Here is a 53,858-nt window from a genome sequence, read left to right on the forward strand (position 1 = left end):
GGGTAAGACGGGCATGTTTATGCAAGTTCATCCGGGGCTCCTGGAAGGCTGTGTTGGTCGCGCTTCCAGAATTCCGGGAACGCCCCGGATGAACAACCTACTGAGAGATCACAGCTAGCCGTGCCCGCGATTCAGGCACCGCCGATTACCGGCAGGAACCGGCCAGCGTATTGATCCATCAGGACCTTTGCCGTCCACACCATCGCTTTCGCGCGCATGGCGCGCTCCCACATTTGTCTGTGGGAAGCCCCAGGTGTCGCTGCGCTCGACCCGGGCTACTCCACTGAGCATGGGTGATGGGCGGCTGGGCCTTGTGGGAGCGGGCCATGCCCGCGATGTAGGCACCGCCGATACCGGCAGGAACCAGCCTCCGTGTTGGTCTATAAAGACCTGCGCCGCCCATACCATCGCTTTCGCGCGCATGGCGCGCTCCCACATTTGCTTATGTGGCAGCGCTGATACCTCTCTTCACCCGAAGAATGCACGCCATCAGCGCACGACAGGTGCACTCATGCACCCGAGCAGAACATTCGCAAGGCAACGCCACACGGACAGAAACTTGACCATGGCCGCCAGCGCCCAGCAACTACGGGCCCTGCAGAAGAATCATGAAAACTGGCACGCCACCTGCAATGGCACTGACAACCCAGTTTCGGGGACCTTGGTACAGGCAGGCCGGGGATTCCCCTCTTTCTTTGGGAGCCTCGGTACAGGCAGGCCGGGACCTCCCTTCTTTCTTCGGGGACTCTGATACAGGCAGATCAGATAATCCCCCTTTTCTTCGGGAGCCCTGGTACAGGCAGGCCGGGAACTCCCTCTTTTACTCCTGACGCGGCGCCAGACGAACCGTCAGGCGCCAGCGGCCCTGCACCTCCACGGCATTCATTTCAGCGCGCAGCGGGCGAGCCGCCACCACGCGCACCTCCAGCTCACGCCCATCACGCACCACGCGCCAGTTGGCGGCGCGCCCGGCGATCTGCAACTGGCCCTGGCGCTCCCGGCCCAGCCCCTCGAAGCGCAGCGCGAAGGTGCCGTGAGCGTCGCTGACCTGCACGTGTGGCTCGACGTTGAACCACAGCAGCAAGCGGTCGTCCTGAACCTCGATGTCCCTGAGGTGCATGGCATCCGGGTGGAACAGCCGGCCGATCATCAGGCCGACCAGAAAACCGAAGATCGCCAGCGAGCCGATCACGCGCAGCCACGGACGCGGCCTTGGCGGCTTATCCGGCGTAGAATGGCGCCCGTCTTCTGGCCTGGAGCCGCGCATGTTTCATGTAATCCTTTTTCAACCGGAAATTCCGCCCAACACCGGCAACGTTATCAGGCTTTGCGCCAACAGCGGTTGCCACCTGCACCTGGTCGAGCCGCTTGGCTTCGAACTGGACGACAAGCGCCTGCGCCGCGCCGGGCTGGATTATCACGAGTACGCGCCGCTCAAGCGCCACGCCAGCCTCGAGGCCTGCCTGGAAAGCCTCGGCCAGCCACGGGTGTTCGCCTTCACCACCAAGGGCTCGCAGCCTTTCCATGAAGTGGCCTACCAGCCGGGCGATGCCTTCCTGTTCGGCCCGGAGAGCCGCGGCCTGCCGGCCGAGATTCGCGATGCCCTGCCCGAGTCGCAGCGCGTGCGCCTGCCGATGCGCGAAGGCTGCCGCAGCCTGAACCTGTCCAATACCGTGGCCGTCGCAGTGTATGAAGCCTGGCGCCAGAACGGCTTCGCCGTTAGTTGAAAGGCGGTACTGCGATTCTGTAGCCCGGCGTTGAGCGCAGCGATACCCGGGGCAGGCCATCCCTGGGTATCGCTGCACTCAACTGCAGGCTACGAGGCCGGGACAGGCCCAAAAAAAACGCCCCGAAGGGCGTTTTTTCATGCGGAGACCGCAGGCTCAGTTGGCCTGCTGGCGCTGCAGCTCCTGGGCGTACAGGGCGTCGAAGTTCACCGGGGCCAGCATCAGCGCCGGGAACGAGCCGCGCACCACCAGGCTGTCCAGGGTTTCACGGGCATACGGGAACAGGATGTTCGGGCAGAACGCACCCAGGGTGTGGCTCATGGAAGCGGCGTCCAGGCCTTTGATCAGGAAGATGCCAGCCTGCTGCACTTCGGCGATGAAGGCAGTTTCTTCGCCGTTCTTCACGGTCACCGACAGGGTCAGCACCACCTCGTGGAAGTCGCCTTCCAGGGCTTTCTGACGGGTGTTGAGGTCCATCGAGACGCTCGGCGTCCACTCCTGGCGGAAGATCTCGGGGCTCTTCGGCGCTTCGAAGGACAGGTCACGCACATAGATGCGCTGCAGGGAGAACTGGGGAGTCTGCTCGTCTTGGACGGCACCGGTAGCTTGTTCGGTCATGGGGCAAAGCCTTCTGCTGTATGGACGTAAAGGAAGGTTCTAAATCGATCAGGCATCGAGCAGCGCATCGAGCTTGCCGGCCCGTTCCAGGGCAAACAGGTCGTCGCAGCCACCCACATGGGTTTCACCGATCCATATTTGCGGCACCGAGGTGCGGCCGGCCTTGCGCGTCATCTCGGCGCGCACGTCCGGCTTGCCGTCGACTCGGATCTCGTCGAACGGCACGCTTTTGCTGGTCAACAGCTGCTTGGCGCGGATGCAGTAGGGGCACCAGTCGCTGGAGTAGATGACGACCTTGGCCATGTCACTTCACCACGGGCAGGCTGTCGCCACGCCAGGTGGCGATACCGCCGCCCAGGCGCGCGGCGGTGAAGCCGGCCTTCTGCAATTCACGGGCGGCGGTGCCGGCCTGCTGGCCCAGGGCATCGACCACGATGATGGTCTTGGCCTTATGCTTTTCCAGCTCGGCCAGGCGCGAGGCCAGCTTGTCGTTGGGGATGTTCAGGGCACCGACGATATGGCCGGTGTCGAAATCCTTCTTGCTGCGAATATCGACCACCACGCCTTCGTCGCGGTTGATCAGCGCCGTCACTTCACGGCTGCTCAGGCTTTTGCCGCCCTTGCTCAGTTCGGTGAAGATCAACAGCGAAAGAATGATGACGAACAGGCCGCTGAGGATGAAGTGGTTGGTGGCAAATTCAATGAGGTTGGCAAGCATCACGCGGTTCCGGGACGGTAAAATGCCGGCCAGTATACACAGCCCGGTGAGTCCACCAAAGGCCGCACGGCGGTGACGGGATCTTTCCGAGGCCGTAGAATGTCAGAGCGATTTCAGTGGGTCGCCTCCCCGGGCGACCGCCTCCGGACCGCCGCGAGCGAGCATGTGCTCGCCGCCGGCATTAATTGCTTCCCCTCAGCAGAGCGAGCCCCGTATGAGCGCAGCGCCCAAACCCCTGGTTCTGGTCATTCTCGACGGCTTCGGCCACAGCGAAACTCCCGAGCACAATGCCATTTTCGCCGCCAGCACGCCAGTCTATGACCGTCTGCGTGCCACCCAGCCCCACGGGCTGATTTCCGGCAGCGGCATGGACGTCGGCTTGCCGGATGGCCAGATGGGCAACTCCGAGGTTGGCCACATGAATCTCGGTGCCGGCCGCGTGGTGTATCAGGACTTCACCCGAGTGACCAAGGCGATCCGCGACGGCGAGTTCTTCGAGAACCCGGCCATCACCGGCGCCGTGGACAAGGCTGCGGGCGCCGGCAAGGCCGTGCACATCCTCGGCCTGCTGTCCGACGGCGGCGTGCACAGCCACCAGGATCACCTGGTGGCGATGGTCGAGCTGGCCGCGCGCCGTGGCGCCGAGAAGATTTACCTGCACGCCTTTCTCGACGGTCGCGACACCGCGCCGAAAAGCGCCCAGAGTTCCATCGAGCTGCTCGACGCCACCTTCGCCAAACTCGGCAAGGGCCGCATCGCTTCGCTGATCGGCCGCTACTTCGCCATGGATCGCGACAACCGTTGGGATCGCGTGGCCCAGGCCTACAACCTGATCGCCGATGGCAACAGCCAGTTCCAGGCGGATACCGCCGTGGCCGGCCTGCAAGCCGCCTATGCCCGCGAGGAAAGCGACGAGTTCGTGAAAGCCACCAGCATCGGCGAGCCGGTCCGGGTCGAGGACGGCGACGCCGTGGTGTTCATGAACTTCCGTGCCGACCGCGCCCGCGAGCTGACCCGCGCTTTCGTCGAGCAGGGCTTCGACGCCTTCGAGCGGGCCCGGGTGCCGCAGACCGCCGGCTTCATCATGCTCACCCAGTACGCGGCGAGCATCGACACGCCCAGCGCCTTCAAGCCCGAGCCGCTGGTCAACGTGTTCGGCGAGTACCTGGCCAACAACGGCAAGACCCAGCTGCGCATCGCCGAGACCGAGAAGTACGCCCACGTCACCTTCTTCTTCTCCGGCGGCCGCGAAGAGCCGTTCACGGGCGAAGAGCGTATCCTGATCCCGTCGCCGAACGTCGCCACCTATGATCTGCAGCCGCAGATGAACGCCCCCGAGGTGACCGACAAGATCGTCGACGCCATCGAGAATCAGCGCTTCGATGTGATCGTGGTCAACTACGCCAACGGCGACATGGTCGGCCACACTGGTGTGTTCGAGGCGGCGGTCGCCGCGGTGGAGTGCCTGGACACCTGCATGGGGCGCATCGTCGAGGCCCTCGACAAGGTCGGTGGCGAAGCACTGATCACCGCCGACCACGGCAATGTCGAGCAGATGCAGGACGAATGCACTGGCCAGGCGCACACCGCGCACACCTGCGAACCGGTACCGTTCATCTACGTCGGCAAGCGCAAAGTGAGCATCCGCGAAGGCGGCGTGCTGGCGGATGTGGCACCCACCCTGCTGACGCTGATGGGCCTGCCGATTCCCCAGGAAATGACCGGCACCAGCATCGTCACCCTCGGCTGACCTTAGGTGACGGCTCGGGGCGGCGCAGCAGCGCTGCCCCACCGGTCGACCGCCTGCCACCTCGGGTCGGCATCTGCACCAGAGACGTTTTTTTTACCCGGAACCAAGGGCATACTAAGCCGGTTCCCCGCCAGGTACCGCCTGCACCATGCTCCGTGTCCTCACCTTTATCCTCATGACCAGCCTGCTGGCACCGGTTTTCGCCGATCAGAAAGCCGACACGCAGAAGCAGCTGGATGCGGCACGTGCCGACGTCAGCGAATTGAAGAAACTGCTGGAGCAACTGCAGCAGGAAAAATCCGGTGTACAGAAGCAGCTCAAGACCACCGAAACCGAAATGGGCGAGCTGGAGAATCAGGTCAAGGGCCTGCGCGAAGAGCTGCAGGACAGCGAGCAAGAGCTCAAACGCCTCGATCAGGAGAAAAAAAAACTCCAGGGCGCGCGCCTTGAACAGCAACGGCTGATCGGCATCCAGGCCCGTGCGGCCTATCAGGGCGGGCGCCAGGAGTACCTCAAGCTTTTGCTCAACCAGCAGAACCCGGAAAAATTCTCCCGCACCCTGACCTACTACGATTACCTCGCCGAAGCGCGCATGGGTCAGCTGACGGCCTTTAACGAGACGCTGCGCCAGCTGGCCAACGTCGAGCAGGACATCAGCCATCACCAGCAGCAATTGCAGGTGCAGAAAGGCGAGCTGGACAGCCGCAGCGCCCAGCTGGCCGAGGTGCGCAAGGAGCGCCAGCAGGCACTGGCCAAGCTGAACAAGGATTACGCCGCCCGCGACCAGCGCCTCAAGGCCCGCGAGCAGGAGCAGGCCGAACTCGGCCGGGTGCTCAAGACCATCGAGCAAACCCTCGCCCGCCAGGCCCGTGAAGCAGAGGCGCAGCGCCAGCGCGAACTCGCCGCTGCGCGCGAGAAGCCCAGCGCTCCGGCAGCGACCGGCAAGCGCGCCGAAAGCGGCCCGCTGGTCAGCTCCGGCGCCGCCTACGGCGGGCCATTCGCCAATGCCAAGGGCAAGCTGCCATGGCCAGTCAATGGCCGTGTTGTTGCAAGATATGGAACCCCGCGGGGCGAAGATGCTCGGACTAAGTGGGACGGCGTGCTGATTGGCGCCACCGCCGGCAGTCAGGTACGCGCCGTGCATGGCGGTCGAGTGGTTTTCGCAGACTGGTTGCGCGGTTCCGGGCTTCTGGTCATTCTCGACCATGGCAATGGTTACCTGACCCTTTACGGGCACAACCAGAGCCTGCTCAAGGACGCCGGAGACATCGTCAAGGCCGGGGAGCCCATCGCCACCGTCGGTACCAGCGGCGGCCAGGACACCCCAGCGCTGTATTTCGCGATTCGCCAGCAGGGCCGCGCCAGCGATCCGGCCCAATGGTGTCGGGCGCAAGGATAAGCGCCATCTCATTGTCGTAGGAGTTAGTTCGAATGCCGCATCTGTCCCGCCTCACCTCCCTGGCCCTGGCGATTGCCCTGCTCGGTGGCGCACCTGTGCTGCATGCCGACCAGGCTCCGATCACCGCGCCGCCGGCCGTCGACCAGAATGCAGCGCCGCTGCCCCTGGACGAGCTGCGTACCTTCGCCGAGGTGATGGACCGCATCAAGGCCGCCTACGTCGAGCCGGTCACCGACAAGGAACTGCTGGAAAACGCCATCAAAGGCATGCTCAGCAACCTCGACCCGCATTCGGCCTACCTCGACCCGAAAGCCTTCGCCGAGCTGCAGGAAAGCACCAGCGGCGAGTTCGGCGGCCTGGGCATCGAAGTCGGTACCGAGGACGGGTTCATCAAAGTGGTCTCGCCCATCGACGACACCCCGGCCTCCAAGGCGGGCATCCACCCCGGCGACCTGATCGTCAAGATCGACGGCAAGCCCACCAAGGGCCAGTCGATGATGGAAGCCGTCGAGAGGATGCGCGGCAAGGCCGGCAGCAAGATCGTCCTGACTCTGGTGCGCGAAGGCGGCAAGCCGTTCGACGTCGAGCTGACCCGCGCGGTGATCAAGGTCACCAGCGTACGCAGCCAGATGATCGATCCGGGCTACGGCTACATCCGCGTCACCCAGTTCCAGATCAACACCGGCGAGGAAGTCGGCAAGGCCCTGAACAAGCTGCGCAAGGAAAACGGCAAGAAGCTCAGCGGCCTGGTGCTCGACCTGCGCAACAACCCCGGCGGCGTGCTGCAGTCGGCCGTGGAAGTGGCCGACCACTTCCTCAAGAAGGGCCTGATCGTCTACACCAAGGGGCGCATCCCCAACTCGGAACTGCGCTTCTCCGCCGACCCGCTGGACGCCAGCGAAGGCGTGCCGCTGGTGGTGCTGATCAACGGTGGCAGCGCTTCGGCCTCGGAGATCGTCGCCGGCGCCCTGCAGGACCACAAGCGCGGCATCGTCATGGGCACCGACAGCTTCGGCAAGGGCTCGGTGCAGACCGTGCTGCCGTTGAACAACGATCGCGCCCTGAAGATCACCACGGCGCTGTACTTCACGCCCAATGGCCGCTCGATCCAGGCCCAGGGCATCGTGCCGGATGTGGAAGTGGCACGCGCCAGGCTGACCCGCGAGAGCGACGACCCGACCCTCAAGGAAGCCGACCTGCAAGGCCACCTCGGCAATGGCAACGGCGGCGCCGATCGCCCGAGCCGGGGCGTGCCTGGCAAGGCAGCCCGCCCGCAGGACGACGACTACCAGCTGAGCCAGGCACTGAATCTGCTCAAGGGCCTGAACGTTACCCGCGCCGACTGAACATCGGCCGCCATCAAAAGCCCCGGCGCAGGCAACTGCACCGGGGCTTTTTATTGGCGCAGCGACGGTATGGACAGCGCAGGTCTTGATGGATCAATACGCTGGCCGGTTCCTGCCGGTATCGGTGGCGACTGAATCGCGGGCACGGCCCGCTCCCACAAAGCCCAGCCGCCCATCACTCATGCTCAGCGCAGTAGCCCGGGTCGAGCGCAGCGACACCCGGGGCTGTCCATGGAAAAGTGTGGGAGCGCGCCATGCGCGCGAAAGCGATGGCATGAGCGGCGCCGGTCTTGATGGATCAATACGCTGGCCGGTTCCTGCCGGTATCGGTGGCGACTGAATCGCGGGCACGGCCCGCTCCCACAAAGCCCAGCCGCACATCACTCATGCTCAGCGCAGTAGCCCGGGTCGAGCGCAGCGACACCCGGGGCTGCTCACGGACAAATGTGGGAGCGCGCCATGCGCGCGAAAGCGATGGTATGGGCGGCGCAGGTCTTGATGGACCAACACGGTGGCTGGTTCCTGCCGGTATCGGCGGTGCCTGAATCGCGGGCACGGCCCGCTCCCACAAGGCCCAGCCGCACATCACTCATGCTCAGTGGAGTAGCCCGGGTCGAGCGCAGCGACACCCGGGGCTTCCCACAGACAAATGTGGGAGTGCGCCACGCGCGCGAAAGCGATGGTATGGGCGGCGCAGGTCTTTATAGACCAACACGGTAGCTGGTTACTGCTGTTGTCGGCGGTGATCGTATCGCGGGCACGACCCGCTCCCACAAAGCCCAGCCGCCCATTACTCATGCTCAGCGGGGTAGCCCGGGTCGAGCGCAGCGACACCCGGGGCTTCCCACAGACAAATGAGGGAGCGCGCCATGCGCGCGAAAGCGATGGTATGAGCGGCGCAGGTCTTGATGGATCAATACGGTGGCCGGTTCCTGCCGGTATCGGTGATGCCTGAATCGCGGGCACGACCCGCTCCCACAAAGCCCAGCCGCGCATCACTCATGCTCAGTGGAGTAGCCCGGGTCGAGCGCAGCGACACCCGGGGCTGACCACGGAAAAATGTGGAAGCGCGCCATGCGCGCGAAGGCGATGGCATGGGCGGCGTAGGTCTTGATAGAACAACACGCTGGCCGGTTCCTGCCGGTATCGGAGGTCGGCGATCCTACGCGGTCGGTGAACTGCGCGGGATCGCGGCGAACAGGCAACCGTCACAAGTAATTATTGGTCATCTCGTCGATGAAGCCGTCATTGCGCATTTCGTCGAGCGCCTTCTGCAGGCGCTGCACCACCTCGTCCGGGGTGTCCTTGTTCAAGGCCAGGTACAGTTCCGCCTCGTTGAACCGCAGCACGGTATTGAGCCCCGAGACGCCCTCCTGCTTGGCCAGATAGCGGCCGACCGGGTCGGTGGTGGCCCACAGGTCGATCTTGCCGCCGGTAAGCTTCTTGACGTTCTCCTGGTCACGCAGCGCGTTGACCGGCGCCAGGCCCTGGCTCTCCAGATGCTGGCTCACCGCATCGTTCTTGTAGGCACCGATGGTGTACTGGCCCGCATCCTTGAGACTCTTCACGGTCATTTCGTTGCCTGGCGCCGAGAGCAGCACCCAGCCGGTCTTGGCCAGCGGGCCGACCCATTTGAACAGCGGCTGGCGCTCGGGCGTGAAGGTGGTGGAGAACAGCCCGTAGTTGGGCTTGTCGAGGGTCAGCTTGTAGAGGCGATCCCAGGGGAAGCGCAGGGTCAGGCTGTACTTGATGCCGGCACGCTTGAACATCTCACGGACGATCTCGGCATTGATGCCATCGATGCCGTCGTCACGGGCGAAGTTCTTGTCGTCCACCGCCATGTTGAACGGCGGGAAGTTCTCGGTCAGCAATACCATCTTGTAGTCGGCTGGCAGCTCGGCCCTGGCCGTACAGGCGATCAAGGTAAGCCCAAGTAGTGCAATGCTCTTCAAACTGCTCAACATCTGTCGTCCCCGCCACGTGGTTATGATTATGGTTGGCGGCCTCCTGCCGAACTTCGCACCACCACCGTCCTGGCAATGGCTGCCGTGCGCACAAGGCACACGGCAGCAGAACGCCGAATCATCGCCACGCCAGCGCTCCCTCAGCGCCTCGACGTGCCCCTCATACGACTTTCAGGGCTAAAGATAGCTGTTGAGAATGCTGTCGACGATCCCCTCAGCGCGCATCTTGTCCAGTTCCGACTGCAGCTTCTGTACCACCTCGTCCGGGGTGTCCTTGTTCAGCGCCAGATAGAGCTGCGCGCTATTGAAACGCAGCACGGTCTTCAGGCCGCTGACACCTTCCTGGCGCGCCAGGTAACGCCCTGCCGGGTCACCGGTGGCCCACAGATCGATCTGCCCGGCCATCAGCTTCTTGGCATTCTCCTGGTCACGCAGCGAGGCCACGGGCTGCAGGCCTTCCTTTTCGAGGTGCTCGGCGATGGCGTCGCCTTTGTAGGCGCCAATCCGATATTGCTTGGCCTGCTGCAGGTTCTTGACCACCAGCTTGCTGTCACCGCGTGCCAGCAGCACCCAGTCGTCCGGACCGATGGGGCCGACCCACTTGAACAGCGCCTCGCGCTCGGGCAGCCGCGCGGTCACGAACACGCCGTAGCCGGGCTTCTCGAGGGCGAGCTTGTAGATGCGATCCCAGGGGAAGCGCAGGGTGAGGCTGTACTTGATGTCAGCGCGCTTGAACATTTCGCGCACCACGTCGACGGCGATCCCGTCGATGCTGTCTTCCTGGGCGAAGTTCTTGCCATTGATCGCCATGTTGTACGGCGGGAAGTTTTCCGTCAGCAACACCACGTTGTAGTTCGGGTCGATTTCGGCGCGCGCCACCGATGCCATCAAGAGCAGGGCACTTGCCGCTGCCAACCACAGACGTTTGCACATGTACTGGACTACCTGTCATTCGAAGCGTTGACGGGCGGCCGGAAAGGTAGCGCCCGGCGTGACCGGGCGTCTGGGCAGAAACAGCGAGCTAGACGCTCTGGCTTGACCCGATCCTTGTCACACGGGTGCTAGCTTAGCGCCATTAGCGGGCATCCAAAAGGCCAATTGCACCAGCTTGGGCGCAACGCTCACGATGCGGCGGCTCAACGCACCACGATACCGCGGCTGGCCATGTAGGCCTTTGCCTCGGGCACGGTGTACTCGCCGAAGTGGAAGATGCTCGCCGCCAGCACCGCGGCGGCCTTGCCTTCGATGATGCCGTCGGCCAAGTGCTGCAGGTTGCCGACGCCGCCGGAGGCGATCACCGGGATGCCCACCGCTTCGCTGATGGCACGGGTCACGCCAAGGTCGTAGCCGCTCTTCACGCCGTCCTGATCCATGCTGGTGAGCAGGATCTCGCCAGCGCCCAGGCCTTCCATCTTCATCGCCCACTGCACGGCATCGAGGCCGGTCGGCTTGCGGCCACCGTGGGTGAAGATTTCCCAGCGTGGCGCCTCGCCCGGGCCGGACACCTTCTTGGCGTCGATGGCCACGACGATGCACTGCGAGCCGAAGCGCGAGGCCGCCTCGCCGACGAACTCGGGGGTGAACACCGCAGCGGTATTGATCGACACCTTGTCGGCACCGGCATTGAGCAGGTTGCGGATGTCCGCCACGCTGCGCACGCCACCGCCCACGGTCAGCGGGATGAACACCTGGCTGGCCATGCGCTCGACGGTGTGCAGCGTGGTATCGCGGCCATCGACGCTGGCGGTGATGTCCAGGAAGGTGATCTCGTCGGCGCCCTGCTCGTCGTAGCGACGGGCGATTTCCACCGGGTCGCCGGCATCGCGGATGTTCTCGAACTTGACACCCTTGACCACGCGGCCGTTGTCCACGTCCAGGCAAGGAATGATGCGTTTGGCCAATGCCATGCTTTTTCTCCGAAAAAGAGCTGCAAGCTGCAAGCCTCAGGCTTCAAGCAGAAGCCTGAGCGGGCAGCGCTTTATCTTGCTGCTTGTGGCTTGCCGCTTGTCGCTGCATCGCACAATGCCTGCGCTTCAGCCACGTCCAGAGTGCCTTCGTAGATCGCGCGGCCGGTGATGGCGCCGACGATGCCTGGCGAGCGGGCCAGCAACAGCTTCTCGATATCGCCCAGGTTGTGGATGCCGCCGGAGGCGATCACCGGGATGCTGCTGGCAGCGGCCAGGGCAGCGGTGGCCTCGACGTTGCAGCCCTGCATCATGCCGTCCTTGGCGATATCGGTGTAGACGATCGCCGAGACGCCGTCGGCCTCGAAGCGCCTGGCCAGATCGGTGGCCTGCACGGTGCTGACTTCAGCCCAGCCGTCGGTGGCGACGAAGCCATCCTTGGCGTCCAGGCCGACGATGACCTTGCCCGGGAAGGCCTTGCAGGCGTCGGTGACGAACTGCGGATCCTTGACGGCCTTGGTGCCGATGATCACGTAGCTGACGCCGGCCTTGACGTAGTGCTCGATGGTTTCCAGCGACCGGATGCCGCCGCCGATCTGGATCGGCAGGTTCGGGTAGCGCTTGGCGATGGCGGTAACCACTTCACCATTGACCGGCTGGCCCTCGAAGGCGCCGTTGAGGTCGACCAGGTGCAGACGACGGCAGCCGCCCTCGACCCACTTGGCGGCCATGCTCACCGGGTCATCGGAGAACACCGTGGAATCTTCCATGCGGCCCTGGCGCAGGCGTACGCAGGCGCCGTCCTTGAGGTCGATAGCGGGGATAATCAGCATCTGCAGCACCTTGTCTAGTTCAGCCGGCCGGGGCCGGAATCAATCTTTCTCGAGCGCCCACAGGTCGACTTCGAGGCTCTCAAAGCGCTCGCGCAGCAAACTGTGCGCATCGGTGATCGCTCGGTTGTAGTAATGCGGGGCGATGTCGCGCCCGAACAGTTCGAGCAGCTCCAACACCTCGAAGGAGCCCAGCTCCAGCTCGAAACGGTCGCCCAGAAAGCGCTGCAGCTTGTGCACCGCATCGCTTTCCTGCTCGGGCGTGAGCGTCAGGATCGGGCTCTTGAGCCGTGCCATCTACCAGCGACCATCCCAGGCGGCGAAGTTCTGCAGCAGCTGCAGGCCGTGGGTGTGGCTCTTCTCCGGATGGAACTGCACGGCGAAGCGCGAACCATCGGCCAGGGCCGCGGCGAAATCCTTGCCGTAGTGACCACGGCCAACCACCTGTTGCGCCTTGGCCGCCTCGATGTAGTAGCTGTGTACGAAGTAGAAGCGCGCCTGCTCGGGGATGTTGTGCCACAGCGGATGCTTGACCGCCTGGCTCACCTCGTTCCAGCCCATGTGCGGGACTTTCAGCGGCTCACCGTTCTCGACCATGCTCTTGCCGAAGAAGCGCACCTGGCCGGGGAACAGACCGATGCAGTCGACGCCGTCGTTCTCTTCGCTGCGCTCGAGCAGCGCCTGCATGCCCACGCAGATACCGAGAAACGGACGATCCTGGCTGACTTCGCGAACCAGCTCGTCGAAGCCCAGGCGGCGGATCTCGGCCATGCAATCGCGGATCGCGCCGACGCCGGGAAACACCACACGGTCGGCCTCGCGAATCACCTGAGCATCGCTGGTTACCAGCACACGGCCGGCGCCTACATGCTCCAGCGCCTTGGACACCGAGTGCAGGTTGCCCATGCCGTAATCGATGACGGCTACCGTCTGCATCAGAGCACGCCCTTGGTCGATGGCATCTGCCCGGCCATGCGCGGGTCGAGCTCGACCGCCATGCGCAGAGCGCGACCGAAGGCCTTGAACACGGTCTCGATCTGGTGGTGGGTGTTCACGCCACGCAGGTTATCGATGTGCAGGCTGACCTGGGCATGGTTGACGAAGCCCTGGAAGAACTCCTGGAAAAGGTCGACATCGAAGCCGCCAACCACCGCACGAGTGAACGGCACGTGCATCTGCAGGCCGGGGCGACCGGAAAAGTCGATCACCACGCGCGACAGCGCTTCGTCCAGCGGCACGTAGGAGTGGCCGTAACGGGTCATGCCTTTCTTGTCGCCGACGGCCTTGGCAAAGGCCTGGCCGAGGGTGATGCCGACGTCTTCGACGGTGTGGTGATCGTCGATGTGCAGGTCGCCCTTGCAGAAGATGTCCAGGTCGATCAGGCCATGGCGGGCGATCTGGTCGAGCATGTGCTCGAAGAACGGCACGCCGGTATCGAAGGTGGCCTTGCCGGTGCCATCCAGATTGATCGAGACCTTGATCTGGGTCTCCAGGGTGTTGCGCTCGACGGATGCCGTACGTTCGGCCATCACCTGCTCCACAAAATCGTTGGGCGAAAGGGCGAACATTATAGGCTGATAAGCAGCAAAGCTATAAAGCCGTCCGGCAAAAATGCCGCGAAGGCGCAAGCCGCATCACGACGTGGCAAGACGCTCGCTCCTGCGCCGCCAAATCGCGGGCATAAAAAATCCCGCTGACGCACCGGGCGCCAGCGGGATTCTCAAGGCATCAGACCGTTACTGGAACAGTACGGCAGTCTTCTGCAGGGTAATCCAGACACCCCAGGCCAGCGGGATACCCACGGCCAACCAGGCAGCGATCACCAGCGGCTTGCTCGACGGATCGGCAGCCCACTCCAGTTCGGTAGCGGACGGCTTGGATTTTTCGCCATGGGCGCGCTCGGCGGCCAGCTCTGCCTCGGTCATGAAGTACTTGGGATCCACAGGGCGGACCAGCAGGTTGCAGATGAAGCCCAGCACCAGCAGGCCAGCGAGGATGTACAGGGTGATGTCGTAAGCGGCAGCGCGCTCGACGCCGATGCTCAGCTGATACTCACGCAGGTAGTTGACCAGCACCGGACCCAGCACGCCCGCGAAGGCCCAGGCGGTCAGCAGACGACCGTGGATCGCACCGACCATCTGGGTGCCGAACAGGTCGGCCAGGTAAGCCGGAACGGTCGCGAAACCACCACCGTACATGGACAGGATCAGGCAGAAGGCGAACACGAACAGGGCGATGCTGCCCAGGTGACCGGTCCACGGCACCAGCGCATACAGGGTGAAGCCCAGCGCGAAGAACACGAAGTAGGTCGCCTTGCGGCCGATCAGGTCGGAGAACGAAGCCCAGAAGAAGCGGCCACCGATGTTGAACAGGCTCAGCAGGCCGGTGAAGCCGGCCGCGATCGCGGCGATCTGGCCCAGCTGTGCAGCGCTCAGCTCACTGAATGGCACGTTCAGGCCGATCAGCTTGCCGCCGAAAACTTCCTGCAGCATGGGCGAGGCCATGCCGATTATGCCGATACCGGCCGAGACGTTCAGGCACAGTACGGCCCAGACCAGCCAGAATTGCGGGGTTTTCCACGCGGTGTTCACATGGACGTGGCCCTTGGTGATCATCGCATTGTTGGCCTTGGCAGCCGGAGCGACCCAGCCAGCAGGCTTCCAGCCGGTTGGCGGAACGCGGTAGGCCAGTGCGCCACCGACCATGAAGATGAAGTAGATCACCGCCATGACCACGAAGCTCTGCCATACACCGACGCCAGTTTCGTTGGCGAAGTGGCCCATCAGCGCCGCGGCCAGGGGAGCACCGACCATCGCGCCGCCACCGAAGCCCATGATGGCCATACCGGTGGCCATGCCGCGCTTGTCCGGGAACCACTTGATCAGCGTCGACACCGGGGAGATGTAGCCCAGGCCCAGACCGATACCGCCGATCACGCCGGAACCGACCCACATCAGCCAGATCTGGTGGGTGTAGATACCTAGCGCGGAGATCAGCAGACCGCCACACCAGCACACGGCCGACACCAGGCCAGCCTTACGCGGGCCAGCATGTTCCAGCCAGCCACCCCATACGGCAGCCGCACAACCCAGGAACACGAAGAACAGGGTGTAGATCCAGCCCAGCATGGAGATCTGCCAGTCGCAGTTGCTGGCGAAGATCTGTTCGAAGAAACCAATGTCCGGCGCACACGCGACTGGCGCGGTGATACCAATGGCCTTGGACAGCGGCAGCCAGAATACGGAGAACCCGTAGGCCATGCCGATGCACAGGTGGATGGCGAGGGCAGCTGGCGGAACCAGCCAGCGGTTGAAACCGGGCTTAGCGATGATGCGTTCCTTAGACAGGAAAGCAGGCGTCGCTGAAGCACCGTTTTGCACGGTGGCGTCAGTCATGTTTTCTTCTCTGATTAGGTTGGCAAACAGGTATTTACTGGCGACGCATCAACGAGAAGCGCCTCCAAACAACAAGTGAGTACGGGGAGAATCCATTTGCTCTAGCTGACCGCTAGCTCCCCCGCGGCATTGTGTCACATCGCCATAGTGATTGCGCAACCTTCCAGGTCGCTCTTTTATGGATCTGTCGCCCATTTCTCACCTTTGCCTACCGCTTTTGGCGACGACCGGTCATCGGTCCACCGTACCAACGCACGCTGGCCACTCCGCCGCGAGCACGCACCTAGCGACTGGCCATGACGATTGCATTGCGCAAAGCCGGGTTGCGCCACCAGGAGACAGAAACATCATTGGCCCCCAGGCATTGGGGCTGGCGTGCACCGCCAAGGCGCGAAGATTTTGTGCTGCAAACGGCCGCCGATCGTGGTCTACCTGAACGGGTGAATCCATTCGGCGGCAAAGCACCAGGGCTGACAGCCAGCCTGGCCATCGTCGAACACGTTGCCCGAAGCCTTTAGCCGCGGGTGCGCCGTGGGCGTTATACTCGCGGATTCCAATTTCTCGTCACTGCATAGGACTCGTCCATGAAAGCGCTCGGCAAAATCCTGGGTCTGTTCTTCCTCGGACTACTGCTGATCATCGTGGCGTTGGGCTTTGCCCTGACTCACCTGTTCGACCCCAACGATTACAAGGATGAAATCCGCCAACTGGCGCGGGACAAGGCCAACCTCGAGCTGACGCTCAACGGCGATATCGGCTGGAGCCTGTTCCCCTGGCTGGGCCTGGAGCTGACCGACGCCACCCTGGCCAGCGCCAGCACACCGGACAAACCGTTCGCCAATCTGCGCCTGCTCGGCCTGTCGGTGCGTGTATTGCCGCTGCTGCGCAAGGAAGTGCAGATGAGCGACATCCGGGTCGACGGCCTTAACCTTGACCTGCAGCGCGACGAAAAGGGCCACGGCAACTGGGAAGACGTCGGCCGCCCGGCCGCCAAACCGGGCGAAACACCAGCCGAGCAGACTGCCGGCAATGATGCACCGCAGTCGCCAGGCGAGCCCGCCCAGGAAAGCCCAGGCCAGCCGATCAAACTGGACATCGACAGCCTGATCGTCAACGGCGCCCGGGTGGATTACCGCGATGCCCAGAAGGGCCAGCAGTTCAGCGCCGAGAGCATCCAGCTCACCACCGGCGCGATCCGCGAAGGCGCTGGCGTGCCGATCAAGCTTAGCGCCTTCTTCGGCAGCAACAAGCCGGTGATGCGCGCGCGCACCGAACTGCAGGGCGAGCTGCGCTTCGACCGCGTTCTGAAGCGCTACCAGCTCGAAGATGCACGCCTGTCCGGCGAGGCGTCCGGCGAGCCGTTCAATGGCCAGACGCTGACCTATGCGGCCCAGGGCCAGCTGCTGGTCGACCTGGCGGCGCAGGTCGCCGAATGGAACGGCCTGAAATTGTCGGCCAACCAACTGCGCGCCCTCGGCGAAGTGAAGGTGCGTGACCTGCAGAGCGAGCCAAAGCTGTCCGGCGGCCTGTCCGTGGCGCCGGTCAACCTGCGCGAGTTCCTCGCCAGCCTCGGCCAGAAGCTGCCGCCGATGAGCGACGAGAAAACCCTATCGCAATTCGAGCTGGTCACCCAACTGGGGGGTACAGCCAACAGCCTGTCGCTGAACGAGCTGACCCTCAAGCTCGACGACAGCACCTTCACCGGCAAGCTCGCCGTGGCCGACTTCGCCAAGCAGGCACTGCGCGTGCAGCTCAAAGGCGACAAGCTCGACCTCGACCGCTACCTGCCGCCCGCCGGCAAGGACAAGAAAGACGCCGACTCGGCACGCAAGGCCGAGGTACGTGAAACCGTCGCCAACGCCGGCCAGGCCGGCACCACGCCAGTGCCCAACGCACCAACTCAGCAAGCCTGGAGTTCCAGCGAGGTGCTGCCGATCGCGACCCTGCGCAAACTCGATGTGCAGGCCAACCTGACCCTTGACCAGCTGACCCTGCAGAAGCAGGCGCTCAGCAACGTCAGCCTCAAGGCTCGCGGCCAGGGCGGCGCACTGAACCTGGAAGAGCTGCGCGGCAAGCTCGGCAACGGCAGCTTCGCCATCAAGGCCGACGCCGACGTGCGCCCCGCCGTGCCGGTGCTCAGCCTGCACACTCAACTGAGCGGCATTCCGGTGGAGCCGTTCCTCAAGGACGAACAGCGCCCTTCCCCTCTTAAAGGCCTGCTCGACCTGAACAGCGACCTGACCACCAGCGGCAACAGCCAGAAAGCCTGGATCGACGCCCTCAATGGCACCGCCAGCTTCATGCTCAAGGATGGTGTGCTGGTCGACGCCAATCTGGAGCAGCAACTGTGCCGCGGTATCTCCACCCTCAACCGCAAACAGTTGAGCGGCGAGCCGCGCAGCAAGGACACGCCCTTCGAACGCCTGCAAGGCAGCCTGAGCATCCGCAACGGCGTGGCCAACAACCCCGACCTGCAGGCCCGCATCCCTGGCCTGAGCGTGGCCGGTAATGGTGACGTCGACCTGCGCGTATTGGGCCTGGACTACCGCGTCGGCATCACCATCGAAGGCGACCAGCGCGAGATGCCGGACCCAGCTTGCGAGATCAACCGCCGCTACGTCGGCATCGCCTGGCCGCTGCACTGCCGCGGCCCGCTGGAGCTGGGCGCCAAGGCCTGCCGCCTGGATCAGGACGGCATGGGCAAGGTGGCCGCCAGGCTGGCCGGCGATCGCATCAACGAAAAACTCGAAGAAAAGCTCGGCGACAAGGTCAGCCCGGAACTCAAAGACGCACTCAAGGGCCTGTTCAAGCGATGACCCCCGAGCAATTCTCCAGCGCCGTACTGCGCTGGTACGACGCGCACGGCCGCAAGGATCTGCCCTGGCAGCAGAACATCACGCCCTACCGCGTGTGGGTCTCGGAGATCATGCTGCAGCAGACCCAGGTCAGCACCGTGCTCGGCTACTTCGACCGTTTCATGGCCGCCCTGCCGACCGTGCGCGACCTGGCCGAAGCGCCGGAAGACGAAGTGCTGCACCTATGGACCGGCCTGGGTTACTACACCCGCGCCCGCAACCTGCAGAAGACCGCGCAGATCATCATGGCCGAGCACGGCGGCGAATTCCCGCGCAGCGTCGAAGCCCTCACCGAACTACCCGGCATCGGCCGCTCGACGGCAGGCGCCATCGCCAGCCTGAGCATGGGCCTGCGCGCGCCGATTCTCGACGGCAACGTCAAGCGCGTGCTGGCCCGCTTCGTCGCCCAGGAAGGCTATCCGGGCGAGCCCAAGGTAGCCAAGCAGCTATGGGCCGTGGCCGAGCGCTTCCTGCCCGAGGAGCGCGTCAATCATTACACCCAGGCGATGATGGACCTGGGCGCCACGCTCTGCACACGCAGCAAGCCCACCTGCCTGCTCTGCCCTGTGCAGAGCGGCTGCGAGGCGCACCTGCTCGGCCTGGAGATCCGCTACCCGGTGGCCAAGCCGCGCAAGGAACTGCCGCAGAAACGCGCCCTGATGCCCATGCTGGTCAGCCGCGACGGCGCCGTGCTGCTCTACCGGCGGCCTTCCACCGGGCTCTGGGGCGGTTTGTGGAGCCTGCCGGAACTCGATGACCTCGACGCCCTGGACGCACTTGCTGCACAGCACCAGCTACGTCTTGGCGAGCGCCGTCAGCTCGAGCAAATCACCCATACCTTCAGCCACTTCCAACTGTCCATCGACCCCTGGCTGATCGAGGTCGACGGCGTGCCCGGCTACGTGGCCGAGGCCGACTGGCTCTGGTATAACCTCGCCACCCCGCCGCGCCTGGGCCTCGCCGCCCCGGTCAAGAAGCTGCTCAAACGCGCGGCCGACGCACTGCATACAGGAGAAATGGCATGACCCGCACCGTGATGTGCCGCAAGCACAAACAGCAACTCCCCGGCCTCGACCGCGCGCCCTACCCTGGCGCCAAGGGCGAAGACATCTTCCAGAACGTCTCCAGGCAAGCCTGGGACGAATGGCAGAAGCACCAGACCCTGCTGATCAACGAGCGTCGCCTGAACATGATGAACGCCGAAGACCGCAAATTCCTGCAGGCCGAGATGGACAAGTTCCTCTCCGGCGAGGATTACGCCCAGGCCGAAGGCTACGTGCCGCCTAGCGAATAAGCGGCCTGAGACGTAAGCGCCCGGAATATTTAAATATTTTCCAAAAAAGGTTTGACACCCCAAGGCTAAAACCGTTTAATACGCGCCGTTGCCCAGGTAGCTCAGTCGGTAGAGCAGGGGATTGAAAATCCCCGTGTCGGCGGTTCGATTCCGTCCCTGGGCACCACCTTTCGTTTTCAGGTGGTGCCAAAACCACCTGAAAGCCAACAAAAAGCCCGCCTCGAGCGGGCTTTTTGTTGTCCATGATTCCTGATGGTTCTCTTGTAAGCCCAAACGAATGGGGGTATATCTGGGGGAACGCTCAGTTCGGTCATAGGCGATACCCCCAAAATGTGCCCTACCCTAGGCGCTACGGCGCTCGCAGCGATCCCCCAAAGCAGTACCGCGCAGGATCGCCAGCCCCTCCCTCTCCCCGCCCAGCACCTAGAGGCGGCACCGTCACTGCGACTGAACGACCTGGAGGGCGCCAGGTATGCCGCTCACTGACAGCGCGATCAAGACCGCCAAGCCCAAGGAAAAGCCCTACAAGCTGAGCGATGCTCACGGCCTGTACCTGCTCATCAATCCGAATGGGTCGAAACTGTGGCGCCTGAAGTACAGAGTGGCGGGCAAGGAGAAGGGCCTAGCCTTTGGCGTCTATCCGATCGTGAGCCTTCAGCAAGCCCGCCAGTTACGTGACGGCGCTCGCCAGCAATTGGCTGAGGGCATCGACCCGGGCGAACACAAGAAGGCCGTGAAGGTTGCCCAGAAAGCAGAAGGCCTGACATTCGAGACGCTGGCCCTCGAGTGGTACGCCTACAACGCTCCACGCTGGGCAGAGAGCACCGCCTATAAGGCAAAGCTGTATCTCGACAATGACCTGATCCCCAATATCGGTTCCCGACCTGTCTCACGCATCACACGGCCCGACCTGGTGGAGCTGGTTCGCAAGGTGGAGGCACGCGGCACGCTGAACGCCGCCGGCAAGATCCGCCAGTGGCTGCACCAGATCTTTCGCTATGGCTTGGCCAAGGGCGCAGTCGAGCATAACCCCGCCACTGATCTGGACGTGGTGGCCGCGCCGCCCAAGACCCGCCGCCATCACCCGCACGTGCCGCTGGCGGAACTACCAGAACTGCTCGAGAAACTGGAGGCCGGCCGCCTGAGCAACCTCACCCGCTGGGCGATCCGCCTGCTGGTCCTCACCGCGGTGCGGCCCGGCGAACTGCGCGCAGCGCCCTGGGCAGAGTTCGACCTGGAGAAAGCCACCTGGACTATCCCCAAGGAGCGGATGAAGGCGCGCCGGCCCCACGTGGTTCCCCTGCCCCGCCAGGCCGTGGCCATGCTGCGCCAGCTCAAGGAGATAACCGGAGACTACACCCTGCTGTTCCCGGGTCAGCAGAACATCGAGCGACCGATGAGCGAGAACACCATCAACAAAGCGCTGCGCCTGATTGGCTACGAAGGCCGGCAGACCGGCCACGGCTTCCGCCATTTGCTCAGCACCGAGCTGAATGGCCGCGGCTATAACCGCGACTGGATCGAGCGCCAGCTAGCCCACGGTGATCAGGACGAGATCCGCGACACCTACAACCATGCCAACTACCTCGATCAGCGACGGGAAATGATGCAGGCCTGGGCTGACTCGGTGGATGCGCTATGCGCCGGCGCCAACGTGGTGAGCATCAAGCGCCAGGCATAACAGTTACTCGGCCAGCCTAGCCCGACGGGGCGAAAAGCGGACTTCCCACCCGCCTGGCAGGCCGACTTATTTGGATGGTGGGGTGCCTGGGAGGGCGCGCAATGGACGAAATCGATTATGTCCTTAGCAGGCCATTACAAGAGCGGTTGAACGAATGCCGAAGGGCTGCAAATGACATAACGCCTACCGAGAGCATAGACGGCGTCCTGGACATGGCATCAATGGTTCTGCTGCTGTGCCAGGATCGCCAGTCCTATGAGACCGCAGCTGAAATGGCCGGCGCTGCACGTATAGAGCTCTTATCCATATCGCATTCAGATGCCGCATCAGCTGCAATGCGCGCGGTCAGTTTCGCTTTCGCTGCAGGGCTGGCGGCAGCAAACGGCGTGGCGGTTAATAAGATCCAAGGCGACGCCAAAAGGCTCACGGGATTAGCAGCAGTGAACAAGGCAAAGGGGACAGTACGTGATCGTGCTCAGAAAATTGCCCTTGAGCACTGGCGCACCGATATAGATAAAACGATCCGATTAGGCGGTATGGCCGACTACGTATACAGGGAGTTAGCCAAAGAGGGCTATGTAGATTCGCTCCCAGAGAGCGCTGATCGCATCAAAGAATGGATAAAAGACATCGCTCCGGACTATGCCCGCAAAGGTGGCCGCCCTAGAAAAACCCTCTAAGCGATACGGATAACCCCTTATCCGTCGCGAATAACTCCTTATCCATTGCGCGAGTAGATTTTTCCCGCCAAGGCAGATGTATTCAATGCCAATCGTGTTCAACAAAGCCCGAGAGGCACACGATATGGTCGCCCCAGCGCAAGTAATGCCGGAACAAACCCGCCGTTTTATCAAGCTGCGCGAGGTCAAAGCGCAGACAACCCTTTCGACCTCTGAGATTTACCGCCGAATCGCCGCAGGCAAATTCCCGCGCCAAGTGATGCTCGGCCCGAAATCTGCTGTTTGGATCGAAGCCGAAGTCTTGGCCTGGTGTGAGGCGCGCATTGCCGCCTGCCGAGGGGAGGCTGCCTAAATGACAGACAAGAAAAAGGCCGACCAACAGGCCAGCCCTAAAAATACGCACGTCAATGATACCAGCAGTAACGCGCAACGTATCCGGCTACTCGATCACATGCTTACACATGGCTCGGTGAATACATTCCAGGCTATGCGCCAGCTGAACATCCTGCGCCCAGGCGCTCGAATCGCTGAGCTGCGCGCTGCCGGGCACATGATCAAGACCCACCTCGGCACGCTCGAGGACGATCAGGGGCGCCGACATCCCAAGGTGGCGACGTACTACATCACAGCGCAGCCGTCGGCCGGCAGCGAGGAGGCAGCATGATCACGCTTGCGCTCCATAATCCTCCGCGCTATGGTTCGACCGTCGCTGCAAATTCAGCGGCCGGGCGTAGGAACCCGGAAATTAGTAGGCGCAACAGCGCCCAGATCACAACTGCAGGCGTTTTTTTTCGTCCGCAGTTTCGTGTTATGGCGGCTGTGTGCGGGCAGGCTTCGGCCTGGCCGGGTGCCTACTATCCCGGTATTCCTACCCCGTGCACAGCTGCCACCCAATCCCGTAGGAAGGATCGTGGTAGCTCCAACTCGAAAGTAGGAGTTCCACCCATGCACACCCTCAATGCGTCCAAAATCCGCGCAATTGCTCACCGCCGTATGGCACTGAGCGCCCTTCGCGCCAAATCTTCCCTTTCCGTCCGCCTGGCCCGCTACAACAGCCATATGGCCATTGCTCGCAGCCTGGAAGGCCAAGGGGGTGTGCAATGAACACTCGCACATCAGCCGTCGCAATCGAGGCCGCCATCAATGCTGCCAATAACGCGGAAGGCTCGCTACGCCGCACGCGACAGTTTGTACGCAGCCGGTCAGGCGCTATCAGTGCCGCAGGTATTGGGCTTTCCACTATCGGTGACTTGCTCGGCGCTGATGCCTCCGAGCACTTCATCGATTCAGACATGCAGCACGGCTTGGCCAATGCAGTGCTGGCCCTCGGCAAGCTGATTTATGGTTTGGGCAACGATCTTTGGGAGGTCTGCGAAGAAGATCAGGAGGCCTTGCCATGTGGCAGCCAAGATCAGGAGGGGCAGCCATGAGCAGCCCAGCCACCAACAGCGCCCACTACTGCTCGAATGCAGGTGATTACGCTCACCAGCCACTACTGAGCATCAATGCCGGCGTCCCAGCTGCGGTTGCGCTTGAGTCGGCCTCATGCTCGCTGAGCGTGATACAGGGCCTTCTGTCTGCTGCTACTTCAGGCAACGGCGTAGATCAGAACACGGCTTTCGCCATCGCCATCATCGTCGACCAGGCAAAGGCCGTAATTGACGCCACCTGGTCAGGCCTTGAAGACCTCGAAACGCTGGCCCGCCAAGCAGTACCCGACCAGCTAGCCAAGGAGTAACCCATGAACGCAAAAAACGGCGCATTTGCGCCGACGGGATCGGCTTGCCTGCAGAAAGCTGAAATCGCTTTCAGAGACGCCCTGCAGAATGTGTTTGGTGCGCTGGACTGGCTGCCGCTTGCGGATGGAAAGATCCATCGCTTCCACGTGCCAAGCGACCGCGCCGGCAGCAGCAACGGCTGGTACGTGTTGTTCCTCGATGGCATCAGCTCTGGCAGCTTCGGTAGCTGGAAGACTGGCGACACACACACTTGGTGCAGCCGCCAGCCGAGCAGCGCGCTAGAGGCGGATCAGTTGCGCCAGCGTATCCAACAGCCGCGCCTGCAGCGTGAGGCAGAGCAGCAACAACGCCGGCAAGAGGCGGCCAATTATGTCCAACGACGGTGGAGAGATGCTCGCCGCGCAGACCCGGCTCACGCCTACTTGATCGCCAAACAGGTGCGGCCGCACGGGCTGCGCCAGCACCGTGACCGCCTGCTTGTGCCGCTGTACTGCGCCGGGCAACTGGTGAACTTGCAAAGCATCAGCAGCACTGGTGAAAAGCTGTTCACCAAAGGTGGTCAGGTGAAGGGCTGCTATTCACCGCTGGGTGTCATCACGGCCGACAATCCGCTGTATGTCTGCGAAGGCTGGGCCACTGGCGCAACCTTGCACCAGCACAGCGGCGCTGCCGTGGCCTGCGCCATGAATGCCGGCAACCTCAAGCCTGTGGCCCTGGCTCTACGGGCAAAGTATCCCTCGGCTCAACTGATCATTGCCGGTGATGATGATCGCCAAACGGAGGGCAACCCGGGGCGCAAGTCCGCGATCGAAGCGGCGCAGGCCGCTGGCGCCCTCTTCACCTTTCCTGAATGGCCGACCGATGCGCCATTGGCACTGAGCGACTTCAACGACCTGCAGCAATGGCAAAGCCGGGAGGCACAGCCATGAGCGAGAAGAGCGTTATTACCCTGGTACCACCACCCATGTCTCCGGCCTGGCGGGCCAACTTGGTATCGGCGGCCACCATCAAGCCGAAGGCAGCGCAGTGGCTTTGGCCACAATGGCTGCCGCGCGGGATGCTCACCATCCTTGCGGGCGCCGGCGGTGACGGGAAGACCACCCTAACCCTGGGCCTGATCGCCACCATGACCAGCGGAGGTCGCTGGCCGGATGGCAGCTTCTGCATCGAGAAGCAGAACGCGGTGATCTTCTCCAGCGAAGACTCGGCCGAGCACACGATCATCCCCAGGCTGATTGCCTCCGGCGCTGACCTCAATCGCGTGTTCGTCATGCAAGGGCGTATCAACGACCTGGGCGAACTGGAGCCGTTCGATCCGTCCCGCGACTGCGACCTGCTGGCACGTGAACTGGATCGCATCGGCGGCGCCGGCCTGATCATGATCGACCCGATAGTCGCCGCGGTGAGTGGCGACATGCACCGCGCCAACGACGTACGCCGCTCGCTGCAGCCGCTGGTGAACCTGGCCGAGCAGCACGGCGCCGCCGTAGTGGGAATTTCTCACTTTGCCAAAGGCAGCCAGGCGAGTAGCCCGGCAGATCGCGTGTTGGGCAGCCAGGCATTCACAGCGCTGGCGCGCATGGTTCTGGTGAGTGCCAAGCGCGAGGGTGAAGAAGACCGGGTGTTGGCGCGGGCCAAGTCGAACATCAGCGCCGACGATGGCGGCTGCACCTACACGATTCGCCCTGTGACTATCGATGGTGGTATCGACACGGTGGTCGCGACCTGGGGCGACGTGATCGATGGCAGCGCTCGCGAGATCTTGGCGGATGCAGAGCAATTGACCTCTGACGAAGATCACAAGACCGAGTTTGAAGAGGCCTGCGACTTTCTCCGCGACACGCTCAGAAATGGCCCGGTACCAACCCAGCAGATCAAGGCTGATGCATCTGGTGCCGGCCTGTCTTGGGCGACCGTAAGGCGCGCTCAGAAAGCGGTCGGAGCTGTCGCTAAAAAAGGCGGAGTGAAAGAAGGATGGTCATGGCAGTTATCCGCTGAAGGTGCTCAGCGCTCCCCCAAGGTGCTCATCGAAAGCCCAAGGTGCTCACTCTCTGAGCGTGAGCACCTTGGGGAAAAAATGAGCATCTTGGGAAATTCTCCCGCCCCTACCTTCGACGAATCGGACGCGGAGGAAGTGTGATGGCTGCCATCGACTACCTCACCGAAAAGGGCTTTTCGGCCAAGGTCTCCGGCAAGCGACTGGTGGTGTCCCCCGCCAGCCGACTGACCGATGACGTCCGCAAATACATCAAGGCTCACCGCCTTGAGCTGATCGCCGAGCTCGCCGCGAACGATGGCCAGGAGCGCCGCAGTTATTGGCGAGTGCAGCACCCGACTCACAAACCGTTCGTGATGATCTCCGGCCCGATCACCAGAGAAGAAGCGCTGGCGACCATACGCGCGCTCTGGCCTGACGCCGCGCTTGCGGACGCCCCAAGCGCGCTGCAAGCGAATACCACAACCACCCCACAACCTCCCGGCGGGCCGCACCAGTGACCCGCCTGGCAGAACCACACCTGGTAATCAGTCGAGTACCAACACCAAAGGAGTAACACCGCATGACCCCAACCACGACCAATTCCAAAGAGCTGATGCTCGGTGAAGTCTCGGTAATCGTCCGTGAACTGACAGTGCTGCAAGTGCGCACCTGGCTGGCCGAGACAATCAGCCCGAATGGCCAGCCAGATATTGTCGATCAGGTGCTGTTCAGTGACTGCTCACTGGAAGACGTGCAGCGAATGACGAGCCTCACACGCGAACAGATCGACCAACTGCGCCCTTCGGAGCTGCGCCAAGTGATCGCGCTATGCAAGGAGATGAACCCCGATTTTTTCGGGTTCATGGGTCGCCTGGTGAAGCCGGCGGCCGCCACAGCTTGAAAGAGCTGGATCAGTGCATTGCGGCAATGGTGAGGCTGGGGCATGCCCATGCGCCTTACTACCCGTGGAAGTTCTTTCTGGCCGCCATGAAGGCCACTGGAGGTAAGTGATGTCAGAGGTAGAGCTGCGAATTACCGCCGACTTGGACGAGGCAACTCGGAACGTCAGCGGCTTCCGAAAGCAGTACCAGGAGCTGGTGAAGTCAATCGAGAAGCCACTCCGGCAAATCGACGGACTGCAGAAAACGCAGGAAAGCGCCAAGAGCGCGGCGGCAGAGTTTTTCGCAGCCCGCGGCAAGGTCGATTCCTTGCGTGATGCCTTGGCCAAGGTACGCGGCCCGTCGGATGCACTGGGCAAGTCGTTGGGTGCGGCGCAGAAACAGATCGATAGCGCCAGCTCTGCCATTGAGCGCCAGAAGCGAAAGCTCGATGAGCAGCGCCTGGCTGTGCAGCAAGCCCGTACAGCGTATGACGCCTTGAGGGCATCCATGGCACAGGGCGGCGCAACCAAGGCCGAGGTGGCTGGAGCAAAGAGCGGCTTGACCGGCGCCCTTGCAGAGCTTGAGCGCCAGCGAATCGCGCTTCGTGAACAGCGCAGCCAGCTTGCCGATAGCCGGCGTAGCGTCAAGGAACTGGGCGAGGCCTACCGGCAGGCCTCTGAGCCGGTAAGGCTGATTGAGCGTGACCTGCGTAACGCAGAGCATGCCCTCGGCTCAACCTCTCGAGCGTTTGAGTTCCAGAAATCGAGGGTTAGAGAGCAGCGCGCCGAGCTGAAAGCTGCGGGCGTTGATACCCGCAACCTGGCCGCCGAGCAGCAGCGCCTGCAAACAGCGCTGGCGCAGGGAAAGCAAGCTGGCGCACGTGGCCAGGCACTGCAGGCAGCAACCAAGGACCTTGGCGTAGAACGCTATCGCGCGGTCAGCGCCGAGCTGACACGGCTGCGCGGGCAATATGACCTGCTGCGCTCGAGCGGCGCGCTTACAGGCCGTGAGCTGGTGATCGCACAGCAGACTCTTGCCACCCGCATTCGTGAAACCCGCCGAGAGCTGGCGGGCATGGCCGGCGATCAGAGCCGCATTGGCCGATCAGGTGGCCTGATGAATGTAGCTGCGGTAGCTGGCGCCGGGTACAGCGCCGTCAACGCGTTGCGGGCGTACACCGATATCACCGACAGCGCCAAGAAGATGGACGCGCAGTTGCGGCTGGTGACCAGTTCTCAGGAAGAGTTCAACCGCGCCCAGGCCGATACATTCGGCATCGCCCAGGCCAACCAAGCGCCAGTCGAAGAGATCGTCTCCACCTACGCACGCTTGGTGCCGGCCTTGGATGAGATCGGCCGCAAAGGTGACGCCGCCAAGGTTGTGGACGCGCTCACCAAGGCGCTCCGCATCAACGGTTCCACCACCGCGGAGTCGGCTTCGACGCTGCTGCAGTTTTCGCAGGCTATGGCCTCTGGCGTGCTGCGGGGTGAGGAATTCAACTCTATCGCTGAGGCTGCCCCGCCTCTGCTGCGAGCCTTGGCATCAGGCCTCAATGTGCCAACCGGCGCGCTGCGCGGAATGGCGGCCGAGGGGCTGCTCACCGCCGAGGTAATCACAGACTTGGTTGTAAAGGCGTTGCCCGACCTAACCGAGGCTGCCAGCAAGCTGCCGGATACCGTCGACGGCGCGCTGACCCGCCTGCGCAATGACCTGCTCAAGTCCTTTGGCCAGGGCGACACCTCTGGGCTGATCGAGGCGATCACACAGCTCAGAACGCTGCTGACAGACCCTCAAACAGTGCAGGGGCTGACGGATCTCGCAGCCGGCATGGCAACACTGGCAGGCTGGGCGGTAACCCTGGCAGCGGAGTTCTCCGCCTTCGCCAAGGAACTGGCCTATGCCGCTGCACAAGCCAGCGGCAACCTCGACGAGCTGACCAAGCTGGAGGAAACACTCAAGCGTGTGAAGCAGGCCAGGAACGGCGGCAGCTTGATTGGCCGGCCGACGGCAACCTTCTTCATGGACAACACGCAGCTCGACGCCTGGATCAAGGAGCTGGAAGGAAAGATCGATGCGATGAACGCTCGCATTGCCGGCATGACGCTCGAGGCGTACCGGAAGGCAAGGGAGAGCGCCACCGCCAACACCGAGTCACAACAGGCCGCAGCCCAGGAACAGGAGCAGATAGAGAACGAGCGGTACGCCGGATACAGCCGGTATGTAAGCGAGATGAAGGCCAAGCAGGATGAGGCGGTTGCTCACGCCGAGAAAGCGCTCAAGGCGATGACCTCGGCCGAAAAGAAGGCCAGCAAGGATCTGGCCGAGGCCAAGAAGGCACAGCTCGATACGCAGAAGCGTTACAGCGATGCGTTGAAAGCTCTTCAGGGGGGCGGCTCAGGGCCAGGCACCTTTATCGACGCCATGGCGTACAAGAACGCTGCCAATCAAGCACTGCGTGCCGGCGACCTTCAAAGCGCCAAGGACAACGCGCAGGCGGCACTCAAGGTGCTGCAGGATCTTGCAGAGGCTGGCGCCAATACCTACGGATTCGCCGGTTTCATCAAAAGCCTGAAGGCGATCGAGGATCAAGCTGATCAGATCAACGTCGATAAGGCACAGTCCGGACTTGATCAGGCCAAGCAGAAGGCCGTAGACCTGAAAGAGCTGCTCGAGAGCATCAAGACCACCACCATCAGCGTGAAGATGGACGACGAGGCCCTGGCCAAGGCACGGGACCAGATCAATGCACTTGTGGCGTTGGCTGGTGGTAACACCGTACTGCCCGTTGAAGTGCGCAACCCGGCGGCGAGCAATACAAGCGCCCCTCGCCCTTCCTCTCAGCAAGTGCCGTCCTCCGCAGGGCAGACTCAGCAATCACCAGGCGCACCACGCGCCTCGCCTGGAACCAACACCGGCCTGCCTACTGTCCCTGTGGACATAGCACCGCAGGGTATCCGCCAGGATGGCCCCAACAGCTGGACGAATCTGCCGCCGGTACCGGTAGATGTATTGCCGAAAGGCATTCGCCAGGATGGCGAAAATAGCTTCACCAACATGCCTGCTGTGCCCGTGGACGTGCTACCAAAAGGCATTCGCCAAGATGGTGAAAACAGCTTCACCAACCTTCCGGCAGTGCCCGTGGACGTTCTACCAAAGGGCATCCGCCAGGATGGAGACAACAGCTTCACCAACCTGCCACCGGTAGATGTGGAGCTGCAGGTTGACCAAGAAGCATCAACCCAAGTGCAACATCAGCTCGCAGCGCTGGCGCAGAGCCTGAAGCGGGAGCTGGTTATTCCGGTCACGCCGGTCACGTCCGCAGGAGGCGCACCAGCTGAAGTAACGCCACCTGGATTCGCCAGCGGCGGCCTCATCAACGGCCCTGGCACAGGTACCAGCGACAGCATCCTGGCCCGCCTATCGAACGGCGAGTTCGTCATGCGCGCTGCTGCAGTCAAGCACTACGGCGCACAGCTGCTGCAGCAGATCAACACCCGGCAGTTGCCCAAGTTCGCTGACGACGGACTGGTGAGCAGCGCACTGGCTCCCGCGGTGCCTATGATAGCTAGCAACCTGGCGACGACAGTAGAGGCGGCCCAAGGGCCAGACCTGTCGGACTGGGGGCGTGTAGCACTCGACCTGGGCAGCCACGGAAGCTACGAAGTACTGGCGAAAAGGCCTGCAGCCGACAGCCTTCGCCGACTTGCCATGAAGTTTGGTGGCACCAAGGGCTAGATCACTGAAGGAGCAGCAAGAATGACCACGAAACAGCACTACTACGGGGTTGCAGCCAGCCACCCCGTTCTCAAGATGCAGCAAGGCATCGGCCCATTCCCGACGGCTACAGAGGCCGGCGCGGCGCTGGATCAGTTGCAGGCTCTATATCCGTCGGCGTCTCTGCGGATCTACGAGCCATCTGCCAAGGCAATTGGGGCAACACCCGGGGAGTCGATCAACGAAAGGATTGATCACGCCCGCCACTCCTTGGCGTCAACTCTGGGGCAAGTGGAGCCGTACAGCGTGATCGAAATCCTAGAGATGCACGACGAACGAATCACGACAGACTATGCCCACACATTGGCCGAAAAAATCGGATGTCCTCCCGATGAAATCGGGCTCATACAGGGCTCACCTCGCTGGATCGTGGTCAGAAGGCACCTCGACACCAGCGACTACGCCAAGGCAGAAACGAAAGCGCTCTGGCTGCGGCGCTCCAGAGATCAGGAGGCGGGCGGTGATAAGCAAGGGGAAATCTGCGTTGTCACCCTGCCGATCTATGCTCCAGCCGAGAATGGGACTACAGAGCAGCAGTGACTTCCCTTCTCTCATATGCTGCTAGCCCCGATCCTTCGGGGCTTTTTTGTTGAAGCGATCAGCACTTTTTGTAATGGCAGAGTGCTGGTAAATTGCCGCAGCAAATACCAGGGAGGGAACCCCATGCTTAGATCGCTTTTCCTGCTGTGCCTGCTGGCTGGCGCCACGAACATGGCCAGCGCCGCGTCCGTTTTCAAATGCGTCGACGCCAAAGGTAAGGTGACGTTCACCCAGCAAAACTGCCCAGACAACCATGCGCTCGATGACGTGGTATCGGCTCGTAACCAAGCGCCCAGCGGTACCAGTGCTCCTAGCCGAATGGCAGAGCCTGCACGCCAGGCAACGCAATATCGATCCGCCGAGCGATACACACAGCAACCCGCTCAGCAGAGCCGAGGCGTGACCGTGGTGGGAGGGTCTGCCGAGCGAGCCCCATGCAGCACCGGCCTGTCTGATCGTGACCTGCGCACCGCCAAGGTCCGTGGAGAGATAGTGCCGGGCATGTCCCGCAAGGACGTGGAGTCGATGTACGGCAAGCCCAACCGAGACGGCCACGCCCGTGGCGCTGGCGCGAGCACTTACTGGAACGACAAGTATCTGGACCAGACCTCTGTCGGCTACGACAGCCGCGGATGCGTGCGCGGCAGCTACCAGTCGGGACACCGCAACTGATCAGCCTGGAATTCCCTCACATCCGAGGAATTATCAGTACGGCTGAAGGGTGTGAAAATCCCACCATTGCGGGGCATTAGGCCCTGATCCTTCGGCAGGTGCCGACCTCCCCCCTCGGCACCTGACCGCCAAACGCCAACTGCAGCCTGCCGGTTCAGGGAAATCAGTGGCTTATCGGCGGCCAGGTGAATACCCGGATTCCCGGGTATTTATGGGCAGGTACTTCCCTTGTCACGCCCACACCGTGACACCGCCGTGACCTCGGCGCCGGCGTGCTGGTGAAAGTACCGAATGAATCGGTACCAGTCCCGAGGCCGCAAGCGCGACTGAAGTCCGATTTTCGGACGATCAACAGCGCTAAGGTAACGCTGCCACCGTTACCCAGGCGTTACTCCCAGCACGCCCTGAAACGCTGTGGGTGATATTCCCCGCTTTCCCGGGTATTTGCCGCTGGCGCTGGCCTGAACCGCTGCTAATTCGGGGCGGCTGTCCGGTTTGAAGCCGGGTCACTTCTGCTGTCGCCTTTACCGAAATAGTGCCCTTCCTGCATTTCTGCGCTTTTGCTCAAGCCCAGTAATTGCGAGGCCTGTAGCGTTTTCTTGCATTTCCACGTGGAGAGGGTGCAGGAAGGGTAAAGTGAGCCAGGATCACTTTTACATGCGGCCCTCAGTCACCTGTTGGCTAGGCCCAAAGCTGTCTCGAGACAGGTTTAACCCTGCTCTACTAGCTGCCACGATCTTCTGAAACGTTACAAGCGGGGTGCACCATGCTCCTAACCCAGGCTGAAGTAATTGAACTCACCGGTTACCAACGTCCATCAGCTCAGATCCGCTGGCTCGACTCCCATAAAGTCCCTTACCTGATTGGAGGTGACGGGCGCCCCAAAGTCCTGCGAGCGCCATTGGTTGAACGCCTGGGTGGGGTGCCTGCAGTAGCGGTGAAGCCTGAGCCACGGCTCAGGTTTTAGGCAGACAGGGCGCATAGCGACACCGTAAAAAAACCAAAGGTACTCCCGGACACCGGGGCCCTGCGGGTAATTCGGGCCCCGCGCGCCAAATATGTATGGCGGATTTTCGGTGGTTGGTTGTTGTTTCGTTGAACGGCTACAAGGCACGGCGTCAAAGGCCGCCGCTCTATCGATAGAACAGCCTGGGCGCCTGGCTCCGTGCCACGGCGACAGGCGCAACAGCTGAACATTTCCGAGAAGCGTCCGCACCGGAAGCGGACAAAAGCAGGACAGGATTAAGCTGGAGAGGGCCCCCCCACCCTCTAGGTTCTTCCCGGCCGGGGATGCCTTGCGGGTAATTCGGGCCCCGACCAAACGCTATACACGAACTTTTTCGGAGCGGTTCCGGTGCCGGTTCCTGTTTCCAGCGAAAGTCGCGTGGCTACTGGGCTTTGGTGGGGAACAGAAACCGGAACTGGCCCCCAAGAAAACACAGTCAGATAGGCAGATAGGCTTTAACGCCCGCGAGCACTCCCGCCAGATCCTGTGCAGATAGGTGGGGCACGAAATACTCCCGACCGCCGCGTCTGGTCTTCTTGTGGAGCTTATCGAGCCGGTCAAAGCTAACGGTGTAAAGCATGTCGCACTTGGCCCAGAGCTGGCGATAGCCGTCAGAAGGGAGTGGGTTTGTTTGGAGGATATAGTGCCAGTCCTGCTCAACCTCTGGCGCAGTTGAGGAGATCGGGACTACTGTGCAGAGTTTCCGGGTATGCGTGGACGCCGGAGAGATGACGATAACTTTGCGGACTTTCACCATCTCGGGAGCAACAAAGCCCCGCGTGAAGTCACACAACAGCACGTCACCCTGCTTTGGATGGTAGTAGAGAGGCAATCCTTGAACCCCATAAAAGCAAGGCCGCCCGAAGGCGGCCTCAATCGACACGCAGTGGAGCTTGCATCGCCCTTCTGCGCCGCTGGCTCAACCCCGAAAGGGAGCCAGACTCCTGCCGGCTTACGCCGGTGACGTATCCATTATCGGTTCTATCATTGCTATTTTCAATGCGTCTGGCGATTAATCGCACGTATAGGGCCTTATCGGGAGAATGGTCGAGCCTAGCCAACAGCGGCAGCAGGGGCGGGGTAAAACCCTGGAGATGCGCGACGCCCGAACGACGGGGGGAGCCATTTTTTCGCACGGTCAAAATTCTGATTTGAAAATTCCGAGGTTATGAGAATTGGACGGAAGGCCACGCCCCCGGCCCGCGCCGGCGATAATGGAAGGCGTCAGAACACACTGAGGTGATGGCCATGAGCGCTATCGATTGCGACTACCTGGACGACTACGACCGCCGGCGCGCGCCGCTGGTAATCCCTCAGCACCTGACGGCACAGATCAACCGCAAGGCCGCGTCGCTGGCCGCTGAATTTGAAGCACGCGCGCGAGCCGAACTCACCAGCGCAGCCCGGCGCCATCTGCGAGCCGGGCAGACGTCCGATCACGTCGCCTGGCAGGTGGGGCCATAGCCCAAATACCTCGAATTCGAGGTAATTCCCGGTCTGGCACCCAGGTGATTTTCGTTTTGGGGGTATTTCTGGGGGTATCGAAATAGCCGCCACTGCACATACACAGATTAATAGGAAGGTACGACCAAAGGTTCGATTCCGTCCCTGCCACCTTCTACTCAGGTGTGCATGCACCATTCGAGAATTAAAGAACCGGCCTAGCGCCGGTTTTTTAATGCCTGCAATTTATCCACTCCCCTGGCGCTTCAAGGCAGGAGCCGCGCGCATGAGCATTCGACCGATCGGATTGTTGGTGCTCCTGCTGACGCTGCCAATACTCGGCAATGCCGCCAACACGCCCTGCTCGGGTAGCAAGGGCGGTATCGCCCGCTGTGACGGCCCGCTGTTTCTCTGTAACGACGGTTCCATCAGCGGCAGCAAGCGCGATTGCAGCGCCGAGCACCGCGGCGCAGGCAGCTCTGCGCTGCGCGCCACCGGCAACGCCCCCAGCGACTGTCCTTGCGGCAGCGCTACGCTCTGCACCGGCCCGCGAGGCGGGCAGTACTGCATGACGCGCAGCGGCACCAAGAGCTACAAACGTAAATAGACGAGCCCACCTCCGCCTGGCGGATACGCTGAACGACCGCCCTCTCTGCGCGCTCCACATGACATTGCCCGCACCGACTACAGCGGGCCTCATGCAGCGGGAGCCAGCCATGCACGTCGATATCGCCCTGAACGCCGCCAACGACCCGAAACAGCCGCCAGCCGAGCCGCACGAGACGCCGATCAACGATCCGGGCAACGAAGACCCCGGCTCCATCGTCGACGACCCGGATAGCCCCTTCAGCCCGCAGCGTCCCATCGAGGAACCGGGGACGCCTGCGCCGGATAAGCGCTGAATTGGCGAGTTCGCGGGCATGGCCCGCTCCCACTGCCCCGTAGACAGGTTGAGCGGAGCACTACCTGGGTTCGCATTCCATATAGGGCGTTCGTGTGGTCGCTGGGCTGCTTGAGGGGTTACGGCGTTTGAAGACGTACGCCGGACGTTGACTGGGCACCGTCTTCGTCCATCCTATGCGCCGGCCACTCCAGCAACGGCGCCCCACCATCGTTCGCGCGCATGGCGCGCTCCCACGGATGTCTACTGTCGATAACTGTTTAAGCTCAGGGCTGCGCGATCAAAATCAGTAATTGAGGGAGCGGGCCATGCCCGCGAAATTCTAGGGTATGAACCAGACGCCCCAGCACGCTCCGCATTCGGTAGGTGCAACCAGACGTCTCCCTGGCCTCAGTCGAGCAAATGATCGATCTGCGTGCTCAGGGTTTCCAGCGTGAAGGGCTTGCTCAGCAACGGCGCGGAGTCGAGCAATGCGCTGCCGGTCTCGCGCACTTCGGCGGGGTGGCCGCTGATGAAGATCACCTTGAGGTCCGGGCGCAGCAGCAATGCCGGCTCGGCGATACGCACGCCGGAAACGCCGCCGGGCAAACGGAAGTCGGTGATCAGCAGATCCAGGTGCGGTTTGGTGGCAAGGATGGCGAAGGCGTCGGCGGCGCAGTCGGACTGCAGCACGTTGTAGCCCTCGCCCTGCAGGTATTCGGCCAACAGCATGAGCAGCAGCGGATCGTCCTCGACGATCAGTACGGTTCGTTTCACATCGCTCATAGCCCTGCTCCTGCCTGTTTCTGCACCTTCGCTTCGACCCTTGCCATGCCCCGAGTTCAACCTATCTCTACGCGTTTGCCGCGCGGCAGCCAGACGCTGAACAGCGAGCCCTGGCCCAGACTGCTCTGCACGTCGATGCGCCCGCCATGGGCCTTGACGATCTGGTCGGAAATGAACAACCCAAGGCCCAACCCGGCCACCGATTCGCTGCCCACCGCGCGCTCGAACTGCTGGAAGATGCGGTGCTGGTTTTCCAGGGAAATACCGATGCCGTGGTCACGCACCTCGACGCGCACCCCGCCCTCGTCGGCACGGGCACGCACTTCGATGGGCCGCCCGGCGCCATAGCGCAGGGCGTTGCTGAGCAGGTTGCTGATCACCTGTTCGATACGGAACTGGTCCCAGCTGCCGTGCAGCACGTCGGTGCAGTCCAACTGCAGGTCGCAACCGGCCACGGCCATCTGCTGGGCGAAATTCTCGGCGACGTTGCGCACCGTCTGCGCCAGGTCGAACTCCACCGGACGAATCGACAGCTTGCCGGTGCGGATGCGCGATACGTCGAGCATGTCCTCGATGAGGCGGATGAGGCTGTGGATCTGCCGTTCGTCGCGGTCGAACATGGCGCCGAGCTTGTCTTCGCTGAACGCGGTGAGGTTGCCCTTGGCCAGGTGCATCTTGCGCAGCTGGGTGTCGAGAATCAGCCCGTTGAGCGGTGTGCGCAGCTCGTGGGAGACGATGGACATGAAGTCATCGCGCATGCGCACCGCATGCTGCAGCTCGCCCTGGGTCGAACGCAGTTCGGCGAGCAGTGCGTCCTGCTCCTGGCGCGCGCGCTCCAGCGCTTCGAGCTGCTGGGCCATGACCTTGCGCTGGCGGTACAGGTCGACGAACACTGCCACCTTGCTCTGCACCGCCTGGATATCCAGCGGCTTGTAGAGAAAGTCCACGGCACCGCTTTCGTAACCCTTGAACGCGTAGTTCATCTCGCGCCCGGCGGCGCTGACGAAGACGATGGGGATGTGCTTGGTCTTTTCCGTGCCACGCATCAGCTCGGCGAGCTCGAAGCCGTTCATGCCGGGCATCTGCACATCGAGAATGGCCAGGGCGAACTCGTGCTCGAGCAACAGTACCAGAGCATCGTCGGCGCATTGCGCCTTGAACACCTCGCGATCATCGCGGCGGATCAATGCCTCCAGCGCCAGCAGGTTCTCCGGCAGGTCATCGACGATCAACAGTTTGCATCCAGTGCTACTCAACATGGGCGTGAGTCCAGTTCGGCTAGCAATGCGAGAACGCCCCGCAAAGGAAGAATATAATCGGGTTGGTGCAGCGCCAGGGCCGCTTCGGGCATGGTCGGAACCTGCGCCTCCTGCGGGTCCTGCACCACGGTCACTCCGCCCCGCTGTTTTATTGTGTACAGCCCGGCGGCGCCATCCTGATTGGCACCGGTCAGCAATATGCCCAGCAACTGCTTGCCGTAGGCATCGGCAGCCGACTCGAACAGATAGTCGATCGAGGGGCGAGAAAAATGCAGCGGCTCCTCACGACTATAGGAAAAGCTGCGATCGGCCTCGATGCACAGGTGATAGCCCGGCGCCGCGAAGTACAACGTACCAGCCTGCAGCGCTTCCTTGTCCTGCGCCTCCTTGACCCGTAGCGCCAGGCGCCGGGCGAACAGATCCGCCAACAGGCTTTCACGGCCTTCCGGCAGATGCAGCACCACCACCAGCGGTAAACCGTAGTTCGCCGGCAAACCTTCGAACAGGCTCAGCAGCGCTTCCACGCCACCAGCTGAAGCGCCAATCACTACCGCATCGAGCTTGCGAAGTGGCGCTTTCATAACTTGCGAAACACCCGTTCCTGCCGGTTCAGCGCCTCGAAACGTCCGGCGTAGGCCGAGAAGTCCAGGCTCTCCTTGCTGCCCAGCCCCAGGAAGGCACGGTGCCCGAGGGACTCGTGGAACAGCCCGAAGGCGCGATCCTGCAGGGTCTTGTTGAAGTAGATCAGCACATTGCGACAGGAGATGAACTGGGTCTCCGAAAACACGCTGTCGGTGGCCAGGCTGTGGTCGGCAAAGGTCACGTTGGCGCACAGGAAACGCTCGAACAGCGCCCCGTCATAGGCCGCTGTGTAGTAGTCGGACAGTGAGCCCTTGCCGCCGGCGCGTTGATAGTTCTCGCTATACAGGCGCATGTTGTCGATGGGAAAGATGCCGCGCTTGGCCTTCTCCAGCGAATGCGGATTGATGTCCGTCGCGTAGATGATCGAGCGCTCCAGCAAGCCCTCTTCGTGCAACAGGATGGCCAGGGAATAGACTTCCTCGCCCGTGCTGCAGCCGGCCACCCACAGCTTGAGCGACGGGTAGGTGCGCAGGAACGGCACCACCTCCTGGCGCAGCGCCAGGAAGTAGCTGGGGTCGCGGAACATCTCGCTGACCGGAATGGTGAGGAACTGCAGCAGCTTCATGAACGCCGTGGCGTCGTGGATGATCCGCGCCTGCAGCTCGGAGATGCTCGCGCAGTCGAACTGGCCCATGGCGTGCACGATCCGGCGCTTCAGGGAAGAACCGGAGTAGTCGCGAAAATCGTAGCTGTACTGCAGGTAGATCGCCTCGATCAGCAGACGCAGCTCGATATCCTGCGTACGGTCGGACATGTCAGATGCGCTCCAGCTTCGGCAGCCACACGCGGATCAGCGAGAACAGCCGATCCAGGTCGATGGGCTTGGCCAGGTAATCGTTGGCGCCGGCCTTCATGCACAGGTCCTGATCGTCCTTCATGGCCTTGGCGGTCACCGCGATGATCGGCAGCTTGCGCCAGCGCGGGTTCTCGCGGATGCGCCGGGTGGCTTCGTAGCCGTCCATCTCGGGCATCATCACGTCCATCAGCACCAGATCGATGTCGCCCACCGCCTCGAGCTTCTCGATGGCCTCACGGCCGTTGCGCGCGACCTCCACCTGGGCACCCTTGTGTTCCAGAGCGCTGGTGAGGGCAAAGATGTTGCGCACGTCGTCGTCGACCAGCAGCAGGCGCCTTCCTTCGAACACGCGGTCGCGGCTGCGCGCGGTCTTGAGCATGCTCTGCCGCTCGCTGGACAGCTCCGACTCGACCATGTGCAGGAACAGCGTCACTTCGTCGAGCAGACGCTCCGGCGAGCGCGCGCCCTTGATGATGATCGAGCGCGAGTACTTGAGCAGCTCGGCTTCCTCGGCGCGCGTCAGGTTGCGGCCGGTATAGACGATCACCGGCGGGAAGGAACGGATCTGCTCGCTGCCCATGCGCGCCAGCAGCTCGTCGCCCTGCATGTCCGGCAGTTTCAGGTCGATGATCATGCAGTCGAAGATATGGTGGCGCAGTTGCTCCAGTGCCTGCTCGCCGAACTCGACGGCGACGATCTCGATGTCGTCGTCGCCGATCAGCCGGGCGATGCTGTCGCGCTGCAACTTGTCGTCCTCGACCACCAGCACGCGGCGCATCTTCTGGGTCAGGCGCGCCTCGAGCTTGCCGAACACGCCCTTGAGCTGGTCGCGGGTCGCGGGCTTCTGGGCGTACCCTACCGCGCCCATGTGCAGGGCGGTCTCGGCCATGTCCTCGACGGAAATCACGTGCACCGGGATGTGCCGGGTGCCGGGATTTTCCTTGAGACGCTGCAGCACCGACAGCCCGGAGCCATCGGGCAGACGCATGTCCAGCAGGATGGCGTCAGGGTGATGCGAGGTGGCCAATTCCAGGCCGTCTTCGGCGCTATGGGCCACCAGGCAGCGGTAGTCCAGCTCGTGGGCCAGGTCATAGAGGATATGAGCGAACTGCGGCTCGTCCTCGATCACCAGCACACTGCGGCCACCGAGCACCGACATGCCGCGGTCGTCCGGGAAGGTCGGCACCACAGGCGCTGCCTCTTCCTGCACCGGCGCCTTGACGATGGCCGGCGCCACGCTGCGCACCACACCGGCAGTTTCGACCACGGGCAGCAGGCTCTCTTCCTCGCCCGGCGAATAGGTCAGCGGCAGCACCAGGGTGAACACGCTGCCCTCGCCCGGCGTGCTGGTGACGCTGATCGAGCCGCCGAGCAGCGCCGCCAGGTCGCGGGAAATCGACAGGCCCAGGCCGGTACCGCCAAAGCGCCGGTTGGTGGTGCCATCGGCCTGGCGGAATGCTTCGAAGATGTACTCTTGCTGCTCCTTGGCGATGCCGATGCCGCTGTCGCGCACGGCGAACGCCACGCCGTCGTCGACCCGGCCGACGCTCAGGCTGACCTGGCCCTGCTCGGTGAACTTGATGGCGTTGGACAGCAGGTTCTTGAGGATCTGCTCGACGCGCAGGCGGTCGGTGTACAGCGAGCGCGGTACGTCGTCGGCGACCTCGACGCTGAAGCCCAATTGCTTCTCGCCGGCCACCGGCTGGAAGGTGCTCTCCAGGCTCTGGGCCAGGCGCACCACGTTGGCGTTCTCCGGGCGCAGGTCGAGCTTGCCGGCCTCGACCTTGGAAATGTCGAGGATGTCGTTGATCAGGTTGAGCAGGTCGTTGCCGGCCGAATAGATGGAGTCGGCGAACTTCACCTGCTCGGCGTCCAGGTTGCCCTTGGGGTTGTCGGCCAAGAGCTTGGCGAGAATCAGCGAGCTGTTGAGCGGCGTGCGCAGCTCGTGGGACATGTTGGCGAGGAATTCCGACTTGTAGCGGCTGGCCCGCTGCAGCTCCTCGGCGCGCTCTTCGAGCTGTTGCTGCGCCTCGCGCAGGGCGTTGTTGCGGTCGTCGAGGGCATCGCGCTGCATCGACAACTGCTCGTTGCTCTGCTCCAGCTCGGCCTGCTGGGTCTCCAGGTGCGCCTGGGATTCCTTGAGCGCCCGCGACTGCTCTTCCAGTTCCTCGTTGGCGGTCTTCAGCTCCTCCTGCTGAACCTGCAGCTCTTCGTTGAGCTGCTGGGTCTCGGCGAGAATTTCCTGCAGGCGATGACGGTAGCGGGCCGCCTCGACCGAGGCACCGATGTTCGACGCGACCTGCTGGAGAAACTCGCCGTCACGCTCGCTCAGCGGGCGCAGGAAACCCAGTTCGATCACACCATTGACGTCGCCGTCGTTGCTGATCGGCAGCAGCGCCACCGTCAGCGGGTCGCCATGGCCCAGACCGGAACTGACCTTCAGGTAGTCGGCAGGCAGATCGCCAAGGATCAGCAGGCGGCGATCATGGGCCACCTGACCGACCAGGCCTTCGGTGCTGTAGAACGACTGCTCGGTATTTTCCAGCTCACGGGAGAAGCCGTAGGTGGCGACGCGGCGCAGGTTGCCGTGCTCCTCGCGCACGTACAGGGCGCCGACCGCTGCACCGAGATGGCTGGCGAGAAATTCCAGGCTGTTGCGCCCCAGCACCGGCAGAGCCTGCTGGCCGATCAGGCGCTCGGCCATCTGGGTCTGGCCGTTGCGCAGCCAGGCCTGGGCCTGCAGGCGCTCGTTGTGCTCGTCCTGCTTCCTGAGGATGGCGCCGTAGGTGTCCGTCAGGCGCAGCAGTTCACGCCGGCCGAAAATCGCCAGGCCGGCACTGAATACCAGCGTGAACAACAGGAACAGACCGATGGTGAGCGTCGCGGTATTGCTGGCTGCGTCATTGCGCTCCTTGCGCAGGCGCTGCTCGTGGGCGATGAAGTCCGCGTACTCGGCGCGGATGGCATCGGTCAATTGCTTGCCGCGGCCGTCACGCACCGGATCGAGATAGTTGCCACCATCGCGCTTGGCGGCAATGGCACTCTGCGCGAAAGCGGTCCATTCGTCCTGCAACGCCACGACGGTGCGTAGCCGATCGACCTGCGTGGGGTTGTCAGCCACCAGTTCGTTGAGAATCTCCATCTCCGCGCGGATGCGCGGCTTGGCGACTTCGTAGGGCTGCAGAAAACGCACGTCGCCGGACAGCAGGTAACCGCGGAAGCCGGTTTCCTGGTCGATCGACAGTTTCAGCCCTTCGCTGGCGTTGTTCAGCACCCGGTCGGTGTGCTGCACCCAGCCGAGCACGTTGAGCAGATAACCGATTAGCGCCACGAAGAAGATCGCGCTGATGACGCCCACGCCAAGCGGCAAGGCGACGTTGCGCCTGAGAATACGCTTGAAGCTGTTCTCGTCGATCGAACTGTTGGTCATCGCAGATCCCTGGCTGTGTGGCGGCAGATGGTTATAGGTATGGTTATCGTGGCGGACGGCGGATGGTAATGCGCCGCCTGTCGTTAATCCAACGATCAGCACTCATTCGTCCGCGCGCTTGGATCGCGGCAGGCCGCCCAGGGTTCGAGTTATTTTTCCGGCTTGCAGGCAACGTCTCACGGCAAGCCAGCAATGGGCATTTTTCAGCCGGGCGGCACGCTCGCGATGCAGCCCTCGCACCAGATTCGTGCCATGCTAGCCGGCCTGCCGTTAACGCGGCCCTGAAATGCTTCGCGCCGGCCGGCCAACCGCCTGCCGAGACGATCAGCCATTTCACCATCCTTTATCGAGGTAACGTCGTTGTCAGAACTAGCTCCAGGCGCATCGACCGCCGGCCAGCGCATCCTTCTCGTGGAAGACTCCGACGTGGTGCGCATGCTTACCGTGGAAGTGCTCGAAGAGCTCGACTACCGCGTGATCGAAGCGGCCGAAGCGCAGCAGGCGCTGCAGGTTCTGCGCAGCGACGAGCACATCGACCTGCTGATGACCGACATCGGCCTGCCCGGCATGAGCGGCCAGGAACTGGCCGTTGCCGCACGCCAGTTGCGCCCCGACCTCAAGGTGCTGTTTGCCAGCGGTTATGCCGAGAGCGTCGAGATCGACAAGAGCGAGCCGGCCAGCCGCACCTCGATCATCGGCAAGCCGTTTTCACTCGACGCACTGCGTGACAAGGTGCAGAGCATGCTTGGCAACTGACACGAGCGGCCTCGTATCGGCCAAATGGCCGACTGGCACTGGAATTGCGAAGCGGATATGAGTAGGGTGCGCGTCTTTTTTACCCTGCAGCCTGCTTGCCCGCGTTTTTGCGGCGTGGCGACAAGAGACTGCGATGATGCGACACCCCTGCGACCGTGACGGCAATGGGCCAGTAGCGACCTTGGCGCCCCCAGGTGCCTATGCTAGGTTTGCTGCCCACAGCCCCGCCGAACACGGATTCATCCGCATAAGAATCAAGAGGACTGCTCGATGGCCGAGGCCACGCCCGCGCTGGAAATCCGGAATCTGCACAAACGCTATGGCGACCTCGAAGTGCTCAAGGGCATTTCCCTCACGGCACGCGACGGTGACGTGATCTCCATTCTCGGCTCGTCCGGCTCGGGCAAGTCGACCTTTCTACGCTGCGTCAACCTGCTGGAAAATCCCCATCAGGGCCAGATCATCGTGGCCGGCGAAGAACTCAAGCTCAAGGCCCAGAAGAACGGTGAACTGATCGCGGCCGACAACCGCCAGATCAACCGCCTGCGCAGCGAAATCGGCTTCGTGTTCCAGAACTTCAACCTCTGGCCGCACATGACCGTGCTGGACAACATCACCGAAGCCCCGCGCCGCGTGCTCGGCAAGAGCAAGGCCGAAGCCCGCGAGATCGCCGAGGCGCTGCTCGCCAAGGTCGGTATCGCCGACAAGCGTCACGCCTACCCGAACCAGCTCTCCGGTGGCCAGCAGCAACGCGCCGCCATCGCCCGCACCCTGGCGATGCAGCCCAAGGTAATTCTGTTCGACGAGCCGACTTCGGCGCTCGACCCGGAAATGGTACAAGAAGTGCTTACGGTTATCCGCGCGCTCGCTGACGAAGGCCGCACCATGCTGCTGGTGACCCACGAAATGAGCTTCGCTCGCCAGGTCTCCAACCAGGTGGTGTTCCTGCATCAGGGTGTGGTGGAGGAACAGGGGACGCCCGACCAGGTGTTCGACAACCCGACGTCGGCGCGCTGCAAACAATTCATGTCCAGCAATCGTTAAACACGGAGCAATCACGCATGCATAGCTATAAAAAGATTCTGCTGGCAGCTGCCGCCACCCTGGCTTTCGGCACCAGTGCCGTCGCTGCTGACAAACTCAAGATCGGCACCGAAGGCGCCTACCCGCCTTTCAACCTCATCGACGCCAGCGGCCAGGTCGGCGGCTTCGACGTGGAAATCGGTCAGGCCCTGTGCGCCAAGATGAAGGCCGAGTGCGAAGTGGTCACCTCCGACTGGGACGGCATCATCCCGGCCTTGAACGCCAAGAAGTTCGACTTCCTGATCGCCTCCATGTCGATCACCGACGAGCGCAAGCAGGCCGTGGACTTCACCAACCCGTACTACACCAACAAACTGCAGTTCATCGCCCCCAAGAGCAGTGACTTCAAAACCGACAAGGACAGCCTCAAAGGCAAGGTCATCGGCGCCCAGCGCGCGACCATCGCCGGCACCTGGCTGGAAGACAACATGGACGGCGTGGTTGACGTGAAACTCTACGACACCCAGGAAAACGCCTACCTGGATCTGTCCTCCGGCCGCGTCGACGGCGTGCTGGCCGATACCTTCGTGAACTGGGAGTGGCTCAAGAGCGACGCCGGCAAGGACTTCGAATTCAAGGGCGACCCGGTATTCGACAACGACAAGATCGGCATCGCCGTGCGCAAGGGCGATGCCCTGCGTGAGCGCCTGAACAAGGCACTCGAGGAAATCGTTGCCGACGGCACCTACAAGAAGATCAACGACAAGTACTTCCCTTTCAGCATCTACTAAGCAGCCTGCCCGCGTCGCCCCTGGCGGCGCGGGCGCTTGAGTTTCCATGAATTTCGATCTTTCCGGATTCGGCCCGGCCCTGGCCGCCGGCACCCTGATGACCGTCCAGCTGGCGCTCAGCGCCCTTTGCGTCGGCCTGGTGCTCGGCCTGCTCGGCGCCTTCGCCAAGACTTCGCCCTACAAGCCGCTGCAGTGGCTTGGCGGCACCTATTCCACCCTGGTTCGCGGCGTGCCCGAACTGCTCTGGGTACTGCTGATCTATTTCGGCACCGTGGGCCTGATGCGCGGCCTCGCCGAATTGCTCGGCGTCGAGAGCCTCGAGCTGTCGCCCTTCGCCGCCGGCGTTATCGCCCTCGGCCTGTGCTTCGGCGCCTACGCCACCGAAGTGTTCCGCGGCGCGATCCTGGCCATCCCCAAGGGCCACCGTGAAGCCGGCCAGGCCCTGGGCCTGTCCAAGGGGCGCATCCTGTGGCGCCTGGTGATGCCGCAGATGTGGCGCATCGCCCTGCCCGGCCTGGGCAACCTGTTCATGATCCTGATGAAGGACACCGCGCTGGTATCGGTGATCGGCCTCAATGAGCTGATGCGCCGTTCGCAGATCGCGGTGACCGCCAGCAAGGAGCCCTTCACGTTCTACATGGTCGCCGCGTTCATCTACCTGGGCCTGACCATCATTGCCATGATTGGCCTGCACTTCCTCGAGAAGCGCGCCAACCGCGGCTTCAAGCGGAGTGCGGCATGAACTGGGACGTCATCATCACCTGGCTGCCGCGCCTGGTCCAAGGCGCCCTGCTGACCATCGAGCTGGTCGCCGTAGCGGTCGTCACCGGCCTGATCCTGGCCATCCCCACCGGCATCGCCCGCGCTTCGCGCCACTGGTACGTGCGCGCCGTGCCTTACGGCTACATCTTCTTCTTCCGCGGCACACCGCTGCTGGTGCAGCTGTTTCTGGTCTACTACGGCCTGGCGCAGTTCGACGCCGTGCGCCAGGGCCCGCTGTGGCCATACCTGCGCGACCCGTATTGGTGCGCGGTGATCACCATGACCCTGCACACCACCGCCTACATCGCCGAGATCCTGCGCGGCGCCATCCAGGCCGTTCCGCCGGGTGAAATCGAAGCGGCGCGGGCACTGGGCATGTCGCGGCCCCAGGCGATGCTGCACATCGTCCTGCCCCGGGCGGCGCGCATCGGCCTGCCGGCGTACAGCAACGAAGTGATTCTGATGCTCAAGGCCAGCGCCCTGGCCAGCACCGTGACCCTGCTGGAGCTGACCGGCATGGCGCGCACCATGAACGCACGCACCTACCTGCCGGTCGAGGGCTTCTTCGCTGCCGGGGTGTTCTACCTGCTGATCACCTTCGTGCTGATCAATGCCTTCAAGCTTCTGGAACGCTGGCTGCGCGTCGACGCCTGCCAGGGCCGCTAGGGTGACGACGGGGTGCAAGCCCCGTCGCTGTTTCTGATGACCTCCGACTTTCTCCCGCCGCTCACTGGTGCCGAACTGCTCCAACGCTTCCAGGCGCTGGACGCCTTTCTCGTCGCCCACCAGGCGCTGTGGAAACCCCGGCCATTCACCTACCAGACACTGCCCTGGGAAAGCCAGCATCCCGAACTGGCCGCCTGGCTGCGCGGCCGCACCCTGGAGCAGGCCGAGGCCAGCCACAACCAGCCAACGGCGCTGGACGGCGCACCAGCACCCTTCCCCGAACTGGCCTTGCAGGCTGACCGTTTGAGCCAGGTCGGCGACCTGCCCCAGCAGACTTCGGCTGACCTGCCGCCGCGCTTCTCGGTGGACGTTCCCGGTCGCAAATGGCAGCAGATACGCGCGTTCGGCGACAGCCTGGGCTTCACCCAAGCTCCGCAGCACTGGCTGGACTGGTGCGCCGGCAAGGGCCACCTCGGCCGCGTACTCGCCCACGGCGGCCAGAAGCTGACCTGCCTGGAATACGACCCGGCCCTGGTGGCCAGCGGCGCCGAACTGAGCCAACGCCTGGGGATAACCGCTCAACATATCGAGCAGGACGTACTCGCCGCTGACGCTGCCACCCAGCTGCACGCCGAACACAGCCCCGTCGCCCTGCACGCCTGCGGCGACCTGCACGTGCGCCTGATACACCTGGCCAGCGCCGCAGGCTGCCGCCAGCTGGCCATCGCGCCCTGCTGCTACAACCGAGTGGCAGCAGCCGACTACCAGCCGTTATCCACAGCCGCCCAGGGCTCGCCGCTGCGCCTCTCGCTGGACGACCTGGCCCTGCCCATGAGCGAAACCGTGACGGCCGGCAACCGCGTGCGCCAGCAGCGCGACCAGTCCATGGCCTGGCGTTTGGCGTTCGACCTGCTGCAGCGCGAGCTGCGCGGCGTGGACGCCTACCTGCCCACGCCCTCGCTGCCGCCCGCCTGGCTGAAGAAGCCTTTCTCCGACTATTGCCGCGACCTCGCAGGACTCAAAGACCTGCCCGCCCCTGGTACGCAGGATTGGCAGCGCCTGGAAACAACCGGCTGGCAACGCCTGGCCGAGGTGCGCAACCTGGAATTGCTGCGCGGCCTGTTCCGCCGTCCCCTGGAACTCTGGCTGGTGCTCGACCGCGCGCTCTATCTGCAAGAACGGGGCTTTGAGATACGCCTCGGCCAGTTCTGCGCCGCGCACCTGACCCCGCGCAACCTGCTGCTGCTCGCCGAGCGCGCCTGAGTTGCGCACACTATCTGTGGATAACTCTGTTCACAGAAGCTGGGCAAACCACGCCAGCCCAGCACCCATAACACGCGACAAAATCTGATCATTTTTTAACCGCAGTAAAAATCCATATAAAACAGACGCTTGCCAAAACTGTGAAAGGCTGCATAGAAATTCTCTAAAAAGCCTCCAGCCGCTACCCATTTGTGCATAGGCCCCAGCCAGAGCGGTTGAAATACCCGCAAAAAAGCTGCGTCGCGCCGCTTTACTCATGCAAACGAATGGATATAATGGCGGCCCTCAAAAGCCGGTATAGCTCAGCTGGTAGAGCAACTGACTTGTAATCAGTAGGTCCCGGGTTCGACTCCTGGTGCCGGCACCATATAAATCAACGACTTACGTTGTTTTACATCTCCACTCGCAGAAATCGTGTAACGCCCCTTTCAGGGTACGTTGGCCCGAGTTCTCGTTTGATCCATCAAACGAGGCGAGTGTCATGCAAACTACAGCTACCCTTTCGACTAAAGGTGGTACCGGTAAAACCACCGGTTCTTCCAACCTTGGCGCGTTGTCGGCCGATGCGGGTCTACGCACCCTGCTGATCGATCTCGACACCAGTCAGCCAACCCTCTCAAGCTATTTCCAACTCGACTACACCGCCCCTGGGGGCGTCTACGATCTTCTCGTCCACAATATCGTGGATGCGGACAAGGTCATCTCGCGCACGCGGATCCCCAATCTGGACATCATTCTGTCCAACGACCCGCACAACCAGCTCGAAACTCTGCTTCTTCATGCTCCCGATGGAAGGCTGCGGCTACGGAGCCTCCTAACCCGCCTGCCCAACGACTATGACCTGGTCATCATCGATACCAAGGGTACCGCCGCCGTGACGGTGGAGATGGCTCTTGTCGCTGCCAACAACGTCATCTCCCCACTCTACCCGGAAATGTTGGCTGCACGGGAGTTCCACCGGGGCACGCTGCAGCTGTTCCAGGGGGTCAACAACCTCCGTCGCACGCTTGGCCTCGACGAGCTGCCGTTGAATGTGGTGTTCAACCGTCAGGACAACTCGAACGATGCTCGAGACATCGCATTCGAGATCAGGGACATGCTCGGCACGATGGATGACAGCGTAAAGGTGCTCGAAACCCATATCCCTGCCCTAGTGACTTATCGCGTTGCAGCCTCACAAGGCATTCCAGCCCACCACCTTGAACGCACCAAACCCTCAAGTCGTCGAGCGGCTTCAGCTCTCCAAACGATGCAGCAAGTGGCCTGCGAGGTCTGGCCGCACTGGAAGCAACGCTTCGAGGGGGTATGACTCATGACCAAGAAGCCTTCCCTCACCAAAGCAGACGGCATCACCGCCGATGTTGTCGTCGAGCTGAGTCAGTTCTACAGCTCCAACGAACTCCGTTCGGTTCAATCCAAGTTCACGGGTACAGCCCGCGCAATCCGTGCGCTGGCAAACAGCCGCACGTTACAGGGGCGGATCGGCGAGAAGCTGTCCCTTGAACAGCGTCAACTCCTCAAAGATGCGGCGCAGTTGATCGACTCGGTCAACGACAACATCATGCATGCTAAAGAGCGGAAAAAACGCACCGAGGACGCGAAGGCCAAGTGGCGGAAGCAACGCAAGCAGGAAGCCCGTCTACTGAGTGAGCAGGCGTTTCCTTTGCCGCATGAAACCCTCGAGCAAAAGCTGGAGATCATCAGGCTGGCCATGGCGCTCAACCCGCTGCGCCTTTATCTGGGTTTTATGTCAACGCAGGAATTCCATAGGGATCTCCGAAAGGGCGCTACAGAGTTTCCGCAGAACGGCTTCTGGACACAACCTAAATGGAGACTTGACCAGATCACGTCCCGTCGACGCGAGATGCTGGAAAACATTCAGAGTGCAATCACTGGTGAACTGCACAACCTCAGCGTCCAGGAACAGCTCGACGGCCTTCGGTCGCAGGTCTATATCGCCCGCCAACGTCTACTCGACGATCCTATGGCGATTGAAACCATCCGTATCTGGTCGGAAGCACTCTCTGCAGACGTTGAACCGGAGGCCCAGCTATGAAGCGCAAGCCTCTAAATATGTTAACCGTCGTGATAGGCCTGCTGGCTCTACTGGCAATGGCAGGCTCGCACTACGCAACCTGGTTAATGGGTGGCTGGGCCAAGGCTGCAGTTTTCTCCCAGATCCAGCCGGATGACCTTTTCTTCCAAACACTCCCAAACCTCCCCATTTTCTTCCTCGTCGGGGTGCTCACCGGAGTTCTTGGAACACTCATATCGCTCGAAGGATCTGGGGAGAAGAGTGAAGCCGCCCTCCTTTCCACTGGAAAAGGAGGGCATGACTGATGTCCCAAGTCATCATCCATTTCCAGGATCAAGGGCAGGACTTTCTTCGCTGGCAAGTCGACGCAACCGGCGTCGTGACAGGCTCTTGGCCATTCCAGAAAGATGTCTGGGCCGGACTGCAGATCACCAACCTCACCAAGCTGAAAGCCGGCGATCTGGTTCACCACAATCGCTTCGGCGAAGACGGGAGCATTCGGTACCCGATCAAAGCCGTGATCCCTGTCGCCCCCGTGGAGGTTACTGTTCGCCTGGACGGTGATGGTTACGTCACCAGTTCCATCCGGGGCTTCAAGGTCTCTTGCACCCACAGCGCCGAGTACCCGGTGCACGCACTGGCTCGAAAGCTCTTCCCTGACCATCAGTGCCAGGTCGGACAGTTGCCCTGCGTCCGGGAAGGACGCATCGACAGTAAGTGGTTGATCTCACCGATCCTGGAGGGCGACCAGCATGTCTCTGATCAGTAGATCCAACTTCGAGCAAACCACCATTCAGCAGTTGGTTGACTCGGCCGAGAGGGTCAGCACCGATGTATTTGACTTGGTGCACCTCAGCCTGGACTCAGGCAGGGAGCTGATCTTGCTTGCTGTCGCCGGTGAAAACCTGGACTCGGTCGGCATGATCTTGGACGGTGTCCGCGACCTTCGGAGGGCCGGCTGATGGATCAGCAGAAAGCACTCGACAAGATCCTCAAATGCCTGGCTCGTGCACAGGGTACGGACTCACAGCACGAGGCTGAAACCGCACTGCGCCAAGCCAGGGCATTGATGGATAAGTATCACGTGGGCCAAGGGGACGTGCTCGCTGCCGGCGTAGCCGAGCACCAGGTACGTTGCGGCACGAAGTCCAAACCGACCACCTGGATGCACCGCCTGGCCAACGTTTGTGCTGATGCCTTCGGTTGCAATGTCGTGGCGTACGGCTTTTGCGCCCGAGGCTGGTACTTCCGCTTCTATGGTATTGGCGTCTCCAGCCAGCTATCCAGCTATGCGTACTCGATGCTCCATCACCAACTGATCAAGGCCAGGAAGGCATTCGTATGCACCCAGAGTCGCTGCAAGCTCGCTACGAAGCGTCGACGTGGTGATCTGTTCGCGCAAGGCTGGATCGATGCAGTGTCTCTGAAGGTAAGGCAGTTTGCAGGGACTGACGAAAGCACTGCAGCAGCGCTGTTGGCCTACAAAACCAAGCACTTCCCGGATGCAATCACTACAGGCCTGCTGCGAGTCGAAGCGCAGCGCGTGCATGACGCCAAGGCTTCCAGCCATGGTTGGGCGGAAGGACGCAATGCTCAGTTGCACCGCGGCGTTGCTCGAGCACAGCAACCTACGTTGGGGGGAGCCTAATGACCCCATACCTCCCCCCCCACTCCATCGAGGCCGAGCAATCGGTTCTCGGGGGTCTAATGCTGGACAACGCCACCTGGGATCTGATTGCCGATATCGTCGGCGCCGACGATTTCTACCGCTCGGAACACCGAAAGATTTTCCAGGCAATCAACAGCCTGGCTGATCATGGTGACCCCTTCGACGTGGTGACCATTGCCGAAGAGCTGTGCAAATACACCGATGAGATCGGGCTCGCCTATCTGGGCGAACTGGCGAAGAACACACCATCGGTGGCCAACATCGTCTCCTACGCAAACGTGGTGGCGAAGCGAGCTCATTTGCGCAAGCTGATTACCCTCGGCAACGATACGGCGCGCCTGGCCTACGAGCCAGATGCAGACGTTGAGGCTGTCCATGAGGCCTGTGAAGGTCGTTTGTTTGCCCTAAGTCAGTCCAACTCGAAGTCCGAGTTCGTTGATATCGCCCAGGCACTTATGGGCGTGGTCGATGAGATCGACCGCAATTTCAACAGCGACACAAGCATGACTGGCGTGCCATCCGGTCTAGAGGATCTGGATGCGTTAACGGCTGGTTTCCAGCCCGCCGACCTCATCATCGTGGCAGGCCGACCCTCTATGGGCAAAACCTCTCTGGTGTTGAATTGGATCAAGCCGATCCTGGATGCAGAACCGAACAAAACCGTGCAGTTCTACAGCCTGGAAATGCCTGCCAGGCTGCTGCTGTACAGGATGCTCGCGCTGCTTGGGCACCTGGACGGAAATGTCCTGATGAAGGGCAAGCTGGCTGACGAGGATTGGCCCAGACTCACCTCTGCTGTACAGACGCTGAAGCAGCTTGAAGGCCGTTTGGTTATCGACGATGAGGCAGGCCTCTCCCCGACTGCGCTTCGTGCTCGAGCACGCCGTGCCGCCCGTAAGTTCGGCACACCCGCCGCGATCATGGTCGACTACCTGCAGATGATGCGTGTGACCGGACGAGAGAACCGCAATCTCGAGATCGCGGAGATCAGCGGCGCCCTGAAGGGCGTAGCGAAGGAGTTCAACTGCCCCGTTATTGCCCTCTCGCAATTGAACCGAGCAGTTGAGCAGCGCCCCAACAAACGACCGGTGAATGCCGACCTGCGCGAGTCCGGAGCGATCGAGCAGGACGCGGACATCATCATGTTCGTGTACCGCGACGAGGTTTACCACCCCAACACCGAAGACAAAGGCGTCGCCGAGCTCATCTTCGGGAAGTTCCGCAACGGCCCAACCACCACTGTTCGCACCGCATTCATCGGCAAAGAAACCAGGTTCGCGAACCTGTCAGCCAGGTCACTGGCAGATGGAGTCTATATATGACCCTCCTCCTCTTGCACACGCATTGCTGCCGGCACTGCGGATCCCACTCGCAGTTGTCCATCCAGGCCCTTGCCAGCGGCGAGGATCTCCCCGCCTGCCCGATCTGCTTCACCACTGAGCTCGACGAGCTCGAGGAGTGCGGTGATGAACAGTAGCACTCAGCCGATCCCGTGCATTCCGGCATCGGCGTCATTCCAACAGTCAGCCTTGGTCTACGCCAACCAGGTGGGCGTCAACGCCGTCGAACTGGATGCCATGGCGCTGGTGATCAACCGCTTGAGCCGGGACAAGAGCACCGTTGCCCCCCTGCTCCTGCAGGAGGATCTGCGATCCCTACAGGAGCAGGGCTACATCGACCTGGAGCCTACCAATCACGAAACATTGGCTGTGACCAGGCTATGTCCAACAGGTCTTCTGTCCGCCTATTTCTGGTCGATATGGGTACCCCGGCACCTGCTCGATCGTTCGCTGAAGGTCGCGGTGCTTCCCCACGTCCCCGATCAGGGAGGCTCACAACACTGCACCGTGGTGTTTCGTGTACCGGGAGCTCGCGAAGAAACCCGGCAGTTTCTGAGCGATCTCTGCTGCAAGTATCCCGACCGCACCCCCGAGATCATTGCGATCCATGTGGGCAACCGTCTGCAGCGCAACCAGGACACCGATGGGGGCACGAGGATTGAGGATCAGAGGCCCAACGCAGCGGTCGCTGCCATTGAATATGCCTTGGGCAACGACGACCCCATTACGTTTCTTCGGTGCTGGCATGAAGGCAACTTCGATGCGTTGCGGAACGAATGGGAGGACGTGCCTGACGAGGTATTCATTGGTGCGGATCATTTGTTCAAGCCTGCGTCTCTTCCCGAGGTGAAATCGTGAGTACCGATCTTCTCCACAAAGAGCCCCCTCCCCCATCGTCAAGTTGGCTGACTACCGAAATGGTTGATGCAGGTCTGCGCGCTCAGAAGGCTGCAGCAGCTCAAGGCAGCTCACCTGCAGCAGCGCTGTCATGTGCCTTCAAGGCCATGCTGAAAGCCGGAGAAACGACGACAGAGGGGCCATGGCCACCGCTCAGCGGCAATGACTTCCTGGTCTGGTACAGCCTCTGGCTGAGCCAGCCATCCATGCTGCCGCCCTTCGTCATCGGCGGAATGTTTCAGCGCCTGAAGAAGTTGCTTGAGGAGGTTGGAATGCTGCGCCAGTCCCATGACGAGCAACTGGTGCTACGCGCTACGGCATATCGCCAGATCGATGCCCTGTTATCCCGGATTGAATGTGCAGGCGAGCTACTGTCCAGCGCTTGTACAGGCGATCTGGATCCTCATGCAGTTGATACATGGATGTCCGAACTAGAGCCCCCCAGTGCGGAGCTGGTGCTCGGCCGCGTAGCAACCGAGGCACAGGCTCAACGGCTGCGCCTGCAGGAGACGCTGACCGGGCATGAGCTTTGGAGCGCAGGAACAGTGGTCGCTCTACAACAACTCATTTTTGGAGCAACCAGCCACCTAGATAAGGCGGTGGGCGATCAACCTGGTTCTGCCAGCAGTGAAGCAGACCAGAAGCTATCCCGAGCAGCCCTCATTCAGG

General features: G+C 62.3%; 61 protein-coding genes and 2 tRNA genes (1 of these 63 running past the window's edge). 43 read left to right on the top strand and 20 right to left on the bottom strand.

Features of this window, described 5'->3' with window-relative positions; all coding sequences use genetic code 11:
* Window positions 1-820: 820 nt before the first annotated feature.
* On the bottom strand, window positions 821-1,267 hold the full coding sequence (locus tag BVH03_RS17290; protein WP_075962329.1) for a hypothetical protein: 447 nt from the start codon (window positions 1,265-1,267) through the stop codon (window positions 821-823).
* Between BVH03_RS17290 and trmL the strand changes: the two genes are divergently transcribed.
* Complete coding sequence (trmL, locus tag BVH03_RS17295; RefSeq protein WP_075962330.1) at window positions 1,266-1,727, top strand: tRNA (uridine(34)/cytosine(34)/5-carboxymethylaminomethyluridine(34)-2'-O)-methyltransferase TrmL; 462 nt, start codon at window positions 1,266-1,268, stop codon at window positions 1,725-1,727. The genes BVH03_RS17290 and trmL overlap by 2 nt on opposite strands.
* Window positions 1,728-1,883: 156 nt before the next feature.
* Here trmL and secB read toward each other — a convergent pair whose 3' ends face one another.
* From secB to BVH03_RS17310, 3 genes are read right to left on the bottom strand one after another with little or no spacing between them, the layout of a single operon-like run.
* The gene (gene secB, locus BVH03_RS17300) at window positions 1,884-2,345 is read right to left on the bottom strand and encodes a protein-export chaperone SecB (protein ID WP_075928783.1); all 462 of its coding nucleotides are present in this window, start codon (window positions 2,343-2,345) and stop codon (window positions 1,884-1,886) included.
* Window positions 2,346-2,393: 48 nt separating this feature from the next.
* Window positions 2,394-2,648: a glutaredoxin 3 gene (grxC, locus tag BVH03_RS17305; RefSeq protein WP_075962331.1), complete on the bottom strand. Its 255-nt coding sequence runs from the start codon at window positions 2,646-2,648 to the stop codon at window positions 2,394-2,396.
* Between the two features lies 1 nt (window position 2,649).
* Window positions 2,650-3,063, bottom strand: a complete 414-nt coding sequence (locus BVH03_RS17310; RefSeq protein ID WP_075928781.1) for a rhodanese-like domain-containing protein — start codon at window positions 3,061-3,063, stop codon at window positions 2,650-2,652.
* A 214-nt stretch (window positions 3,064-3,277) separates the two neighbouring features.
* Here BVH03_RS17310 and gpmI point away from each other — a divergent pair, with 214 nt between their 5' ends.
* From gpmI to BVH03_RS17325, 3 genes are all read left to right on the top strand, one after another.
* On the top strand, window positions 3,278-4,813 hold the full coding sequence (gene gpmI / locus BVH03_RS17315) for a 2,3-bisphosphoglycerate-independent phosphoglycerate mutase (RefSeq protein WP_075962332.1): 1,536 nt from the start codon (window positions 3,278-3,280) through the stop codon (window positions 4,811-4,813).
* 148 nt (window positions 4,814-4,961) lie between these two features.
* On the top strand, window positions 4,962-6,212 hold the full coding sequence (locus BVH03_RS17320) for a murein hydrolase activator EnvC (protein ID WP_075962333.1): 1,251 nt from the start codon (window positions 4,962-4,964) through the stop codon (window positions 6,210-6,212).
* A 32-nt stretch (window positions 6,213-6,244) separates the two neighbouring features.
* Complete coding sequence (locus tag BVH03_RS17325; RefSeq protein ID WP_075962334.1) at window positions 6,245-7,558, top strand: S41 family peptidase; 1,314 nt, start codon at window positions 6,245-6,247, stop codon at window positions 7,556-7,558.
* 1,208 nt (window positions 7,559-8,766) lie between these two features.
* On the opposite strand, the gene BVH03_RS17330 is transcribed toward BVH03_RS17325, so the two are convergent.
* The 8 genes from BVH03_RS17330 to BVH03_RS17365 form a co-directional block, all read right to left on the bottom strand.
* Complete coding sequence (locus BVH03_RS17330) at window positions 8,767-9,522, bottom strand: ABC transporter substrate-binding protein (protein WP_075962335.1); 756 nt, start codon at window positions 9,520-9,522, stop codon at window positions 8,767-8,769.
* Window positions 9,523-9,699: 177 nt separating this feature from the next.
* A complete protein-coding gene (locus tag BVH03_RS17335) occupies window positions 9,700-10,455 on the bottom strand; it encodes an ABC transporter substrate-binding protein (RefSeq protein ID WP_075962336.1) in 756 nt (251 codons plus the stop codon).
* Between the two features lie 203 nt (window positions 10,456-10,658).
* Window positions 10,659-11,429, bottom strand: a complete 771-nt coding sequence (hisF, locus tag BVH03_RS17340; RefSeq protein ID WP_013792997.1) for an imidazole glycerol phosphate synthase subunit HisF — start codon at window positions 11,427-11,429, stop codon at window positions 10,659-10,661.
* Between the two features lie 71 nt (window positions 11,430-11,500).
* Window positions 11,501-12,259: a 1-(5-phosphoribosyl)-5-[(5-phosphoribosylamino)methylideneamino]imidazole-4-carboxamide isomerase gene (gene hisA, locus BVH03_RS17345; RefSeq protein WP_075962337.1), complete on the bottom strand. Its 759-nt coding sequence runs from the start codon at window positions 12,257-12,259 to the stop codon at window positions 11,501-11,503.
* Between the two features lie 39 nt (window positions 12,260-12,298).
* Window positions 12,299-12,553 carry a DUF2164 domain-containing protein gene (locus tag BVH03_RS17350; RefSeq protein ID WP_075962338.1) on the bottom strand — a complete coding sequence of 85 codons (255 nt, stop codon included), beginning with the start codon at window positions 12,551-12,553 and terminating at the stop codon, window positions 12,299-12,301.
* Window positions 12,554-13,192: an imidazole glycerol phosphate synthase subunit HisH gene (gene hisH / locus BVH03_RS17355; RefSeq protein WP_075962339.1), complete on the bottom strand. Its 639-nt coding sequence runs from the start codon at window positions 13,190-13,192 to the stop codon at window positions 12,554-12,556.
* A complete protein-coding gene (gene hisB / locus BVH03_RS17360; protein WP_013793001.1) occupies window positions 13,192-13,785 on the bottom strand; it encodes an imidazoleglycerol-phosphate dehydratase HisB in 594 nt (197 codons plus the stop codon). The genes hisH and hisB overlap by 1 nt, the downstream gene beginning before the upstream one ends.
* Before the next feature lie 207 nt (window positions 13,786-13,992).
* Window positions 13,993-15,651 (bottom strand): OFA family MFS transporter, encoded by a 1,659-nt coding sequence (locus BVH03_RS17365; RefSeq protein WP_075928772.1) that lies wholly within the window; start codon window positions 15,649-15,651, stop codon window positions 13,993-13,995.
* A 584-nt stretch (window positions 15,652-16,235) separates the two neighbouring features.
* Between BVH03_RS17365 and BVH03_RS17370 the strand changes: the two genes are divergently transcribed.
* The 17 genes from BVH03_RS17370 (at window position 16,236) to BVH03_RS17445 (ending at window position 31,073) form a co-directional block, all read left to right on the top strand.
* A complete protein-coding gene (locus tag BVH03_RS17370; RefSeq protein WP_075962340.1) occupies window positions 16,236-18,467 on the top strand; it encodes an AsmA family protein in 2,232 nt (743 codons plus the stop codon).
* On the top strand, window positions 18,464-19,531 hold the full coding sequence (mutY, locus tag BVH03_RS17375; protein ID WP_075962341.1) for an A/G-specific adenine glycosylase: 1,068 nt from the start codon (window positions 18,464-18,466) through the stop codon (window positions 19,529-19,531). Before BVH03_RS17370 ends, mutY begins: the two co-directional genes overlap by 4 nt.
* Window positions 19,528-19,800, top strand: a complete 273-nt coding sequence (locus BVH03_RS17380) for an oxidative damage protection protein (RefSeq protein WP_075962342.1) — start codon at window positions 19,528-19,530, stop codon at window positions 19,798-19,800. The genes mutY and BVH03_RS17380 overlap by 4 nt, the downstream gene beginning before the upstream one ends.
* A gap of 90 nt (window positions 19,801-19,890) precedes the next feature.
* Window positions 19,891-19,966: transfer RNA gene (locus BVH03_RS17385), tRNA-Phe, on the top strand.
* Window positions 19,967-20,272: 306 nt separating this feature from the next.
* On the top strand, window positions 20,273-21,481 hold the full coding sequence (locus BVH03_RS17390; RefSeq protein ID WP_075962343.1) for an integrase arm-type DNA-binding domain-containing protein: 1,209 nt from the start codon (window positions 20,273-20,275) through the stop codon (window positions 21,479-21,481).
* 101 nt (window positions 21,482-21,582) lie between these two features.
* Window positions 21,583-22,161 (top strand): hypothetical protein, encoded by a 579-nt coding sequence (locus BVH03_RS17395; RefSeq protein ID WP_075962344.1) that lies wholly within the window; start codon window positions 21,583-21,585, stop codon window positions 22,159-22,161.
* A gap of 124 nt (window positions 22,162-22,285) precedes the next feature.
* Window positions 22,286-22,513: an AlpA family transcriptional regulator gene (locus BVH03_RS17400; RefSeq protein ID WP_177344923.1), complete on the top strand. Its 228-nt coding sequence runs from the start codon at window positions 22,286-22,288 to the stop codon at window positions 22,511-22,513.
* Complete coding sequence (locus BVH03_RS17405; RefSeq protein WP_075962345.1) at window positions 22,514-22,825, top strand: helix-turn-helix domain-containing protein; 312 nt, start codon at window positions 22,514-22,516, stop codon at window positions 22,823-22,825.
* A gap of 281 nt (window positions 22,826-23,106) precedes the next feature.
* The gene (locus tag BVH03_RS26930; protein ID WP_256574733.1) at window positions 23,107-23,265 is read left to right on the top strand and encodes a hypothetical protein; all 159 of its coding nucleotides are present in this window, start codon (window positions 23,107-23,109) and stop codon (window positions 23,263-23,265) included.
* Window positions 23,262-23,591, top strand: a complete 330-nt coding sequence (locus BVH03_RS17410; protein WP_075962346.1) for a hypothetical protein — start codon at window positions 23,262-23,264, stop codon at window positions 23,589-23,591. The genes BVH03_RS26930 and BVH03_RS17410 overlap by 4 nt, the downstream gene beginning before the upstream one ends.
* On the top strand, window positions 23,588-23,899 hold the full coding sequence (locus BVH03_RS17415) for a DUF3077 domain-containing protein (RefSeq protein ID WP_168175637.1): 312 nt from the start codon (window positions 23,588-23,590) through the stop codon (window positions 23,897-23,899). Before BVH03_RS17410 ends, BVH03_RS17415 begins: the two co-directional genes overlap by 4 nt.
* A 3-nt stretch (window positions 23,900-23,902) precedes the next feature.
* The gene (locus BVH03_RS17420; protein WP_075962347.1) at window positions 23,903-24,829 is read left to right on the top strand and encodes a toprim domain-containing protein; all 927 of its coding nucleotides are present in this window, start codon (window positions 23,903-23,905) and stop codon (window positions 24,827-24,829) included.
* On the top strand, window positions 24,826-26,040 hold the full coding sequence (locus tag BVH03_RS17425) for an AAA family ATPase (protein WP_075962348.1): 1,215 nt from the start codon (window positions 24,826-24,828) through the stop codon (window positions 26,038-26,040). Before BVH03_RS17420 ends, BVH03_RS17425 begins: the two co-directional genes overlap by 4 nt.
* Window positions 26,040-26,396 (top strand): hypothetical protein, encoded by a 357-nt coding sequence (locus BVH03_RS17430; RefSeq protein WP_075962349.1) that lies wholly within the window; start codon window positions 26,040-26,042, stop codon window positions 26,394-26,396. Before BVH03_RS17425 ends, BVH03_RS17430 begins: the two co-directional genes overlap by 1 nt.
* Before the next feature lie 62 nt (window positions 26,397-26,458).
* Window positions 26,459-26,779 carry a hypothetical protein gene (locus BVH03_RS17435; protein WP_075962350.1) on the top strand — a complete coding sequence of 107 codons (321 nt, stop codon included), beginning with the start codon at window positions 26,459-26,461 and terminating at the stop codon, window positions 26,777-26,779.
* 109 nt (window positions 26,780-26,888) lie between these two features.
* Window positions 26,889-30,494: a tape measure protein gene (locus BVH03_RS17440; RefSeq protein WP_075962351.1), complete on the top strand. Its 3,606-nt coding sequence runs from the start codon at window positions 26,889-26,891 to the stop codon at window positions 30,492-30,494.
* A gap of 21 nt (window positions 30,495-30,515) precedes the next feature.
* Window positions 30,516-31,073, top strand: a complete 558-nt coding sequence (locus BVH03_RS17445) for a hypothetical protein (protein ID WP_075962352.1) — start codon at window positions 30,516-30,518, stop codon at window positions 31,071-31,073.
* A 21-nt stretch (window positions 31,074-31,094) separates the two neighbouring features.
* Here BVH03_RS17445 and BVH03_RS26935 read toward each other — a convergent pair whose 3' ends face one another.
* Complete coding sequence (locus BVH03_RS26935) at window positions 31,095-31,328, bottom strand: hypothetical protein (RefSeq protein ID WP_256574737.1); 234 nt, start codon at window positions 31,326-31,328, stop codon at window positions 31,095-31,097.
* Here BVH03_RS26935 and BVH03_RS27270 point away from each other — a divergent pair.
* Both BVH03_RS27270 and BVH03_RS17455 read left to right on the top strand, forming a co-directional pair.
* A complete protein-coding gene (locus BVH03_RS27270) occupies window positions 31,245-31,745 on the top strand; it encodes a DUF4124 domain-containing protein (protein ID WP_371915374.1) in 501 nt (166 codons plus the stop codon). The two genes, BVH03_RS26935 and BVH03_RS27270, sit on opposite strands and share 84 nt — an antisense overlap.
* 766 nt (window positions 31,746-32,511) lie before the next feature.
* Complete coding sequence (locus BVH03_RS17455; RefSeq protein ID WP_075962354.1) at window positions 32,512-32,712, top strand: DUF4224 domain-containing protein; 201 nt, start codon at window positions 32,512-32,514, stop codon at window positions 32,710-32,712.
* A 475-nt stretch (window positions 32,713-33,187) separates the two neighbouring features.
* Here the strand turns inward: BVH03_RS17455 and BVH03_RS17460 are convergent, their stop codons facing one another.
* Window positions 33,188-33,634 (bottom strand): type II toxin-antitoxin system PemK/MazF family toxin, encoded by a 447-nt coding sequence (locus BVH03_RS17460; protein ID WP_256574742.1) that lies wholly within the window; start codon window positions 33,632-33,634, stop codon window positions 33,188-33,190.
* Window positions 33,635-33,999: 365 nt separating this feature from the next.
* Here BVH03_RS17460 and BVH03_RS17465 point away from each other — a divergent pair, with 365 nt between their 5' ends.
* The 3 genes from BVH03_RS17465 (at window position 34,000) to BVH03_RS17475 (ending at window position 35,096) form a co-directional block, all read left to right on the top strand.
* The gene (locus tag BVH03_RS17465; RefSeq protein WP_143485990.1) at window positions 34,000-34,215 is read left to right on the top strand and encodes a hypothetical protein; all 216 of its coding nucleotides are present in this window, start codon (window positions 34,000-34,002) and stop codon (window positions 34,213-34,215) included.
* A gap of 265 nt (window positions 34,216-34,480) precedes the next feature.
* A complete protein-coding gene (locus BVH03_RS17470) occupies window positions 34,481-34,801 on the top strand; it encodes a hypothetical protein (RefSeq protein WP_075962356.1) in 321 nt (106 codons plus the stop codon).
* Between the two features lie 109 nt (window positions 34,802-34,910).
* Window positions 34,911-35,096, top strand: a complete 186-nt coding sequence (locus BVH03_RS17475) for a hypothetical protein (RefSeq protein WP_075962357.1) — start codon at window positions 34,911-34,913, stop codon at window positions 35,094-35,096.
* Window positions 35,097-35,485: 389 nt separating this feature from the next.
* On the opposite strand, the gene BVH03_RS17480 is transcribed toward BVH03_RS17475, so the two are convergent.
* The 5 genes from BVH03_RS17480 to BVH03_RS17500 are packed head-to-tail and all read right to left on the bottom strand — an operon-like array spanning window position 35,486 to window position 41,987.
* Window positions 35,486-35,860 carry a response regulator gene (locus BVH03_RS17480; RefSeq protein WP_075962358.1) on the bottom strand — a complete coding sequence of 125 codons (375 nt, stop codon included), beginning with the start codon at window positions 35,858-35,860 and terminating at the stop codon, window positions 35,486-35,488.
* A 56-nt stretch (window positions 35,861-35,916) separates the two neighbouring features.
* Window positions 35,917-37,119 (bottom strand): hybrid sensor histidine kinase/response regulator, encoded by a 1,203-nt coding sequence (locus BVH03_RS17485; protein ID WP_075962359.1) that lies wholly within the window; start codon window positions 37,117-37,119, stop codon window positions 35,917-35,919.
* On the bottom strand, window positions 37,113-37,700 hold the full coding sequence (locus BVH03_RS17490; protein WP_075962360.1) for a chemotaxis protein CheB: 588 nt from the start codon (window positions 37,698-37,700) through the stop codon (window positions 37,113-37,115). Before BVH03_RS17490 ends, BVH03_RS17485 begins: the two co-directional genes overlap by 7 nt.
* On the bottom strand, window positions 37,697-38,515 hold the full coding sequence (locus BVH03_RS17495; protein ID WP_075962361.1) for a protein-glutamate O-methyltransferase CheR: 819 nt from the start codon (window positions 38,513-38,515) through the stop codon (window positions 37,697-37,699). Before BVH03_RS17495 ends, BVH03_RS17490 begins: the two co-directional genes overlap by 4 nt.
* 1 nt (window position 38,516) lies before the next feature.
* Entirely contained in the window at window positions 38,517-41,987 is a 3,471-nt protein-coding gene (locus BVH03_RS17500; RefSeq protein WP_075962362.1) for a response regulator, read from the bottom strand.
* Window positions 41,988-42,347: 360 nt separating this feature from the next.
* On the opposite strand from BVH03_RS17500, the gene BVH03_RS17505 reads away from it, so the two are divergent.
* From BVH03_RS17505 to BVH03_RS17530, 6 genes are all read left to right on the top strand, one after another.
* Window positions 42,348-42,743 (top strand): response regulator, encoded by a 396-nt coding sequence (locus BVH03_RS17505; protein WP_075962363.1) that lies wholly within the window; start codon window positions 42,348-42,350, stop codon window positions 42,741-42,743.
* Window positions 42,744-43,013: 270 nt separating this feature from the next.
* On the top strand, window positions 43,014-43,787 hold the full coding sequence (locus BVH03_RS17510; protein ID WP_075962364.1) for an ABC transporter ATP-binding protein: 774 nt from the start codon (window positions 43,014-43,016) through the stop codon (window positions 43,785-43,787).
* Between the two features lie 17 nt (window positions 43,788-43,804).
* On the top strand, window positions 43,805-44,557 hold the full coding sequence (locus tag BVH03_RS17515; RefSeq protein ID WP_075962365.1) for an ABC transporter substrate-binding protein: 753 nt from the start codon (window positions 43,805-43,807) through the stop codon (window positions 44,555-44,557).
* A gap of 46 nt (window positions 44,558-44,603) precedes the next feature.
* Window positions 44,604-45,299, top strand: a complete 696-nt coding sequence (locus BVH03_RS17520) for an ABC transporter permease (RefSeq protein ID WP_075928718.1) — start codon at window positions 44,604-44,606, stop codon at window positions 45,297-45,299.
* Window positions 45,296-45,985, top strand: coding sequence for an ABC transporter permease (locus BVH03_RS17525; protein ID WP_075962366.1), 690 nt, complete (start codon window positions 45,296-45,298; stop codon window positions 45,983-45,985). The genes BVH03_RS17520 and BVH03_RS17525 overlap by 4 nt, the downstream gene beginning before the upstream one ends.
* Before the next feature lie 36 nt (window positions 45,986-46,021).
* A complete protein-coding gene (locus BVH03_RS17530; protein WP_075962561.1) occupies window positions 46,022-47,248 on the top strand; it encodes a methyltransferase in 1,227 nt (408 codons plus the stop codon).
* Between the two features lie 30 nt (window positions 47,249-47,278).
* Here BVH03_RS17530 and BVH03_RS26050 read toward each other — a convergent pair whose 3' ends face one another.
* Entirely contained in the window at window positions 47,279-47,506 is a 228-nt protein-coding gene (locus BVH03_RS26050) for a hypothetical protein (protein WP_143485991.1), read from the bottom strand.
* A 33-nt stretch (window positions 47,507-47,539) separates the two neighbouring features.
* Between BVH03_RS26050 and BVH03_RS17535 the strand changes: the two genes are divergently transcribed.
* From BVH03_RS17535 to BVH03_RS17580, 11 genes are all read left to right on the top strand, one after another.
* Window positions 47,540-47,615, top strand: a tRNA-Thr gene (locus tag BVH03_RS17535).
* A 114-nt stretch (window positions 47,616-47,729) separates the two neighbouring features.
* Window positions 47,730-48,557: a ParA family protein gene (locus BVH03_RS17540; protein WP_075962367.1), complete on the top strand. Its 828-nt coding sequence runs from the start codon at window positions 47,730-47,732 to the stop codon at window positions 48,555-48,557.
* Window positions 48,558-48,560: 3 nt separating this feature from the next.
* The gene (locus tag BVH03_RS17545) at window positions 48,561-49,304 is read left to right on the top strand and encodes a hypothetical protein (protein WP_075962368.1); all 744 of its coding nucleotides are present in this window, start codon (window positions 48,561-48,563) and stop codon (window positions 49,302-49,304) included.
* Window positions 49,301-49,588: a hypothetical protein gene (locus BVH03_RS17550; RefSeq protein ID WP_075962369.1), complete on the top strand. Its 288-nt coding sequence runs from the start codon at window positions 49,301-49,303 to the stop codon at window positions 49,586-49,588. The genes BVH03_RS17545 and BVH03_RS17550 overlap by 4 nt, the downstream gene beginning before the upstream one ends.
* Window positions 49,588-50,052: a hypothetical protein gene (locus BVH03_RS17555; RefSeq protein ID WP_075962370.1), complete on the top strand. Its 465-nt coding sequence runs from the start codon at window positions 49,588-49,590 to the stop codon at window positions 50,050-50,052. Before BVH03_RS17550 ends, BVH03_RS17555 begins: the two co-directional genes overlap by 1 nt.
* A complete protein-coding gene (locus BVH03_RS17560) occupies window positions 50,036-50,245 on the top strand; it encodes a hypothetical protein (protein ID WP_075962371.1) in 210 nt (69 codons plus the stop codon). The genes BVH03_RS17555 and BVH03_RS17560 overlap by 17 nt, the downstream gene beginning before the upstream one ends.
* Window positions 50,245-50,931 carry a DUF2786 domain-containing protein gene (locus BVH03_RS17565; protein ID WP_075962372.1) on the top strand — a complete coding sequence of 229 codons (687 nt, stop codon included), beginning with the start codon at window positions 50,245-50,247 and terminating at the stop codon, window positions 50,929-50,931. Before BVH03_RS17560 ends, BVH03_RS17565 begins: the two co-directional genes overlap by 1 nt.
* A complete protein-coding gene (gene dnaB / locus BVH03_RS17570; RefSeq protein WP_075962373.1) occupies window positions 50,931-52,274 on the top strand; it encodes a replicative DNA helicase in 1,344 nt (447 codons plus the stop codon). The genes BVH03_RS17565 and dnaB overlap by 1 nt, the downstream gene beginning before the upstream one ends.
* Window positions 52,271-52,429: a hypothetical protein gene (locus BVH03_RS26420; RefSeq protein WP_168175638.1), complete on the top strand. Its 159-nt coding sequence runs from the start codon at window positions 52,271-52,273 to the stop codon at window positions 52,427-52,429. The genes dnaB and BVH03_RS26420 overlap by 4 nt, the downstream gene beginning before the upstream one ends.
* On the top strand, window positions 52,419-53,150 hold the full coding sequence (locus tag BVH03_RS17575) for a hypothetical protein (protein ID WP_075962374.1): 732 nt from the start codon (window positions 52,419-52,421) through the stop codon (window positions 53,148-53,150). Before BVH03_RS26420 ends, BVH03_RS17575 begins: the two co-directional genes overlap by 11 nt.
* A protein-coding gene (locus BVH03_RS17580; RefSeq protein ID WP_143485992.1) for a hypothetical protein crosses the window boundary here: on the top strand, window positions 53,147-53,858 show its 5' portion. 326 nt of this gene lie beyond the right edge of the window; the window shows 712 of its 1,038 coding nt (coding positions 1-712); it begins with the start codon at window positions 53,147-53,149; its stop codon lies off the right edge, out of view. Before BVH03_RS17575 ends, BVH03_RS17580 begins: the two co-directional genes overlap by 4 nt.

Source organism: Pseudomonas sp. PA15(2017), assembly GCF_001945395.1.
Lineage (GTDB): Bacteria > Pseudomonadota > Gammaproteobacteria > Pseudomonadales > Pseudomonadaceae > Aquipseudomonas.

What these genes read in the sequence shown, in the direction of transcription:
- BVH03_RS17500 (WP_075962362.1), bottom strand. Translation starts at nt 41,987, where the DNA reads ATGACCAACAGTTCGATCGACGAGAACAGCTTCAAGCGTATTCTCAGG.
- BVH03_RS17400 (WP_177344923.1), top strand. Translation starts at nt 22,286, where the DNA reads ATGGTCGCCCCAGCGCAAGTAATGCCGGAACAAACCCGCCGTTTTATC.
- BVH03_RS17475 (WP_075962357.1), top strand. Translation starts at nt 34,911, where the DNA reads ATGCACGTCGATATCGCCCTGAACGCCGCCAACGACCCGAAACAGCCG.
- dnaB (WP_075962373.1), top strand. Translation starts at nt 50,931, where the DNA reads ATGACCCCATACCTCCCCCCCCACTCCATCGAGGCCGAGCAATCGGTT.
- BVH03_RS26420 (WP_168175638.1), top strand. Translation starts at nt 52,271, where the DNA reads ATGACCCTCCTCCTCTTGCACACGCATTGCTGCCGGCACTGCGGATCC.
- BVH03_RS17420 (WP_075962347.1), top strand. Translation starts at nt 23,903, where the DNA reads ATGAACGCAAAAAACGGCGCATTTGCGCCGACGGGATCGGCTTGCCTG.
- BVH03_RS17380 (WP_075962342.1), top strand. Translation starts at nt 19,528, where the DNA reads ATGACCCGCACCGTGATGTGCCGCAAGCACAAACAGCAACTCCCCGGC.
- BVH03_RS17445 (WP_075962352.1), top strand. Translation starts at nt 30,516, where the DNA reads ATGACCACGAAACAGCACTACTACGGGGTTGCAGCCAGCCACCCCGTT.
- hisF (WP_013792997.1), bottom strand. Translation starts at nt 11,429, where the DNA reads ATGGCATTGGCCAAACGCATCATTCCTTGCCTGGACGTGGACAACGGC.
- BVH03_RS27270 (WP_371915374.1), top strand. Translation starts at nt 31,245, where the DNA reads ATGGCCAGCGCCGCGTCCGTTTTCAAATGCGTCGACGCCAAAGGTAAG.
- BVH03_RS17395 (WP_075962344.1), top strand. Translation starts at nt 21,583, where the DNA reads ATGGACGAAATCGATTATGTCCTTAGCAGGCCATTACAAGAGCGGTTG.
- BVH03_RS17545 (WP_075962368.1), top strand. Translation starts at nt 48,561, where the DNA reads ATGACCAAGAAGCCTTCCCTCACCAAAGCAGACGGCATCACCGCCGAT.
- BVH03_RS17405 (WP_075962345.1), top strand. Translation starts at nt 22,514, where the DNA reads ATGACAGACAAGAAAAAGGCCGACCAACAGGCCAGCCCTAAAAATACG.
- BVH03_RS17335 (WP_075962336.1), bottom strand. Translation starts at nt 10,455, where the DNA reads ATGTGCAAACGTCTGTGGTTGGCAGCGGCAAGTGCCCTGCTCTTGATG.
- BVH03_RS26930 (WP_256574733.1), top strand. Translation starts at nt 23,107, where the DNA reads ATGCACACCCTCAATGCGTCCAAAATCCGCGCAATTGCTCACCGCCGT.
- BVH03_RS17370 (WP_075962340.1), top strand. Translation starts at nt 16,236, where the DNA reads ATGAAAGCGCTCGGCAAAATCCTGGGTCTGTTCTTCCTCGGACTACTG.
- BVH03_RS17290 (WP_075962329.1), bottom strand. Translation starts at nt 1,267, where the DNA reads ATGCGCGGCTCCAGGCCAGAAGACGGGCGCCATTCTACGCCGGATAAG.
- BVH03_RS17325 (WP_075962334.1), top strand. Translation starts at nt 6,245, where the DNA reads ATGCCGCATCTGTCCCGCCTCACCTCCCTGGCCCTGGCGATTGCCCTG.
- BVH03_RS17320 (WP_075962333.1), top strand. Translation starts at nt 4,962, where the DNA reads ATGCTCCGTGTCCTCACCTTTATCCTCATGACCAGCCTGCTGGCACCG.
- BVH03_RS17435 (WP_075962350.1), top strand. Translation starts at nt 26,459, where the DNA reads ATGACCCCAACCACGACCAATTCCAAAGAGCTGATGCTCGGTGAAGTC.
- BVH03_RS17425 (WP_075962348.1), top strand. Translation starts at nt 24,826, where the DNA reads ATGAGCGAGAAGAGCGTTATTACCCTGGTACCACCACCCATGTCTCCG.
- BVH03_RS17465 (WP_143485990.1), top strand. Translation starts at nt 34,000, where the DNA reads ATGAGCGCTATCGATTGCGACTACCTGGACGACTACGACCGCCGGCGC.
- BVH03_RS17495 (WP_075962361.1), bottom strand. Translation starts at nt 38,515, where the DNA reads ATGTCCGACCGTACGCAGGATATCGAGCTGCGTCTGCTGATCGAGGCG.
- BVH03_RS17515 (WP_075962365.1), top strand. Translation starts at nt 43,805, where the DNA reads ATGCATAGCTATAAAAAGATTCTGCTGGCAGCTGCCGCCACCCTGGCT.
- hisA (WP_075962337.1), bottom strand. Translation starts at nt 12,259, where the DNA reads ATGCTGATTATCCCCGCTATCGACCTCAAGGACGGCGCCTGCGTACGC.
- BVH03_RS17390 (WP_075962343.1), top strand. Translation starts at nt 20,273, where the DNA reads ATGCCGCTCACTGACAGCGCGATCAAGACCGCCAAGCCCAAGGAAAAG.
- BVH03_RS17440 (WP_075962351.1), top strand. Translation starts at nt 26,889, where the DNA reads ATGTCAGAGGTAGAGCTGCGAATTACCGCCGACTTGGACGAGGCAACT.
- trmL (WP_075962330.1), top strand. Translation starts at nt 1,266, where the DNA reads ATGTTTCATGTAATCCTTTTTCAACCGGAAATTCCGCCCAACACCGGC.
- BVH03_RS17530 (WP_075962561.1), top strand. Translation starts at nt 46,022, where the DNA reads ATGACCTCCGACTTTCTCCCGCCGCTCACTGGTGCCGAACTGCTCCAA.
- BVH03_RS17350 (WP_075962338.1), bottom strand. Translation starts at nt 12,553, where the DNA reads ATGGCACGGCTCAAGAGCCCGATCCTGACGCTCACGCCCGAGCAGGAA.
- BVH03_RS17565 (WP_075962372.1), top strand. Translation starts at nt 50,245, where the DNA reads ATGGATCAGCAGAAAGCACTCGACAAGATCCTCAAATGCCTGGCTCGT.
- grxC (WP_075962331.1), bottom strand. Translation starts at nt 2,648, where the DNA reads ATGGCCAAGGTCGTCATCTACTCCAGCGACTGGTGCCCCTACTGCATC.
- BVH03_RS17540 (WP_075962367.1), top strand. Translation starts at nt 47,730, where the DNA reads ATGCAAACTACAGCTACCCTTTCGACTAAAGGTGGTACCGGTAAAACC.
- hisB (WP_013793001.1), bottom strand. Translation starts at nt 13,785, where the DNA reads ATGGCCGAACGTACGGCATCCGTCGAGCGCAACACCCTGGAGACCCAG.
- BVH03_RS26050 (WP_143485991.1), bottom strand. Translation starts at nt 47,506, where the DNA reads ATGAGTAAAGCGGCGCGACGCAGCTTTTTTGCGGGTATTTCAACCGCT.
- BVH03_RS17490 (WP_075962360.1), bottom strand. Translation starts at nt 37,700, where the DNA reads ATGAAAGCGCCACTTCGCAAGCTCGATGCGGTAGTGATTGGCGCTTCA.
- BVH03_RS17310 (WP_075928781.1), bottom strand. Translation starts at nt 3,063, where the DNA reads ATGCTTGCCAACCTCATTGAATTTGCCACCAACCACTTCATCCTCAGC.
- BVH03_RS17455 (WP_075962354.1), top strand. Translation starts at nt 32,512, where the DNA reads ATGCTCCTAACCCAGGCTGAAGTAATTGAACTCACCGGTTACCAACGT.
- BVH03_RS26935 (WP_256574737.1), bottom strand. Translation starts at nt 31,328, where the DNA reads ATGGTTGTCTGGGCAGTTTTGCTGGGTGAACGTCACCTTACCTTTGGC.
- BVH03_RS17410 (WP_075962346.1), top strand. Translation starts at nt 23,262, where the DNA reads ATGAACACTCGCACATCAGCCGTCGCAATCGAGGCCGCCATCAATGCT.
- BVH03_RS17555 (WP_075962370.1), top strand. Translation starts at nt 49,588, where the DNA reads ATGTCCCAAGTCATCATCCATTTCCAGGATCAAGGGCAGGACTTTCTT.
- BVH03_RS17430 (WP_075962349.1), top strand. Translation starts at nt 26,040, where the DNA reads ATGGCTGCCATCGACTACCTCACCGAAAAGGGCTTTTCGGCCAAGGTC.
- gpmI (WP_075962332.1), top strand. Translation starts at nt 3,278, where the DNA reads ATGAGCGCAGCGCCCAAACCCCTGGTTCTGGTCATTCTCGACGGCTTC.
- BVH03_RS17480 (WP_075962358.1), bottom strand. Translation starts at nt 35,860, where the DNA reads ATGAGCGATGTGAAACGAACCGTACTGATCGTCGAGGACGATCCGCTG.
- BVH03_RS17415 (WP_168175637.1), top strand. Translation starts at nt 23,588, where the DNA reads ATGAGCAGCCCAGCCACCAACAGCGCCCACTACTGCTCGAATGCAGGT.
- BVH03_RS17560 (WP_075962371.1), top strand. Translation starts at nt 50,036, where the DNA reads ATGTCTCTGATCAGTAGATCCAACTTCGAGCAAACCACCATTCAGCAG.
- mutY (WP_075962341.1), top strand. Translation starts at nt 18,464, where the DNA reads ATGACCCCCGAGCAATTCTCCAGCGCCGTACTGCGCTGGTACGACGCG.
- BVH03_RS17365 (WP_075928772.1), bottom strand. Translation starts at nt 15,651, where the DNA reads ATGACTGACGCCACCGTGCAAAACGGTGCTTCAGCGACGCCTGCTTTC.
- BVH03_RS17510 (WP_075962364.1), top strand. Translation starts at nt 43,014, where the DNA reads ATGGCCGAGGCCACGCCCGCGCTGGAAATCCGGAATCTGCACAAACGC.
- BVH03_RS17520 (WP_075928718.1), top strand. Translation starts at nt 44,604, where the DNA reads ATGAATTTCGATCTTTCCGGATTCGGCCCGGCCCTGGCCGCCGGCACC.
- BVH03_RS17330 (WP_075962335.1), bottom strand. Translation starts at nt 9,522, where the DNA reads ATGTTGAGCAGTTTGAAGAGCATTGCACTACTTGGGCTTACCTTGATC.
- BVH03_RS17470 (WP_075962356.1), top strand. Translation starts at nt 34,481, where the DNA reads ATGAGCATTCGACCGATCGGATTGTTGGTGCTCCTGCTGACGCTGCCA.
- BVH03_RS17485 (WP_075962359.1), bottom strand. Translation starts at nt 37,119, where the DNA reads ATGTTGAGTAGCACTGGATGCAAACTGTTGATCGTCGATGACCTGCCG.
- BVH03_RS17525 (WP_075962366.1), top strand. Translation starts at nt 45,296, where the DNA reads ATGAACTGGGACGTCATCATCACCTGGCTGCCGCGCCTGGTCCAAGGC.
- secB (WP_075928783.1), bottom strand. Translation starts at nt 2,345, where the DNA reads ATGACCGAACAAGCTACCGGTGCCGTCCAAGACGAGCAGACTCCCCAG.
- hisH (WP_075962339.1), bottom strand. Translation starts at nt 13,192, where the DNA reads ATGCAGACGGTAGCCGTCATCGATTACGGCATGGGCAACCTGCACTCG.
- BVH03_RS17575 (WP_075962374.1), top strand. Translation starts at nt 52,419, where the DNA reads ATGAACAGTAGCACTCAGCCGATCCCGTGCATTCCGGCATCGGCGTCA.
- BVH03_RS17550 (WP_075962369.1), top strand. Translation starts at nt 49,301, where the DNA reads ATGAAGCGCAAGCCTCTAAATATGTTAACCGTCGTGATAGGCCTGCTG.